36 protein-coding genes and 2 pseudogenes (2 of these 38 cut by a window edge) are annotated in these 57,671 nt (G+C 35.4%); 30 read left to right on the top strand and 8 right to left on the bottom strand.

The features are described from left to right. The 9 genes and pseudogenes from J7574_RS09480 to J7574_RS09440 form a co-directional block, all read left to right on the top strand. A protein-coding gene (locus J7574_RS09480) for a hypothetical protein (protein WP_290967400.1) crosses the window boundary here: on the top strand, nucleotides 1–282 show its 3' portion. It extends 225 nt beyond the left edge of the window; the window shows 282 of its 507 coding nt (coding positions 226–507); the start codon falls outside the window, past its left edge; it ends in the stop codon at nucleotides 280–282. Between the two features lie 185 nt (nucleotides 283–467). Then, nucleotides 468–1,127, top strand: a complete 660-nt coding sequence (locus tag J7574_RS09475) for an IS1 family transposase (protein WP_290967398.1) — start codon at nucleotides 468–470, stop codon at nucleotides 1,125–1,127. A 70-nt stretch (nucleotides 1,128–1,197) separates the two neighbouring features. After that, nucleotides 1,198–2,067: an RHS repeat-associated core domain-containing protein gene (locus tag J7574_RS09470; protein WP_290967396.1), complete on the top strand. Its 870-nt coding sequence runs from the start codon at nucleotides 1,198–1,200 to the stop codon at nucleotides 2,065–2,067. Then, nucleotides 2,051–2,545, top strand: a complete 495-nt coding sequence (locus J7574_RS09465) for a hypothetical protein (protein ID WP_290967394.1) — start codon at nucleotides 2,051–2,053, stop codon at nucleotides 2,543–2,545. The genes J7574_RS09470 and J7574_RS09465 overlap by 17 nt, the downstream gene beginning before the upstream one ends. 155 nt (nucleotides 2,546–2,700) lie before the next feature. Then, entirely contained in the window at nucleotides 2,701–3,378 is a 678-nt protein-coding gene (locus J7574_RS09460; RefSeq protein WP_290967392.1) for an IS1 family transposase, read from the top strand. 19 nt (nucleotides 3,379–3,397) lie between these two features. Further along, the gene (locus J7574_RS23165) at nucleotides 3,398–4,336 is read left to right on the top strand and encodes an RHS repeat domain-containing protein (protein WP_367272578.1); all 939 of its coding nucleotides are present in this window, start codon (nucleotides 3,398–3,400) and stop codon (nucleotides 4,334–4,336) included. Nucleotides 4,337–4,338: 2 nt separating this feature from the next. Next, a complete protein-coding gene (locus tag J7574_RS09450; RefSeq protein WP_290967390.1) occupies nucleotides 4,339–4,680 on the top strand; it encodes a hypothetical protein in 342 nt (113 codons plus the stop codon). A gap of 470 nt (nucleotides 4,681–5,150) precedes the next feature. Then, nucleotides 5,151–5,660, top strand: a pseudogene (locus J7574_RS09445) (IS1 family transposase). A 171-nt stretch (nucleotides 5,661–5,831) separates the two neighbouring features. Next, a complete protein-coding gene (locus J7574_RS09440; protein WP_290967389.1) occupies nucleotides 5,832–6,227 on the top strand; it encodes a hypothetical protein in 396 nt (131 codons plus the stop codon). A gap of 177 nt (nucleotides 6,228–6,404) precedes the next feature. Here J7574_RS09440 and bioB read toward each other — a convergent pair whose 3' ends face one another. Further along, on the bottom strand, nucleotides 6,405–7,394 hold the full coding sequence (bioB, locus tag J7574_RS09435) for a biotin synthase BioB (protein WP_290967387.1): 990 nt from the start codon (nucleotides 7,392–7,394) through the stop codon (nucleotides 6,405–6,407). Between the two features lie 151 nt (nucleotides 7,395–7,545). On the opposite strand from bioB, the gene J7574_RS09430 reads away from it, so the two are divergent. Both J7574_RS09430 and J7574_RS09425 read left to right on the top strand, forming a co-directional pair. After that, nucleotides 7,546–7,671 (top strand): hypothetical protein, encoded by a 126-nt coding sequence (locus J7574_RS09430; RefSeq protein WP_290967385.1) that lies wholly within the window; start codon nucleotides 7,546–7,548, stop codon nucleotides 7,669–7,671. Nucleotides 7,672–7,692: 21 nt separating this feature from the next. Next, nucleotides 7,693–8,364: pseudogene (locus J7574_RS09425) on the top strand (SDR family oxidoreductase); the annotation flags it as partial. Nucleotides 8,365–8,379: 15 nt separating this feature from the next. Here the strand turns inward: J7574_RS09425 and J7574_RS09420 are convergent. Further along, complete coding sequence (locus J7574_RS09420; RefSeq protein ID WP_290967383.1) at nucleotides 8,380–8,850, bottom strand: Lrp/AsnC ligand binding domain-containing protein; 471 nt, start codon at nucleotides 8,848–8,850, stop codon at nucleotides 8,380–8,382. Nucleotides 8,851–9,038: 188 nt separating this feature from the next. Here J7574_RS09420 and J7574_RS09415 point away from each other — a divergent pair, with 188 nt between their 5' ends. The 6 genes from J7574_RS09415 (at nucleotide 9,039) to J7574_RS09390 (ending at nucleotide 21,523) form a co-directional block, all read left to right on the top strand. Beyond that, nucleotides 9,039–9,854 carry a DUF1338 domain-containing protein gene (locus J7574_RS09415; RefSeq protein WP_290967381.1) on the top strand — a complete coding sequence of 272 codons (816 nt, stop codon included), beginning with the start codon at nucleotides 9,039–9,041 and terminating at the stop codon, nucleotides 9,852–9,854. Between the two features lie 39 nt (nucleotides 9,855–9,893). Continuing rightward, on the top strand, nucleotides 9,894–11,447 hold the full coding sequence (locus J7574_RS09410; RefSeq protein ID WP_290967380.1) for an aldehyde dehydrogenase family protein: 1,554 nt from the start codon (nucleotides 9,894–9,896) through the stop codon (nucleotides 11,445–11,447). Between the two features lie 71 nt (nucleotides 11,448–11,518). Further along, a complete protein-coding gene (locus tag J7574_RS09405) occupies nucleotides 11,519–13,522 on the top strand; it encodes a trehalase family glycosidase (protein ID WP_290967379.1) in 2,004 nt (667 codons plus the stop codon). A gap of 329 nt (nucleotides 13,523–13,851) precedes the next feature. Continuing rightward, complete coding sequence (locus J7574_RS09400) at nucleotides 13,852–15,987, top strand: beta-galactosidase (protein ID WP_290967378.1); 2,136 nt, start codon at nucleotides 13,852–13,854, stop codon at nucleotides 15,985–15,987. A gap of 116 nt (nucleotides 15,988–16,103) precedes the next feature. Next, complete coding sequence (locus J7574_RS09395; RefSeq protein WP_290967377.1) at nucleotides 16,104–18,401, top strand: aminotransferase class III-fold pyridoxal phosphate-dependent enzyme; 2,298 nt, start codon at nucleotides 16,104–16,106, stop codon at nucleotides 18,399–18,401. Between the two features lie 170 nt (nucleotides 18,402–18,571). Further along, nucleotides 18,572–21,523: an FAD-binding and (Fe-S)-binding domain-containing protein gene (locus J7574_RS09390; RefSeq protein ID WP_290967376.1), complete on the top strand. Its 2,952-nt coding sequence runs from the start codon at nucleotides 18,572–18,574 to the stop codon at nucleotides 21,521–21,523. 779 nt (nucleotides 21,524–22,302) lie between these two features. Here J7574_RS09390 and J7574_RS09385 read toward each other — a convergent pair. Genes J7574_RS09385 through J7574_RS09370 form a run of 4 tightly spaced genes read right to left on the bottom strand, consistent with a single transcriptional unit; the run spans nucleotide 22,303 to nucleotide 30,762 of the window. Beyond that, nucleotides 22,303–24,300 carry a hypothetical protein gene (locus J7574_RS09385; RefSeq protein WP_290967375.1) on the bottom strand — a complete coding sequence of 666 codons (1,998 nt, stop codon included), beginning with the start codon at nucleotides 24,298–24,300 and terminating at the stop codon, nucleotides 22,303–22,305. A 57-nt stretch (nucleotides 24,301–24,357) separates the two neighbouring features. Then, on the bottom strand, nucleotides 24,358–25,791 hold the full coding sequence (locus J7574_RS09380; protein WP_290967373.1) for a hypothetical protein: 1,434 nt from the start codon (nucleotides 25,789–25,791) through the stop codon (nucleotides 24,358–24,360). Nucleotides 25,792–25,846: 55 nt separating this feature from the next. Then, nucleotides 25,847–27,547, bottom strand: coding sequence for a RagB/SusD family nutrient uptake outer membrane protein (locus J7574_RS09375; protein WP_290967372.1), 1,701 nt, complete (start codon nucleotides 27,545–27,547; stop codon nucleotides 25,847–25,849). Nucleotides 27,548–27,567: 20 nt separating this feature from the next. Further along, nucleotides 27,568–30,762, bottom strand: a complete 3,195-nt coding sequence (locus J7574_RS09370; RefSeq protein ID WP_290967371.1) for a TonB-dependent receptor — start codon at nucleotides 30,760–30,762, stop codon at nucleotides 27,568–27,570. A gap of 920 nt (nucleotides 30,763–31,682) precedes the next feature. Between J7574_RS09370 and J7574_RS09365 the strand changes: the two genes are divergently transcribed. After that, nucleotides 31,683–33,887: an alpha-galactosidase gene (locus tag J7574_RS09365; RefSeq protein ID WP_290967369.1), complete on the top strand. Its 2,205-nt coding sequence runs from the start codon at nucleotides 31,683–31,685 to the stop codon at nucleotides 33,885–33,887. A gap of 248 nt (nucleotides 33,888–34,135) precedes the next feature. On the opposite strand, the gene J7574_RS09360 is transcribed toward J7574_RS09365, so the two are convergent. Further along, nucleotides 34,136–34,981, bottom strand: coding sequence for an AraC family transcriptional regulator (locus J7574_RS09360; protein WP_290967368.1), 846 nt, complete (start codon nucleotides 34,979–34,981; stop codon nucleotides 34,136–34,138). 179 nt (nucleotides 34,982–35,160) lie between these two features. On the opposite strand from J7574_RS09360, the gene J7574_RS09355 reads away from it, so the two are divergent. The 9 genes from J7574_RS09355 (at nucleotide 35,161) to J7574_RS09315 (ending at nucleotide 52,736) form a co-directional block, all read left to right on the top strand. Beyond that, entirely contained in the window at nucleotides 35,161–36,075 is a 915-nt protein-coding gene (locus J7574_RS09355) for a dihydrodipicolinate synthase family protein (RefSeq protein WP_290967366.1), read from the top strand. 143 nt (nucleotides 36,076–36,218) lie between these two features. After that, on the top strand, nucleotides 36,219–37,802 hold the full coding sequence (locus J7574_RS09350; protein ID WP_290967363.1) for an aldehyde dehydrogenase (NADP(+)): 1,584 nt from the start codon (nucleotides 36,219–36,221) through the stop codon (nucleotides 37,800–37,802). Between the two features lies 1 nt (nucleotide 37,803). Beyond that, nucleotides 37,804–38,814 carry a 4-hydroxyproline epimerase gene (locus J7574_RS09345; protein ID WP_290967361.1) on the top strand — a complete coding sequence of 337 codons (1,011 nt, stop codon included), beginning with the start codon at nucleotides 37,804–37,806 and terminating at the stop codon, nucleotides 38,812–38,814. A 192-nt stretch (nucleotides 38,815–39,006) separates the two neighbouring features. Beyond that, nucleotides 39,007–40,242: an FAD-binding oxidoreductase gene (locus J7574_RS09340; RefSeq protein WP_290967359.1), complete on the top strand. Its 1,236-nt coding sequence runs from the start codon at nucleotides 39,007–39,009 to the stop codon at nucleotides 40,240–40,242. Between the two features lie 3 nt (nucleotides 40,243–40,245). After that, nucleotides 40,246–41,544 carry an aminopeptidase P family protein gene (locus J7574_RS09335; RefSeq protein ID WP_290967357.1) on the top strand — a complete coding sequence of 433 codons (1,299 nt, stop codon included), beginning with the start codon at nucleotides 40,246–40,248 and terminating at the stop codon, nucleotides 41,542–41,544. A 1-nt stretch (nucleotide 41,545) separates the two neighbouring features. Then, on the top strand, nucleotides 41,546–43,702 hold the full coding sequence (locus J7574_RS09330; RefSeq protein WP_290967355.1) for a DPP IV N-terminal domain-containing protein: 2,157 nt from the start codon (nucleotides 41,546–41,548) through the stop codon (nucleotides 43,700–43,702). Between the two features lie 251 nt (nucleotides 43,703–43,953). Continuing rightward, entirely contained in the window at nucleotides 43,954–47,160 is a 3,207-nt protein-coding gene (locus tag J7574_RS09325) for a SusC/RagA family TonB-linked outer membrane protein (RefSeq protein WP_290967353.1), read from the top strand. A gap of 14 nt (nucleotides 47,161–47,174) precedes the next feature. Beyond that, entirely contained in the window at nucleotides 47,175–48,632 is a 1,458-nt protein-coding gene (locus J7574_RS09320; RefSeq protein ID WP_290967350.1) for a SusD/RagB family nutrient-binding outer membrane lipoprotein, read from the top strand. A 264-nt stretch (nucleotides 48,633–48,896) separates the two neighbouring features. After that, nucleotides 48,897–52,736 (top strand): M43 family zinc metalloprotease, encoded by a 3,840-nt coding sequence (locus J7574_RS09315; RefSeq protein ID WP_290967348.1) that lies wholly within the window; start codon nucleotides 48,897–48,899, stop codon nucleotides 52,734–52,736. 396 nt (nucleotides 52,737–53,132) lie between these two features. Here J7574_RS09315 and J7574_RS09310 read toward each other — a convergent pair whose 3' ends face one another. Continuing rightward, nucleotides 53,133–54,344, bottom strand: coding sequence for a Xaa-Pro peptidase family protein (locus tag J7574_RS09310; protein WP_290967346.1), 1,212 nt, complete (start codon nucleotides 54,342–54,344; stop codon nucleotides 53,133–53,135). A gap of 195 nt (nucleotides 54,345–54,539) precedes the next feature. On the opposite strand from J7574_RS09310, the gene J7574_RS09305 reads away from it, so the two are divergent. From J7574_RS09305 to J7574_RS09295, 3 genes are all read left to right on the top strand, one after another. Then, nucleotides 54,540–55,826, top strand: coding sequence for a S28 family serine protease (locus tag J7574_RS09305; RefSeq protein WP_290967343.1), 1,287 nt, complete (start codon nucleotides 54,540–54,542; stop codon nucleotides 55,824–55,826). Between the two features lie 315 nt (nucleotides 55,827–56,141). Continuing rightward, on the top strand, nucleotides 56,142–56,744 hold the full coding sequence (locus tag J7574_RS09300; protein ID WP_290967341.1) for a murein L,D-transpeptidase catalytic domain-containing protein: 603 nt from the start codon (nucleotides 56,142–56,144) through the stop codon (nucleotides 56,742–56,744). Nucleotides 56,745–56,964: 220 nt separating this feature from the next. Continuing rightward, nucleotides 56,965–57,671, top strand: the 5' portion of a protein-coding gene (locus J7574_RS09295) for an NAD(P)-dependent alcohol dehydrogenase (RefSeq protein WP_290967339.1). Its footprint extends 319 nt past the window's final position; 707 of the gene's 1,026 nt are visible here — the first part of the coding sequence; its start codon is at nucleotides 56,965–56,967; its stop codon lies beyond the right edge, outside the window.

Raw genomic sequence — 57,671 nt, 5'->3', positions numbered from 1 at the left:
AATCAAGCAATCGATTCAGTTACTATAGATAACTATAAAAATTTTTTATTTGATTTAGGAGATTTAAAAATAGGTGGAATAGAAGATTTAGATGGAAAAATTAAAGTTTCTTTCACTTATAGTGATAATAATGAAATAAAAGGTATCATATATGTCTACGTAATTAATAATATCTTAAATAGATTTGTTTTTTTATATCCAAATCAAAATGCTAAAGATGCTTTTCAAAAAGAAACGAACTTATTGGTAAAAAATATCATTGAAGTTAAAAAGGAATGGTAGACTAGGTCTGGTAGTGTTACAGATTAGGTGTTTTGATAACATACGCATGTAACTAACTGAAAAAGAATATTAAAATTAAATTATTGAATAGAAAAGAGACGGCCAGTAGGTCGTCTCTTTCGTTTTTTGTCTTTTAATAAAGCTTCAAAATGCTTTTGCCTTACCTTAGTGTTTCAAATTAGGTCATGAAAATAAAATGTAATTTTTGCAATGGTAAATGCATAAAGAATGGATTTCAATCTAACGGTAATCAGCGTTATAAATGTACTATTTGTCAAAAACGACAGCAGATTAACTATAGGTATAACGCTTACAAAGGAGATATCAATCAGGAAATAGTGCTGTTGACCAAAGAAGGTTTGGGAATAAGGAGCACGGCAAGAATACTGAAAATATCAACGACAACCTTATTGAAAAGAATTGTCTGCATTGCGAGGAATATAACAAGACCAATTGTCAGCAGAGGCAAAACTTACGAAGTAGATGAACTGTGCACTTATATCAGACACAAGAAAAATTATATCTGGCTGGTTTATGCTTTGGAAAAGAATTCTAAAAATGTGGTTAGTTTTAATGTTGGCAAACGAACCAATAAAACGCTTAACCGTGTTTTGGAAACTTTAAAATTATCTGACGCTAAGAAGATATTTACGGACAGACTTAAAAACTACAGATATCTGATTGACGAGAAAATGCATTCTGTTAAACGTTTCGGAACAAATCATATTAAAAGGAAGAATCTGACACTCAGACCTCATCTAAAAAGACTCAATCGCAGGACAATCTGTTTCAGCAGAAGTTTAGCTGTTTTTAATGCGATTTTAAAGATTTATTTTTGGATTTAAGCAGTAAAACAGTAAGTTTATCCTGTAAAACCATGTTCTTAAAATTATTGTATTTAACAGGTAAAAACTTGTGAAAAAAATCGCAAACTCTTATAAGTATAAGTACAATGGAAAGGAGCTTCAAGATGAGCTGGGGCTTAACTTCTATGACTATGGAGCACGTAATTATGACCCTGCACTTGGTCGCTGGATGAACATTGACCCATTAGCAGAAAAAGGAAGAAGATGGTCTCCTTATAATTATGCAATGGATAATCCAGTGTATTTTATTGACCCAGATGGGATGTGGCCTTGGCCAACACTTAAACAAATTGGTTCAGCAGTAAAAGCGTGGAATAAGGGATGGGAAAGGTCATATAATCCAAAAACATCTAATCATGATGTAGCGGCAGCACCATTTTATGCCTTGTATGCAGCGATTGATAATGTTAATACATATAAGTCTAGAAAAAAAGAAGCAGCTGGTCATGAGGACATAGGTGGTACCGTGACTTCGCAAAATGGAGGCAATGAAGGACCTACTACTGATGGTAAACAGAAAGGAGGAAGTTGGGATGCTGATGGAGCAATAGGTGCTGGGCTCGGTGGGGAAAAAACAGGAAACAAATATAAAACAGCGAAAGATGCAGTTCAAGCTTTAAATGATATATTTGGAGGATATGATGCTGGAGGTAAAGCAGGAGAGAGTGGTTCATTTTTGTGGGATAAATTTATACCTGAATCAACCAGTGAAACAGAGAATAATAAGAACAATCAAGAAATTACAATAAGTGTACCCGATGTTACATTTGATAATAGTCCAAATTCAAAATCAGCAAATTTACATCACAAAGACATTAATGTAATGAGGAAAGACTCTGCAAGAGTAAGTAATGCAGCTGTAAATAGACAACAAAAACGTATAGAAAATTTCAATAAAAAATATGGAACAAATTTTTAAAATAGCTAGATGTGTATTTATTCTATTAATTGTTATTTCTTGTAATAACAAAAGGGAAGATAATTTAAATGAGGATTCAAAAAAGAATTTGAACAAAAGTAAAATTATATATTGTAGTTTTCCTGACACTGTAAAAATAAACAAAGTTATAGACGGTAAACTTCAGTATGATGTAAAGAATGTAGACTCTAGTATAACTAGTAGTAGATTTTTGGAGCTTTTGTTATCAACAAGCATTAACAAAGAACTAGCTAATTACAATGAAGTTAATGATAATGCTTTATTGTCATATGTTGACTCATTAAACACGGGGAAATTTGCATTTAAAGCTGTTTTTGAAAAGAAAGGCAAACAAACTTTAAATATAGTTATAAGAGATAATAAATTTTTGAAACCACAAAAAAATACACCACCAGACAAAATGACTTTAAGAACAAGTGATTGCTTGTTTTCAAAAGAGGTTTATGTGGTAGATTAAGGTAGTGTTGGTAGTGGGTAATGTATCAGATGTGTTGATGGTTAATTAGTGCCTCTAACATTTACAGAAAATCAGATATTTATATTAATATAGCATAAAAATTAAGACAGTCTTTGGGCTGTTTTTTTATTTTATAATGCCTTAAATCAAAAAAAATGGAGTCAAACCAGACTACGTGTTACAGATGTGTTGGTGATATTCAAAAGATGATTAAATGCGGAAAGACAAAGTCTGGCAGCCAAAGATATATTTGCAGAGCATGCGGAAAAACCAGAGTTGAAAATTATGGTTATCGAGCATATAGAACAGATACAAATCAGAAGATTATTCAATTAACCAAAGAAGGTCTAGGGATAAGAAGCACAGCAAGAATATTGAAAATATCAGCGACTACATTATTGAAAAGAATTGTTTCAATTGCCAGAAATATTGCCAAACCCATTATAAGCAGAGGCAAAATCTATGAAGTTGATGAGCTATGTACTTACATCAGGCACAAGAAAAATTACATTTGGCTGGTTTATGCATTGAAAAAGAATTCTAAAACAGTTGTGAGTTTTAATGTTGGCAAACGAACCAATAAAACACTGAAACGGGTTTTGGAAACTTTGAAATTATCTGACGCTAAAAAGATATTTACAGACAGATTAAAAAACTACAAGTATCTGATTAGTGAGAAAATGCATTCTGTTAAGCGTTTCGGAACTAATCATATTGAAAGAAAAAATTTGACGCTTAGAACTCATCTGAAAAGACTTAACCGCAGAACAATCTGTTTCAGTAAAAGTTTAGTGATTTTGACAGCTATTTTGAAGATTTACTTTTGGATTTGAGCAATAAAACAGTAAGTTTATCCTACAGAATTATGTTCCTAAATTTATTCTATTTAACAGGCAAAACCTTGTAAAAATAGTCGTAAACCCTTATAAGTATAAATACAATGGAAAGGAGCTCCAAGACGAACTGGGGCTTAACTTTTACGATTATGGGGCGAGGAATTATGACCCGGTACTTGGACGCTGGATGAACATTGACCCATTAGCTGAAATGGGTAGAAGATGGTCTCCATATAATTATACTATGGATAATCCAGTTTATTTTCTTGACCCTGATGGTATGCTTACACAATCATTCATAGATAAATTAAAAAATTCTGCGAGCGGTACGACTTGGACAAATACAGGCAATGGATTTTCAGATGGTCAAGGAAATAGTATAGATAATGAAGGTAATACTACCAGTGATGGAGAAAGTAGCCAAGACCCTCCTAAAAAGAAAGGGGAAATTGTGCCTATGTATCCAACAGGAAAAGTTGGAACAGATAGAAGTAAAGATTCTTATTTAAGTAAATTATGGGATAGATTGAAAGGCGAAGACGAATGGACGGACCCAGAAACAGGACTTAGTTATTTATTAAATGAAGATGGGACAATAAAGATGAGAATGCCTCTCGGCGGTGCTGGTGGATTAGCATGGATTTCTGGTGGTGCAGAAATTAAACTCCTTTCTCTTGTAAAAACTGATTCAAAATTATTTAAACTTGCACAAGAAACTTTTAATGGAAATAAGGCACTAAGCAAAGAAGCAAATGCTTTATTGAAACAACTTTCAAGTGGAAATATGAATCCAGGCATCGGGACTAAAAATATTATAGGAGAAATATTTGAAGCTAGGTCTGCTGGAGGAGCTAGGGTTTATTTTAGAAAAATTGGTGAACAAATAGAAATTTTAGCTTATTCAAGTAAAGCTAACCAACAAGCAGTGATTGATAGAATATTAAAAATCTTTTAAATATGAAATTCAAAATAATTATACCAGCAAGATACCAAGTTAAAGATTATTATAACGATAATTTGGATATTAATGTAATTTTAGAAAACAAAGAAATATTTTTTGCTACTATTTTTACTTTAGATAATATAAAAATGCTTTTAGAACAAAATAGTAACAGTTTTTTTTGGGCAGATAATATGGTAGTAATTAAAGATTTGAAAAAAGAAACTATTAAAAAATTTGTTGAAGAATCAATAGATAGTGGTAATCATTATTCAATTTTTGACAAAATAGGCAAACTAGGTGAAACAGAGGGATATCCGATTGTTTTTGAACAAGTTATTGATTTTATCGATGGGTAATGTATCAGATGTGTTGGTGATTAATAATTTCATTCAATATTTGCAGATAATCGAAGATTTACTATTTCATAAAAATTAAAACAAACTTCGGTTTGCCCAAAATTTAAAAAGCCATTCCATATGGTGAACATGCCCCAAAAAGTTAGGTAGTGTTACAGATTAGGTATTTTGATAATATATCCATGTAACTAACTGAAAAAGAATGTTAAAATTAAATTATTGAATAGAAAAAGAGACGACCATCAGGTTGTCTCTTTCGTTTATTGTCTTTTAATAAGCCTTAAAATGCTTTTGCCTTACCTTAGTGTTTCAAATTAGGTCATGAAAATAAAATGTAATTTTTGCAATGGTAAATGCATAAAGAATGGATTTCAATCTAACGGTAATCAGCCTTATAAATGTACTATTTGTCAAAAATGACAGCAGATTAACTATAGTACAATGCTTACAAAGGAGATATCAATCAGGAGATGGTACTGTTCACCAAAGAAGGATTGGGAATAAGAAGCACAGCAAGAGTATTAAAAATATCAGCGACAACATTATTGAAAAGAATTGTCTCCATTGCGAGAAATATAACCAGACCAATTCTCAGCAGAGGCAAAACCTATGAAGTAGATGAACTGTGTACTTATATCAGGCACAAGAAAAATTATATCTGGCTGGTTTATGCTTTGGAAAAGAATTCTAAAAATGTGGTGAGTTTTAGTGTGGGCAAACGAACCAATAAAACTCTGAATCTTGTTTTGGAAACTCTGAAATTATGAGAAGCTAAAAAGATATTTACAGACAGATTAAAAAACTACAAGTATCTGATTAGTGAGAAAATGCATTCTGTTAAGCGTTTCGGAACTAATCATATTGAAAGAAAAAATTTGACTCTTAGAACTCATCTGAAAAGACTTAACCGCAGAACAATCTGTTTCAGTAAAAGTTTAGTGATTTTGACAGCTATTTTGAAGATTTACTTTTGGATTTGAGCAATTAAATAGTAAGTTTATCCACTTTATTCGAGCTTAAATATGATAAAATTACTTATTCGTTTTTTACTGGTATTGACCACATGCATTGTTTTATTTAGATACGATTATTTGGATAATTATGACTTAATAATTGAATTTTTTTTAATAATCGGTTTAATCTTAAATTACATGAAAAATGAAAATACAACAGAAGCTGTTTCTAATTATTTTTATTGGGCGATTATGATTTTTGTAATTTTTTTACATTCCAAGATTAGTCTCTTCAGTTTTATTGATGCTTTTATAATTCTTTTAGGACTTAAAATGCTCGTCTTATTTCTGAATTATTTTAAGTATAAAAAAGTAGTTGTTGTTAGCTCCTATTTAAGCAAGATTTGGATTTTTACTTTTTTTTTATATTTGACTGAAATTACGCTAAATAGCACTCATGGCTTTAAAAATTTATTTTTTGATATCGGAATAATTTCAGCAATTGAAACTATTTTAATTATTTCAAAAAATAAAGAATGGAAATTAAATACGGTAAGTATTTGGGATGTAAATTTGAAACGAGGAAAAAGTTAGTTTGAAATTCGATTTAAAAATCAATAATTTAAAAAGTTGTAAATCATGATTTTAAGTAGCGCAAAGTCGGAGACATTTGCTTAGCAAAGAAAAGTTCTTTACATAAAAAAAACTGCACTCTCCCGAAAGATTTCGAGATGGTGCAGTTTTCGGGCTATAAAGGGTGATAGATTCGTTTTAAACTACAGAACAAGCGCTTTTACTTTCTTTAACCAAAGGTTTAAGTCCGAGGTTTTGGAACATTTGCATGTCTTCAGATAATCCTGGGTTCGGAGTTACCAATAACGTTTCGCGTTCACCTGTAAAAATAGAGTTGGCTCCTGCCATAAAACACCAAGCTTGTTCTTCTTCGGACATTTCAATTCTTCCGGCACTTAAACGCACAACAGAGGCGGGCATAATAATACGCGCTGTGGCAATCATTCGAACCATATCCCAAATCGGCACTTTCGGATTATTTTCTAGTGGAGTTCCTTTTACTCTTGCCAATGCATTTACAGGAACAGATTCTGGATGAACGGGCATGGTGGCTAAAGTTGCCAGCATAGAAACTCGATCGGCAGGAGTTTCGCCCAAACCAATGATTCCGCCAGAACAAACCGTAATTCCTGCTTTTCTCACATTATTAATAGTATTCAATCGCTGATCAAATTTACGAGTGCTTATAATTTCATCGTAATAACTTTCAGAAGTGTCCAAGTTATGGTTGTATGCATATAAACCTGCTTCTTGCAGACGTATTGCTTGTTCTTCAGTAAGCATTCCTAGGGTGCAGCATACTTCAAGTCCGAGGTCGTTGACACCTTTTACCATTTCAATTATGCGATCAAAATCTTTGTTATCTCGAACTTCGCGCCAAGCGGCAGCCATACAAAAACGAGAAGAACCGCCATCTTTTGCTTTTTGGGCATGCTCCAATACTTTTTCTGTTGGCAAAAGTGCCTGAACTTTTATATCGGTGTTATATCGGGCTGCTTGTCCGCAGTAAGAACAATCTTCGGGACATCCTCCTGTTTTTACAGAAAGCAAAGTGCATACTTGCATTTCTGAAGGTTTATGCCAATTGCGATGTACAGTTGCGGCTTGATAAACTAATTCTAATAAAGGCTTATCATATATAGCTTGAATTTCTTCTCTTGTCCAATCATTTCTTATTTGTCCGTTCATTTTCTATTTAATCCTTTTTGATTTTTAACCAAAAGTATTGTTTTGCTGTATCATCAAAATGTACCACTTTTTATATTTTGAGTAGTCCGGTTAGTAAAGACAGATTCGTTCTTCTTCAAAACCAAAATAATGATGGCTAAACATTTTTGAGATGTACAGGTTTTTTTCTAATATAGTATCTTCAAATAATAAGCAGATGAATAAGATATTAGTTACGGGCGGAAACGGACATTTAGGAAAATATGTTGTTAATGCATTAGTAGGAAAAGGATTTTAAACAGCGGTATTAACGACTCAAACAAATCACGAAGTTCGAAGTGATGTACAGTTTTTTACAGGAGATTTGGTCGAAAATCTTGGTTTAAAAGAAGCTGCAGAAGGAGCGGAGGTTATTATTCATTGTGCAAGTAATCCGAGGAATTTTCAGCAGACCGATATAAGAGGCACTAAGAATCTGTTGGATGCAGTGGATAAAAATGCAATAAAACACTTTATTTATATTTCTATAGTTGGAATTCACAAAAGCGATTATCCTTATTATCAAGCAAAATTAGAAGTAGAAAATGCTATTGCAAAAAGCGGTATTCCTTTTACCATTCTTAGAACCACTCAATTTCATGATTTTGTGTTTAATATCATAAAAGGATTAGATCAAAATGCCAAAAGCAATTTTGTAACAATTCCTTCAAAGATTAGATTTCAGTCTGTAGCTGTACAAGAAGTTGCCGCGTTATTGGCTTCTCTTGCATTAGAATCCCCAAAAGGTTTAATGGAAGATTTTGGTGGCCCAGAAGTGCTTCATTTTGAAGAAATGGCTAAGGCTTATTTAGAAGCCACTCAAAATACCAAAAATCTAAAATTAAAAGAGCCAGAAGATATCCGCCACAAGTTATTTACTACGGGAGTAAACCTGTGTCCAGAAAAAAATTTAGGAAAACAGACTTGGCAAGAATATGTAATCCAACTATAATAAGAAAGCTTAAGTTTATACAGGCAGATTTTTTTCAAAAGCAGACCCAAAAGAGAAAAACGAATCTGTACTTCCAACACCTTCTATTTGGTGAATTTGCTCATATAATATTTTGCGGAGTTCTTCATTGTTCGCCGCTACGATTTTAATAAATAAGGCATAATTTCCAGACACCCAATGACATTCTACCACTTCAGGAATCTGTTTTAGTTTTTCTGCAATAGAGTACGAAAAATGAGCTTCTTTGGTGACAATTCCAGTATAAGTAATGGTTTCAAAACCAACCTCTTTGGGAGCTAATTTTACAGAAAATCCAGTTATAACACCTGCTTCTTGCAGTTTGCGTACTCTTAAGTGAACTAGCGAATTGGAAATGTTTAATTCTCGTGCCAAATCAGAAAAAGGAATTCTTCCGTTTTCACTTAGTTTCTGTATGATTTCTCTATCTAAAAAGTCAATATTTTCATTCTTTTTTATCGCTGCCATATCTTATTATGGTATATAGATTCTATTATTTTGACAATTCTTTTGGTAAAACCGGTTTTTAAAGTGTCAAAATTACAAAAAAAAGATATGAAACTGTCGAATTGTAAATAATCGTATCTGTATAATGTTATAATAACAGTATTATCTATAGTTTTGTGTCATACTAACACTATTTAACAGATATAAAAATGGATAAGAATCAACTACTTACAAAACTATGGGAGCAATATATAGAAATTACTCCATCAGCATTAAAAATACATGAATTACTGGAAGAAAAAGGGGAAGAAATTATAAATGACCATATTGCCATTCGTACTTTTAATGATAAACGTGTGAATATTGAAGTATTAGAAAAAGCCTTTCTAAATGTTGGGTATCAAGCAAAAGGAGAATATTATTTTGAGGCAAAAAAGCTATATGCAAAACACTATGAAAATGCTTTGGATAAAAATGCGCCAAGAATTTTCATTTCAGAATTAGAACTAGAAAAATGTTCTCCTGAATTGCAGGAAACTGTTCAGCAGCTTTTGGATAGTTGTGATCAAAACGTATTTAATGATCCAAATTTGGTTTTGAGCGGAGCTGTTTGGAACGGAAATTCGCAAGCGGTTTACAAAACATTGCTAGAAGAGTCTGAATATGCGGCATGGATGTATGTGTATGGTTTTAGAGCCAATCATTTTACGATCAATACAAATGCTTTAAAAGGTTTTCAGACTTTAGAAGAATTGAATAATTTCTTAGAAGCCAGCGGATGGGAATTAAATGCTTCTGGAGGAAAGATTAAAGGAACTCCAGAGCAGCTTTTGGAACAATCAAGCACATTGGCAGATTTGTATGATGTTGAATTTAAAGAGGGAACATTAAAAGTGCCATCTTGTTATTATGAATTTGCATTGCGTTATCCTATGTCAAACGGTGAATTATATCAAGGCTTTGTGGCATCATCAGCAGATAAAATATTTGAAAGCACTGATGTAAAGCTTCAAAAAACAAAATAATATTCACGTAGTAGGTAAAGCACAATTAAAAAGTTTATAATGGCAATCGAAGAATTAGAAATTACAATAAAAGAAGCTTTAAAAGCATTAAACATAAAAGACATTAACGAAGGAACTTCAACAGGATTGCATAATTTTTCAAATGGAGAAATTTTAGAAAGTTATTCTCCTGTTGACGGAAAATTAATTGGAAAGGTTAAAACATCTACAGCTGCAGATTATGAAAAAGTAATGGAATCGGCAACTGAGGCGTTTAAACAGTTTAGATTGATTCCTGCACCAAAACGTGGAGAAATTGTACGTCAGTTTGGCGAAAAATTACGAAAGAACAAAGAAGCGTTAGGAAAACTGGTTTCGTACGAAATGGGAAAATCATTGCAGGAAGGTTACGGTGAAGTCCAGGAAATGATTGATATCTGTGATTTTGCGGTTGGTCTTTCGCGTCAGCTTCACGGATTAACGATGCATTCAGAAAGACCAGGACACAGAATGTATGAGCAGTATCATTCTCTGGGAATTGTGGGTATCATTTCGGCATTTAACTTTCCGGTAGCGGTTTGGGCTTGGAATACAGCTTTAGCATGGGTTTGCGGGGATGTTTGTGTTTGGAAACCATCTGAAAAAACACCGCTTTGCGCAGTTGCATGTCAAAATATTATGGCAGAGGTTATAAAAGAAAATAACCTGCCAGAAGGAGTTTCGTGCTTGATTAATGGCGATTACAAAATAGGAGAGTTGTTAACCAATGACAAGCGTATTCCATTAATTTCGGCTACTGGCTCTACTCGAATGGGTAAAATTGTGGCTCAGGTAGTTGCAGGACGTTTAGGAAAATCATTGTTAGAATTAGGTGGCAACAACGCCATCATTGTAACTCCCGATGCCGATTTGGAAATGACAGTTATAGGAGCTGTTTTTGGTGCAGTGGGAACGGCGGGACAAAGATGCACTTCGACAAGACGTTTGATTATTCACGAAAGTATTTATGATAAAGTAAAAGAAGCACTTATTTCGGCCTACAAACAATTGCGTATCGGAAATCCGTTGGACGAAAAGAATCATGTTGGACCTCTTATTGATAAACAGGCAGTCGAAATGTATGATCAAGCTCTGAAAAAAGTGGTCGAACAAGGAGGAAAAATTCTGGTTGAAGGTGGAGTGCTTTTAGGAGAAGGATATGAAAGCGGCTGTTACGTAAAACCTGCTATTGCAGAAGCTGATAATTCTTTTGAAATTGTACAGCACGAAACTTTTGCGCCTGTTTTATACTTATTGAAATACTCAGGAACAGTCGAAAATGCTATTGAAATCCAAAATAATGTGGCTCAAGGATTATCTTCAGCAATTATGACCAATAATCTGAGAGAAGCCGAAATGTTTTTATCTGTTGCAGGTTCTGATTGCGGAATTGCCAATGTAAATATCGGAACATCGGGTGCTGAAATTGGAGGTGCTTTTGGTGGAGAAAAAGAAACTGGCGGAGGAAGAGAATCAGGTTCTGATGCATGGAAAGTTTACATGAGAAGACAAACCAATACAATCAATTATGGTGTTGGAGTGGCATTATCTCAAGGCATAAAATTTCATTTGTAAAATGAATTTTGCCAGTAAAAGAACTAGTCATATATTTAGATAAAAAACACTTTATAAAAAAATGAAATAATATGTACAAAAAGAAATTTTTTCTGATTCTTGTATCTTTTTTCATCATCGCTTCAGCCTGGTCTCAAAAAGGTTTTCCTATTTTAGAATCAGCTAAAAACAGTATTACTTTTAAAGGAAATCCAACAAATGCGACAGACAGAAAGTCTCTTGCATTTTCTGATAAAGGAGCTTGGTTCGGATTTGGATTTTTGGAACCATCAAATCAAGCAGGATTTTCAGGACCTTTTTTAATGACGGAACAAAATGGCGTATGGTTAAGTACGTCTTTTGTTTCGTTACAGTTAAAGGAGGAAAACAAACAGGAAATCATCAACTGGAAAAGTGCATTAGTAGCACAAAATAGTTACAACAGCCACTTGGAGCAGCAGTTTAAGAATGAAAAATTAGAAGTAAAACAGCAATTAGTGTTTTTGTCGGGACATTCGGCTTTGCAAAGAACACAGATTACAAACAAAAGCTCAAAAACAATCACTATTTTTCCGTCCTATAATAGTACTCTGTTTTTAGATGATTTAAAATTATCAAACGAAAACAATGTTTTAAAAATTACTTCAGCCAAAAGTATTGCAGTAGGATATATTCAATTTCTAAAATCAAAAGCAGTAATTGAAATTTCAAAACAAGGATATCAAGCACAGACAGAAAAATTGGTTTTGAAACCAAATGAAACCAAAGAAATGATCGTTTCTCAAAGTTTTATTTTTCCGCAATATTCATGGAAAACCGAAAATGAGACAATACAAAAAACAGTTTTTACTACACTGTTAAACAACACACAAAAAGAAAAAGAAAAGCAATTGGCGCAATTAATTGCCAAAAAGAAAAGTATTTACAAAGACCAGATTTATTCCGATTTAGTAGCAAAATTAGTATTGACTTTACAAACCAATACGAGAATTGCAGCAGAAGGATTAAAACACGGAGGCCTTTTTCCGAGTTATAATTACGAATGGTTTCATGGTTTTTGGGCTTGGGACAGTTGGAAACATGCCGTTGCAGTCTCCAATTACGATACAGAGTTAGCCAAAAATCAGATGCGTGCTTTATTTGATTATCAGGAACCAAATGGTTTTATTCCAGATTGTATTTATAGAAATAATCTTTTAGAAGAAAACAACTATCGAAACACCAAAGCACCTCTTGCAGCTTGGGCAATTTGGAAAATTTATGAAAAGACAAACGATGCTAGTTTTCTAAAAGAATTTTATCCTAAGTTGAAATTATACCATAACTGGTGGTACAAAGAACGCGATCACGATCAAGATGGTTTATGCGAATTTGGATCAACAGATGGAACTGTAATCGCGGCAAAATGGGAAAGCGGAATGGATAATGCCGTTCGTTTTGACGAAAGTAAAATTCTGAAAAACGGGGAAAAAGCGTATTCGTTAAATCAAGAAAGTGTGGATTTAAATTCGTTTTTATTTGCTGAGAAAAACTACCTCAATAAAATGGCTGAAATTTTAAAACTGGATGATGAAGCAAAAAAATGGAAGGATGAAAGCGCTGTACTAAAAGTCAAAATTCAAAATCAGTTTTGGGATGTTGTAACAGGTTGGTTTTATGACACAACCATTGATGGCAAAAGGTTGATTAAAGCAATAGGATGTGAAGGATATTGCCCAATTTGGGCAGAAGTAGCATCGGTAGAGCAAGTCAAAGCAGCGAAAGCAAATATGATGGATACATCTAGTTTGAACACTTTTGTTCCGTTACCGACATTAGCAGCAAACCATCCGAAATTTAAACCAGATAATGGATATTGGAGAGGACCTGTTTGGCTAGATCAGAGTTATTTCGGAATCAATGGACTAGAGAAATACGGCTACACAAATGAAGCTAACGAATTGGCACATAAACTAATGCATAATGCCGAAGGAGTTTTGGATAAAGGAACTTCTATTAGAGAAAATTATCAGCCCGTTACAGGAAAAGGATTAGAAGCCTTCAATTTCAGCTGGTCGGCTTCACATTATTTAATGTTACTTTTAGAAGATAAATAGTGGATTAGAAGTAAGTGTAATCCCTACGGGATATTTTTATCTCAGTAATCTAAGTTTTTTACCATTATTTAAATCCTAAAGGATTATCTCGGAGAGATTAAATATTGGTAGAACGAATAGATTGAAGGTGGAGTATTGTCCCGTAGGGACTACATTTCATTAACGACCATAAGTGTCGGGAGAGCTTCAAAAAAGACGTTTCATTTTTATAAAAAGCACATAGCTATGTGTTAGAAACTAGTTTCTTTAAATTACCTTTTTTTAGAAAAAAAATCTATGTTTCTATGTATTTAATTTAGTTCATTTGATTAAAACCAAAACAAAAAAATATGTTTAACCATAATATATCTTTCGCAAAATTAATAATGGCAGGATTGCTTGTAGCGAGCTGTCATTCAATCCCACTTTTCGCCCAAAACAAAAAAAATGCCGTTTTAGAAAATAAAGATCCGCAGCGATTTTTCTCAAAGTCAGATTTAATGCAGATCGGAGTGTATTATTATCCAGAGCAATGGCCAAGAGAACAATGGGAACGCGATTTAAAAAACATCAAAAAACTAGGTTTTGAGTTTACGCACTTTGCTGAATTTGCGTGGACTTTTATGGAACCCGAAGAAGGAAAATACGATTTTAAATGGCTGGATGATGCATTGGCAATTGCCGAAAAAGCAGGTTTAAAAGTGATTATGTGTACGCCAACGCCAACGCCTCCAGCTTGGATGGGAGAAAAATATCCCGAGATTTATCTAGTAGATGCAAGCGGTCGTCGCAGAGAACACGGAAACAGAGCCAACCAATCAGTATCAAATGAAAAATACAGAGAATTTGTAGAAAAAATTGTTACGGAATTAGGAAAAAGATACGGTAAAAATAAAAACGTAATAGGATGGCAGGTTGACAATGAACCTGGTGCACCAGATGATTTTAGTCCGTCAGCGCAAAAAGGATTTCAGAAATGGCTGAAAGCGAAATATGGAACAATAGAGAAACTAAATACCGAATGGGTAGCGAGTTTTTGGAGTATCAGATATAATAATTTTGAGCAGATTGCAATTCCAAATGCTGAGATTTATTCTGAAGACAAATTGAGTCCGCATGCTGTTTTAGATTTCAAAAGATACACTGCAGATTCACAAGCAGAATATTTGAATTTGCAAGCCGAAACACTTAAAAAATATATCGACCCGAAACAATGGGTTACAACAAATTACACCAATGTAGTGTATGGTGCAGATCCAAGAAGGACAGACAAAATGGATTTTGCGACTTACACCATGTACCCAGTAAGCGGAAGAAATACGTTGGGAGGACAAAATTTCAGAATGGGATCTCCGAACAAAATCATGGAAGCGAATGATTATTATCGATCTATAAACGGCGTTACCGGAGTGATGGAAATGCAGCCTGGGCAAGTAAACTGGGCGAGCATTAATCCGCAATTGCTTCCGGGAACAGTTCACATGTGGATTTCTCAAGCTTTTGGCGGAGGCTGTTCTTTTACTTGCACGTACAGATACAGACATCCTCTTGGAAGCAGCGAAATGTATCATGATGGAATTGTAGGAACAGATGGTGTGACTTTAACTACAGGAGGAAAAGAATTTGTTCAGTCAATCGAAGACATGAAATTGCTTCGCAAAGAATACAATCCAAAAGCAGTAATTCCGCAGGAAATTGCAAAGAGAAAAACAGGATTTTTATGGAGCCATGAGAATCTATGGGATCTAGAAAATCAAAAACAAACTGAATTTTGGAGCACATGGCGACATAGAAATACGTATACTTCGGCTATAAAATCGACTGGAGCGCCAATGGATTTTATTACAGAAGAAAGCGATTTTTCGGCTTATCCGTTTATTGTAGCGCCAGCGTATCAATTAATCGATCAAAAACTGGTAGACAAATGGACCAAATACGTTGAAAATGGAGGAAATTTAATCCTTTCTTGCCGTACAGGCCAAAAAGATAAAAACGGACATTTCTTTGAAGCCAATTGGAGTGCGCCAATCGTGCCTTTAATCGGAGCTGATGTTGATTTTTTTGATATGTTGGTCGAAGATGTAAACGGAACAGTAAATGCTGGATCAAATTCTTATAAATGGAATACTTGGGCAGATGTTTTAAATCCAAAACAAGGAACAGAAGTTTTGGCTTCTTACGCAGATCAGTTTTATAAAGGAAAAGCAGCGGCAGTTACCAGAAAATTAGGAAAAGGAACCGTTACTTATATTGGAGCAGAAAGTAAAGATGGAAATCTAGAAAGACAAATAGTAAGAACCATTTACGAACGTGCAAAAGTAACCATTGACGATCTGCCAAAAGGCGTTTATGTAGAATGGAGAGATGGTTTTTATGTAGGTGTAAATTATACTAACGAAACCATTAATTTACCAATTCCAGCCGGAAGCAAAATATTGGTTGGACAAAACCCATTAGAACCAGCGCAAGCTATCATCTGGAAATAGAAAGTTGCCACGAATTCCACGAATTGGCACGAATCATATAAAATTTATTTGAGAAAAATTAGTGTCGATTTGTGTAATTCGTGGCAAAAAAAATAAACAATTTTAAAAGAATATCAATGAATTTTTCAGAAGCAATTATTCAGGATTTAGTAAAAGAACATTACGGCTTAAACGTAACCGTAAAAGCATTAAATGGATATGACGAACTAAATTTTCTGTTATCGAATGAGAAAAACGAAAAATACATTCTAAAAGTATCAAATGAAAGTCATCCGTTTCCCTTTCTAGAAGCGCAGGCCGCTATTATAAGACATCTCACCAAAAGCTCGATTTCAGATTCTTTTCAGCATTTTTGCCTCAACAAAAAAGGAGAGGAGCTAACGCGAATAGAAACAGATTCCCAAACTTATTATATCCGAATCCTAAACTTTTTGGAGGGGACATTTTGGGTAGACGGAAAGAACAAAACAACTGAATTGCATTATAATTTAGGTTCGTTTTTAGGAAAAATGGATCGTGCTTTGGCTGATTTTTCGCATCCCGCAATGCATCGCAATTATACGTGGGATATTAGCAAAGCAAGTGAAGCAGGTGATAATTTGAAACACATCCTAAATCACGAAAAACGACGTATTGCAGGTTATTTTTTATTGCAGTTTGATACCGAAGTATTGCCGCAAATTCATCGTTTGAGGCACGCTTACATTCATAACGATGCCAACGATTACAATGTATTGGTACAAGGAAATCATGTTAGCGGACTAATTGATTTTGGCGATATGGTTTACACCGCTTTGATCAACAATCTGGCGATTGCCTGTACGTATGCGATGCTTGATGAAGAAGATCCGTTGGCAGTAGCAGCGAAAATTGTCGAAGGATATTATCATTCCTATGCACTTACAGAACCGGAATTAGATTTGTTGTATTATCTAATTGCTGGAAGACTTTGCATCAGCGTGACGCAATCGGCTTACAATGCTTCATTAGACAGTAACAACGAACATCATTTTATTACCGAAAAACCAGCTTGGGACTTATTATACAAACTAATAAAAATCAATCCAATCAAAGCGCAAGATGCGTTTAGAAAAGCTTGCGGTTTTGAAGGAGTAATTTCAAACGATGATTATTCGGAGTTGCTAGAAATTAGAAAAAAGAAAATTGGTCGAAATCTGAGCATTGGTTACAAAGACAAATTAAAAATTGTAAAAGGAGCTTTGCAATATTTGTACGATGACAAAGGCAGAACTTTTGTTGATTGTGTAAATAATCCTTCGCATGTGGGGCATTGCCATCCAGTTGTAGTGAGAAAAATGCAGAAGCAAATCGCAACTTTAAATACCAATACTAGATATTTGAATGATGCGATAACTGAATATGCCGAAAAACTTACGGCAACTTTACCAGAAAAATTGAGCGTTTGCTATTTTGTGAATTCAGGAAGTGAGGCTAACGATTTAGCGATTCGCATGAGCCGTCATTTCACTAAACAAAAAGATATTATTGTACTCGATCATGCCTACCACGGAACTTCGACAGTGGCTATGGAAATGAGTCCGTATAAATTTGACAGCAAAGGCGGTTCGGGACAAATGCCTTGGATTCATAAAGCGATTAATCCAGATTTGTACCGTGGACCTTATAAATATGGCGATACCGAAGCAGGAGGAAAATATGCTGCAGATGTGCAACGAATCATTGATGATCTAAAAAAAGAAGATAAAGCACCAGCAGTATTTATTTGCGAAACTTTGTTGGGAGTTGGAGGACAAATTCCGTTGCCTGAAAATTATCTGAAAACAGTCTATGACTATGTTCGTGCAGCTGGTGGTGTTTGTATTGCAGATGAAGTTCAGGTTGGATTTGGAAGAATTGGAGAGCATTTCTGGGGCTTCGAACTGCAAAATGTGGTTCCCGATATTGTTGTTTTAGGAAAACCAATTGGTAACGGACATCCACTTGCGGCTGTAATTGTTACCGAAGAAATTGCCGAAGCCTTCAATAACGGACTGGAATATTTCAATACTTTCGGAGGAAATCCTGTTTCAATGACTACAGGATTGGCTGTTTTGGATGTCATTCAAGAAGAAGAAATGCAAAAGCATGCGCTAGAAACAGGAAATTATCTAATGGATGGATTAAAAGGTTTAATGGCTAAATATCCTATTATCAGTGATGTTCGTGGACACGGACTATTTATTGGTGCCGAAATGGTAAAAGACAGGACGACTATGGAGCCAGCTATTCCTGAAATAGATATTGTAGTAGAAAAACTAAAAGCAAAAGGGTATTTGTTGAGTACAGATGGACCTTTGCACAATGTTTTAAAGATAAAACCGCCAATGCCATTCGATAAGCAAAATGCAGATGAAATGGTACGATTATTAGATATCGCTTTAAGCGAATTATAAGAAAATTTAAACACATAGAAACATAGATTCTTTTCTTCGCAAAAGGTAATTGAAAGAAACTAGTTTCTAACACATAGCGATGTGCATTGAAACTAAGTGAAACGCCTCGTATGCGCAAAATAAAACTATGTTTCTATGTGTTAAAAAACATTAGTTAAGAAAACATAAAAATGAATGATAAAACTATTCCTTCCGGGAGTTCTATTAATCTTGAAGTTCTAGAAAAACAATTAGAAGGAAAATTGTTTTACGATCACACCATGCGAACGCTTTACGCTACAGATGCAAGTGCATACAAAGAAATGCCTTTGGCTGTTGCGATTCCGAAAACGAAAGAAGATATCCAGAAAATTATTGCTTTTGCTAAAGAAAATAAGAGCAGTATTATTCCGCGTGCAGCGGGAACTTCGCTTGCTGGACAAGTTGTTGGAAACGGAATTGTAGTTGATATTTCTCAGGAGTTTACCAAAATTATCTCTTTAAATCAGGAAGAGAAATCGGTTTGGGTTGAACCAGGTGTAATTCGTGATGAACTTAATTTGTATTTAAAACCATATAAGCTTTTTTTTGGACCAGAAACTTCTACGAGCAATCGTTGCATGATTGGCGGAATGGTGGGAAACAACGCCTGCGGAGCGAGATCTGTGGTGTACGGATCGACTCGCGAACATGTGTTGGAAATAAAAGGTTTTTTGGCGGACGGAAACGAAGTCATTTTTGGTTCGCTGACCAATGCTGAATTTGAAGATAAATGCAACGGAATAAATGTTGTGAGTCCGCTAGAGCAGGCGATTTATTTTCAAGCAAAAGAAATACTTTCCTCTGAAAATAACCGAAATTTATTTGAAGCCAATTTCCCTAAAAAATCAATTCCAAGACGTAATACAGGTTATGCGTTAGATTTATTGGCAGACAGTTCGCTTTTTGGAGATTTTGCTGAAAAATTTAATTTCTGTAAACTAATTGCAGGATCTGAAGGCACTTTGTTTTTTTCTACAGCAATTAAACTAAATCTAGTTGATGCTTTAAAACCCTTTTCGGCATTGATTTGCGTGCATTTTGAAAGCATTCACGAATCTTTAAAAGCAAATATTGAAGCGTTAAAGTTTAATCCAGATAGTGTGGAATTAATTGACCATTATATCTTGGAATGTACCAAAGAAAATATCGAACAAAGCAAAAATCGTTTTTTTGTAAAAGGTGATCCTCAGGCAATTTTGGCTGTCGAATTTTTAAGAGATTCGAAAGAAGAAATTGAGGAGATTGCACAAGAAATGGAAGCTTTGATGCGATCTAAAAATCTAGGGTATCATTTCCCAATTGTGTATGGTGAAGATACAAATAAAGTTTGGGCATTAAGAAAAGCGGGATTAGGCTTATTGTCGAATATTCCGGGAGATGCCAAAGCAGTTGCTGTAATTGAAGATACAGCTGTAGATGTGAATGATTTGCCTGATTTTATAGCAGATTTCAATGCGATTTTAAAAGAGAGAAATCTAAACTGTGTGCATTATGCACACGCGGCTACTGGCGAGTTGCATTTGCGTCCGATTATAGATTTAAAAACAAAAGAAGGAACAGCACTTTTTAGAACTATCGCAACCGATATTGCCCATTTGGTAAAGAAATATAAAGGTTCTCTGAGTGGTGAACATGGCGATGGAAGGCTACGAGGAGAATTTATTCCGTTGATGCTGGGCGATGAAATTTATCAGTTATTTATTCAGATAAAAAAAGCTTGGGATCCGTGGAATATTTTTAATCCAGGAAAAATTGTAAATACGCCACCAATGGATACCAGTTTACGATATAAAGCAGGTCAGGAAACGCCAATGCCAGAAACGTATTTTGATTTTTCGGAGCATAACGGAATTCTTCGTGCAGCCGAAATGTGCAATGGATCTGGAGATTGCCGCAAAACAGAAAAAAGTGGCGGTACGATGTGTCCAAGTTATATGGCAACTCGAGACGAAAAGCATACGACTCGAGCGCGTGCCAATATGTTGAGAGAAACCATTACAAACTCTACAAAAGCAAATCGGTTTGATGATGAAAATTTGCTTGATGTTTTGGACTTGTGCTTAAGCTGTAAAGGTTGCAAATCAGAATGTCCTTCAAATGTAGATATGGCAAAACTGAAAGCTGAAACTTTACAGCAATATCATGATAAAAATGGTATAAAATTACGTTCGAAATTGATTGGACATACTCCTAAAATTAATCAGTTATTTGCTTCGATGCCGTGGATGTATAATTTATCTGCGAAAGGAATTCTAGGAAACTGGATTAAAAAAGGAACTGGTTTTGCAACAGAAAGACAACTGCCTTTAATGCATAAAATTACTTTTGATAAATGGATGAAAAGCTACATTCAAACTGGTGATTTTGTATATGGAACGGTGTATTTGTACAATGATGAATTTCTGAATTATTTTGATGTTGAAATTGGTCAAACAGCTGTAAAGCTTTTAAATAGATTAGGTTATAAAGTGAAAATTCCTAAAATTGGAATAAGCGGTAGAACTTATTTGTCAAAAGGAATGCTGAAAGAAGCGCGAGAAATTGCAGAACAAAATACGAGAGATTTTGAAACAGCGATTCCACAAGATGGAATTTTAATCGGAATTGAACCTTCTGCAATTTTGAGTTTTCGCGATGAATTTCCTGATTTGTGTCGTGGAAATTTAAAAGAAAAAGCAAGACAATTTGCAGGAAGAACTTTCTTAATAGAAGAGTTTTTGGCGAAAGAATTGGAAGCAGGGCGCATTTCACCTCTTAGTTTTACAGAAAAAAACGAACGAGTGCGTATGCATGGACATTGTTTTCAGAAAAGTTTGTCTTCTTTGGTTCCGCTAAAAAAGATATTGTCATTGCCAAAGAATTACACGGTTTTAAATATTCCGAGTGGCTGTTGCGGAATGGCGGGTTCTTTTGGTTATGAAAAAGAACATTATGATATTTCTATGAAAATAGGAGAGTTGGTTTTGTTTCCAACCATTAGAGCAGAAGAAAGCGCCACTTTAATTTCTGCTTCTGGAACAAGTTGCAGACATCAAATTGCAGATGGCACAGGACGAAAAGCACAACATCCGGTTGAAATATTGTATAACGCATTGAAATAAATACCCGTAAAATCAAATGCATCTGAAAAAGTATTTCACGCAGATTTAATAAGATTTCAGCAGATTAAATTAGATTTTTTTTACGTATAGTAAAATCGTAGAGGCGAATTGCAGTGCGTCTAACATATCGTTAATACGCATTTGTTATAAAATAAATCTGTGTAGATCTGCTTCAATCATATCAATCCCGATAGCTATCGGGAGCGTGAAAAAATTGCTCGCAAAGTCACAAAGTCGCGAAGTTTTTTTTAGCCACAGATTAATCGTAGAGGTACACTGCAGTGCGTATAACGTATTGTGAATATGTATTTAATATTAAAATAAATCTCCAAAATCTGTGAGATCTGCGAGAGACAAAAAATCACATAGAGGAAACACATTGTGGACATACGTTGCGTAGACGCACTGCGGTGCGTCTCTACAGATATGCTTGTGGTTAAAATAAATCTGCGTATATCTGCTTCAATCATATCAAATCTGCGTGAAAAAGAATTGCTCGCAAAGTCACAAAGTCGCGAAGTTTTTTTAGCCACAAATTATTAAGATTAAAAGGATTTTAAAAATCTCCAAAATCTGCGGAATCTGCGAGAGGAAAAATTGCTCGTATGATTTTGCACATTGTCGATATACGTTGCGTAGACGCACTGCGGTGCGTCTCTACAGATATACTTTGGGTTTATTTTTTTATATGAAACAAATTTTATCCGCAGACAAAAAAAAACAAACCCCCTACGAAAAATCGCGGGGGCCTGTCCTGACTATAACAATTCAAAAAAAAATTAAAATTTAATACTTATCGTGCTTCCATCTTTTATCACTTTGTTGACTACTAACTTATTATTGCTGCTTATTTTTACTCTTAAATCTTTTCCTTTTCTTTCAACCGCTATATCAAAATCATTTTCAAAAGCGTGAATCTGATTTAACTTCATAACATTCCAAGATTTAGGAAGACGAGGCGTAAAATCGAAACTGCGCAAACTTGTCGGACGAATTCCGAATAAGCCTTCTGTGAAAATTCGGCAATACAAACCGCTTTCAGCCGAGAGATGACGCTGATCTCCTTCAGGATAAGCTTCTACAGGATAAGGCACGTGATCTCCTAATAAACGTCGGTTCGAATAATAATGTAAAAAGTCTAGCGCTTTATCAGTTTCTCCTGCGGCAAGTACGCCTCTTAAAGCATATAAAGTAGAACGATCCCAGAATATTTTATCTCCTGCAATGCTTGCCAAACCATCTTTTGTCCATAATCTTGGGGAGAATAAGGCATCAATGGTTCCGTTTTTTCGATCGTAAATTCCCATAGTAAGCGGTGTGCAAATCCAAGCTCTTAAAACATCATTTTCTTTGTAGTATTTATAAGTTTCAAAACCTTCGATTTTGGCACCAAAATACTTTTCAATTGCAATTTTTAATTTTTGAGCTTCAGTTTGATAAGTTTTAAGCTGTGCTTCATTTTTGCCTAAAGCTTTACCCAAATAAACCGCTGAATTTAGAGCATCATAATACACAGAGGAAGTATTAAGATTGGCTTTTCCTGCTGGCAGGCGTCCTTCAAGTTCATCAGAATCGGAAGCTACAACACCATCAGCATTTATTTTTCTGTGGCAGTATTCTAAACACCATTCGATTAATGGCCAAAGCTGTTTTGCTTCGTCTGTATTTCCTCTAGAAAGTGCATAACGAGCCGCTCCATAAGCAATCATAGCGCCATCGCCACGATCTCCTGCGCCAGCCCAAATGTCTGTTCCTTCAGCTACAATTGAACTTGGAATAGGTTTGTAATCCTTGTTCATGAATTTTGCAAATTGAAGATAGGCATTCAATGAGGCTTGATTTCCATATTCGTAACCCAAATAAGGAAAGAACGGACCAATATATTCGGCCTGATCGTTTGCCCAAATAGCAGCATAGTACGATTCTCCTCCAGGGCCATGCATAGGTCCGCCTTTGGTTTCAAAAATACTTTCGGCAGCTCTGATTTTCGCGAAAGCAAATTCGGTATTCAAAACCTGATCTGGCGTTTCTAAAATCAATTTGCTCCATAAATCATGAATTAAAGCTATACGCTTGTTTTTTTCATCTTCTGCATTTACAACTGGAGCAGCTTCTTTTGTTTTCGTACCTGAATAAAAAACAGAAAAAGTAAGACTTTCATTTGGCTTTAAGTTAAAACTTCCATCATTAAACAATTGTACATGAATATCGTAACTGCCTTCCGTTCCTTTTGCTGGATCTGAAGTATAAACTGCATTCGATTTCGGAATTTCTACGTTACAGCTTTTTTCAGAAGTATTTTTGATGGTATAAATTTCATTGTAACCGGCAATTGCTGTAGAAGGAAAAAATTGTCTTGTAAGTTCAAGATTATTGGTTTTGCTTTTTACTAATAATGTTCCGTTAAGGGTAAGCGAGACGGTTTTTTCTGCTCCAATTGGTTTGTAGTTGACGGTTACAAGATCAAAAGCATCATGCGCAAACTGACGTGTTAAGCTAGCATGCGTATTGTTAGGAATGGTTCTTAGCATTGGCCAGACCAAACTGCGGGTTGCATGAAAAGAACCATCAGCCGCAACGCCGTATCTTAAAACACAAGAGATTTTTTTTCCGCTCATTTCGATATGGTCGTCATGCGGAATTGTATTGTTTATTTGCCACGAAATAGAACCATCAGTGTTAATCTGCCAACGCTGATCGTCTTGCGAAAATGCGGTATGGCTCATAAAGCAGAAGGTAGTAAGGGCGAATAAGATCGGTTTAAGCTTTAACTTCATTGCGTTTGTTTTAAATTATGCATCCATCATATTAGTAGTATAATGAATGCGTTGTTTTTAGCGGCAAGCTACTGTTGTTTTCTGACTAGGATTAACAGGTGTCTCAACAATAGTGTAAGAGTTTCCTTTGTTATCTTTTGCATGAACGGCTGTAGCCTTTTTGTTGTTTATAAATATAGAACTATAATTCCCACGAAACATAGCCCTCCATTGTATAAGTTTTTCGCCTTTGTTGTGTAGTGTTGTTGTTTGGTTTTCGTGTTTTACAAATAAGGTTGTATTTAACACGGGTAAATTGTCGACCTCAGAAATGCTCTCTTTTTTTCCGCGATAGATTGTTGTTATTGCGTTTTGTGATGCATTTGGCTCTATTCCCATGCAGCCATGTATAATGCCTTCAATTACTCCGTATGAAACTTCGGGGTATTCTCTTCTTTCGGTTTTAAGATCGGTTAGATGCAAAATGTATTCGTAAGCCTTATTTTCGTAACCATATTTGTAAAGGAGGAAAGGAAGATAAGAAGCATTTTCCACATTGCTTTTGCCAGAAATAATATGATCGATTGTGCTTTTTGTTTTGTTTGCATCAGACAAAGCGTCGAACCACAACAGAAAAAGTTCGCCTGCATCTTTGCTAAATTTTCCATCTGCAGTATAAATGACATTATAGGCCAAAGCCGTTTTATCCCACCAGACATTTTCGATTTGCTCTTGATATTTTGCTGCTTCTTTTTCAAAGAAAACTGCTTTTTCAAACTGTCCTTTTTCTTTCAAAATAGCAGAATAGGAGAGAAGACCTCGATAAATGGCCGCCACTAAATCCACTCCCATTTTTAAACCTGGAATACCTTCAGAATAAGAAGCTAATCCTCGGCAACTATGAAAAGAATCTTTGATATTAAATGGTTTTGGAGTATTTAAAAACTCGGGTCTTGATAATAGTGATTCTGATTCGAGTTTCCAGCGTTTGATATATTCTGTTGAAGATTTTTCGAAGAAATTTTCAAATTCAGGATTTTTAATATATGCTTCGTCACCTGTCCATAAATACAATCTCCAGCAGGCAAAAATCACATCAAAATTACTGTTGAGATTGTACCAGAATTCTTTATCGTTTCTATAATCTTCTGGAGCAGGTTTTCCGTATTTATTAATTTCCCAATACGAGCACCAGTCTTTGCTTTCTGAAATATTTTGGGCAAAAAGAGAAAGCATATTTTTATTTTCCTTATGCAAACCTAAGATTTCGGCACCAATGCTTTGATGGGAAACATCTCTCATGCAAAATGCAGCTCGTGAAGGAAGTGCCGCTTCATACCATGGTCCAACAGGATCGCTGGAATCTCCTTTATAGCTCAAAGCCATTTTTTTGGCACGTTCAAAAGCCAGTTGAAGCGCAACATCTGAAGATTTGAAAGTGACTGTTTTTTGACCGAAGGCATTTAAAAAGAAACAGCAATTGACTAGTAAAACTATAATATGATTTTTCATAAAGCTATTTAAAAGCAAACCCATTCTAAGACGGGTTTGCTTATTGATTTAATTTTTAATTATAACCAGGATTTTGAGGTAATCCCGTTCTGTTGATTTCATCCCTCGGAATAGGCAATAGATAGTGTTGGGGCTTGAAAATTCGTTCCTGAACTTTGGAGTATTCATAGGTTTTAGATCCATCACTATTTTTGGTAATAATTACGCCCATTAAAGGTTTATTCTCTGTTATTTCGGCAATTTTCCAACGGCGAACATCATAATAGCGGAAACCTTCCAAACATAATTCTACTTGTCTTTCGTTGCGGATTTTATTCTCTAAACTTGTTCCAGTTAAACCTGACAATGGATTTGTGATTCCTGCACGCTGTCTGATTAAATTTAGGTATTGAATCGCAGCTCCTTCGTTACCTAGTTTAAATTGTGCTTCAGCATAATTGAGATAAATTTCTCCCAAACGTGAAATGATCCAAGCCTTGTTTGTCTGTGTTTCGTTATTGTAATTGTATGTGGTATCACAATATTTACGGAAGGTGTAACGTGTTTTACTAGCATTCCAAGTATCCCATCCTTGTGGCGAATCTAAACCGCCTTCATAAAATTCTGCTTTGTTTGAGCTTCCTGCATCGTAACGATCTTGGAAAAATTCAGGTTTTCCGTAAGCACGTCCGTCGTATACAATATTTTTATAAAAACGAGGATCTCTGTTTACATACGGTTTTTGAGGATCATAACCAGATGTTGGGTCGCTAATGTCTTTTCCATCAGCTGTTCCATAAGCATCGATATGGCTTTGGCTTGGGGCAAAGTTTGCCCATCCGTGAAAACCACTTGGCGAATTAAACATTTCTACACCATTAAAAGCGCTCCATTGTGGATCTTTACTAGACAAACGACTGAAAATGATTTCTGAATTATTGGTTGTAAAAAGATCTTCATACTTTTTGTCGTATAACGAGTAAATATTCAAATCCATAACTGCTTTTGCTGCATCTGACGCTTTCTTCCATTTGCCAAGATCATTTGTCGGATTCCATTGCGGACTTGCAGCATAAAGCAACGCTCTAGATTTTATAGCAAGAGCGGCTCCTTTGGTAACTCTTCCAAGGTCTTTAGGGGTTAAAGGAAGTAAATCGGTAGCTTTGTCCAATTCTGCCACGATAAAATCAACGCATTGATCGTAAGAACTGCGATCTACTTTGAAATTGCTGTTTAAGTTAAACGGTTCAGTCACTAGCGGAACTCCACCATAATCGCTAATTAGTTTAAAATACGCGTATGCTCTTAAAAAAAGCACTTCGCCTTTTAATCTGTTTCTCCAAGCCTCATCACCAGGGACATTATCAATTCGGGACAAAAAGATGTTACAGTTTTGGATGGTCGCATAAGTAGGTTTCCATGTATTGAAATCTCCTGCATTATCTGGTGTAAGTGCTCCAGAGTTAAGATTCCATACATCATAATCATTAAAATTATTAAAAGCTTCATCGCAGGCAGTTGATAAAATCCAGCTTCGGTTTGTTCTGTCATTCCAATTGTGCTGCGTGCTTGGCAAAACTGCATAAAGATTATTAGCAAAAGCTTCTGTAAGCTTCAAGTCATTCCACACATTTTCATCAGTGTAAGAATCCAATGGCGCTTTGTCTAAAGGATCTTCGCTGCAAGATGTTATGGCAATAGCGGTAGCAAAAAGAGCAGCAGCAATAACAGCTTTCTTTTTTATATTTAGTAGTGTATTGATTTTATAAGTTTTCATGTCTTGATCTTTTTACCTTGTTATAATTCAATGCTTACACCGATTCTGTAAATACGGGTTTGTGGATAAATTACGCCTGTTCTATTGTTTGTTTCAGGATCTAAATTGTACTGTTTCATGTGGTCAATAGAGAACAAGTTGGTTCCTCCAGCATAAAATCGTGTATTTAATATTCCGAATCTTGACAATACTTTTTCAGGTAAAGTATAAGAAACCTCTAAAGATTTTAATCTAAAGAATGAAGCATCTTTTAACCAAAAGTCGGCATCGATATTGTTTCTTGGATCAGAGTCATTGAAAGCAACTGGATATTTAGAATTTGGGTTATCAGCAGTATATCTATCGTCGTATAACCATTTTGGCGGTGCAACAATTGCTCCTTGAGCTTGTGGCAATATCATTTGTCGTGCTTTTGCCTGTCCTGTCCAAAGCATGTCTACAGAAAACCCTTTGTATTCAGCGTGCATCGGAATACCGTAAGCAATTTTTGGCGTAGCAGACATAGGGATTCTAACTTTATCATTAGAAGTGATGCTTCCATCATTATCGGTATCTTTTACCCAAAGATCTCCAGGTTTTGCTCCTTCAAAATGAGGAGAATTATCAACTTCAGCCTGAGTGCGGTAAATTCCGTTTGTTTGGTAAACTAACCAAGAGTCAATAGCTCTTCCAGTTGATTTTTGCCATGCTGGAATATTTGCCGCTTCATCACGAAACAACACTTCACTTTGAGCATAAGTAAAATTAAAACCAATATTATATTTAAAACTGTTGATGTTGTCAGCATAATTAACAGACCAATCAGTTCCTCTATTTACAGTTTTTCCAATGTTTTCTTTTGGAAGAGATAATCCTGTATACAATGGTACAGAAGCATTTCTTGCTGCTAAGATGTCTGATCTTTTATTGCTGAAATAATCAAAAGTCGCCGTTAGTTTATTGTGAAAGAATGCAAAATCAAAACCGATGTTTTTAGAGTCTTGTATCTCCCAAGTAATATTTGGATTTGGAGTAGAAGAAAGATAAATACTGTTGTTTAAGGTGTAATCTGATCCAAAGTAGCTGTAAAGCTGTTGATCTGTTGTTAACTGATATCTTGTCAAGAAAAGATATTGGTTAAGATACTCAACTCCATTAATAGTCTCTCTCAAATCGTCGTTACCCATTCTTCCCCAAGAAGCTCTTATTTTAAGCTGGTTAATCAATTCGATGTTGTTTTTGAAAAAAGGTTCTTCAGATATTTTCCAACCCGCACTTATAGCAGGAAACATACCCCAACGAGTTGAAGAAGGGAAATTGAATGATCCGTTGTAACGGGCTGAAACTTCTGCAAAATATTTATCATCAAAATTGTATGCCACTCTTCCAAGGAAACTTTCACGTCCGTCTTGATAAGCGCCTCCAGTAGCATTTTGTCCTTTGGTGCTTCCTGTAAAAATCTGATCCAATTGATCACTTAATAAATCTCTTCTATAAGCATAGGTTTGGGTTTTGTCCATTGTAGTTTGCTCATATCCTACAAAAGCATTTACAGAATGTTTATTGAATTTACGATCGTAAGCTAGTTTTGCGAAATACGTATTTTGATTCGCAATTCGCTCATCTTGCATTACACTCGTGATGCTTGTGCTATTTTTTACGTTATTGTAGCTGTCGTTTGTTTTGTCATACGAATAAGCATCCCAAGGTTTTGTAAATCTTTTTTCGCTACGCACATTATAGTCAAATGCAGCATATCCGCTAAGCGATAATCCTTGCGTTATTCTTGGCAATTTCAACTCAAATCCGATTTTTGGGTTCACAATTAAGTTTACCACATGGTCGTAACCTGCCGAAGGAGACGACATTAAAATTGGATTTCGACCGTTTGTAATACCAGATGAGGGTAAACCGTTTTTCCAGTATGCAGGAATAAAAGGGTACATACTTACCGTTTCATGCATAATGCTTCCAATGCTAACTGCTGGATAGTTTCTGTCTTCTTTACGAGTAGCGATATCTAAGTTTACTTTAAAATTTGAAGTGATATTAACATCAATGTTAGATCTCAAATTGAATTGTCTGTATCTCTCGTCGCTATATCTAAGATTACTTTCTTGGTTTAAATATTGCCCAGAAAAGAAATATTTCACCTGCTCGTTACCTCCATTTACAGAAAGAGAAAGATTGGCTTGTGGAGCATCTTTTCTGTAAACTTGCTTTAACCAGTCTGTGCTAGTGTAATTAGGATCATTTCCCGCTTTATATTTGTCTATTTCAGCCTGAGTATACGGCAATGTGCTTCCTTTATGAGCATTAAGTTCATTGTAGTAAGTCATGTATTCCCATGAATTTACTCTTTCGCTCATTCTAGTCAATTGCTGAATTCCATAAGAGCCGTCTACTTTTATAGTTGGAGCGCCAATTTTACCTCTTTTGGTTGTTACCAGAATTACTCCGTTTGCAGAACGAACGCCATAAATAGCTGCAGAAGCATCTTTTAGAACTGTTACAGATTCGATATCATCTGGATTGATCCTATTCAAATCACGGTCTGGAATTCCGTCTACAACGACAAGCGGACTTGTACCACCGCCAAAGGAATTGAATCCTCTAATTAAAAGGCTAGAGCTATCATCACCTGGTCTTCCAGAGCGGTTATTGGCGATTACTCCAGACATGCGTCCGGCAATTCCGTTTGATACGTTTGCAGATGCATTTTGTGTTAAAACGCCTCCTTTAATCGATGCAATAGCACCAGTAGTTGAGGCCTTTTTTTGCGTTCCGTATCCTACAACGACAACTTCGTTCAAAGTCTGGTTTTGTTCTTCAAGCTGAATGCTCGCGGCTTCACTTGCAGGAATTTCTTTTGATATAAAGCCAGTGTACGAAAAAACAAGAATACTGTTAGCATCAGGAACTTCAATGGTAAAATTACCATCAAAATCGGTAACAGCAGATATTTTTGTGCCTTTTACCAAGATGTTTACTCCTGGAAGAGGTTCGCCTTTTGAACCCGTTACTTTTCCTTTTATTAATTTGTCTACGATAACAGATGCACTCTTGCCTTTTGTTAAGGCCAAATTGCTGTCAATTTTAGAAGAAAAATTTGTGTCTTTTAACTCAGCTGCAAAAGAAACTTGCAAAGTCAGTGCCAGTAAGGCTCCAGATGTTAGTTTGGTGATCTTCGATGTCTCAGAAGAAAGCCAATCTTTTGTTGGTTTTTGTTTGGTCATGTTTTTCAGTGGTTTTGTTAGTTAGTAATTTATTCTCTCGTGGTCCAGTTTTTATCTTTTTCATTTTTAACAAACAAAATGTCTTGAGCCTCTGCAAATTGCTTTATGAAAAAGGATAAATGTGAAATCCAAAAGTATAAATGTTCTAAACTCACACATACCAGTACCTACTAGTTTTTTTGAGATATGTGTAAAAAACAAGACTTCTTTAAGATAATATAAAAAATAAAGTGGGTAATATATGCATAAAACACAAAATGCACTAGTTTTAATAAATAAGTAAATTTTTTCTTAGTTTTTATTTTCGATTTTGGTCTAGCTTATTTTTAGGATTAATTTTTTTGAAAATGAATTAGAAGTTGAAATGCTAAAAATTATTATTTTGATTTTTAAAAGTGGATAATATAGTATCAGAATTTTTTTTGCGTAATAATTTTCGATTTTTTTACTACTATTCTTTTTTTAACCATACCAGTCGGTAATTTAGGCTAATATGTAAGAGTAAGCTTGCATATATTTCTTCTTATTTTACGATTAAAAACGTTTTTTAGGTAATAAAATATCAGAATCGATAAAAAGTGGTTGAAAATTTATCAAAAGCCCATTTTTAAGAGTCCGCTAAATTTCATCTTTAAAAAATAAAACGGTAGGAAGAAATAGACATTCAATTATATTTTCTACTTTTGAATTTCATTTCTTCATAATATAATGGTGTATTAGAGCCAAAGCCATTCTCCTTATGAAATTGTATACAATAGCTGTTTCTATATTGGTAGAATCAAATGAATTTTTTCTCGCGGTTTAATTGATAAATGTGATGTTCGGAGTTTTTAAATGAATTGCATTCCAATCTTATACGATTGTATTGTATTCTTTTTAAAGCTCCAAAAGAAACCATTATTTATATTAATTAAATTTTTATGAAAAAAGTAGTTACTTTATTAATTCTCACCATTTTCTTTTGGGAGGCTAATGCACAGAATGATCCTATCGCAATTGAAACCCACAACACGGCTTTAATTTTAAAAGTGGCAAAAAATGGATTGTTATATCAGTCTTATTTAGGAGCAAAATTAGAAGCTTCGTCATACCAGACCATTTCAAAAGAAAGCGACAAATCATTTGTAATTAATGATGGGAATCCGTTGGTCAATTTAAGACATCTGGCTTATCCAACTTACGGAACCGATAATTTGTTTGAATCTGCCATACGAATAACACACAATGATGGAAATCCTGCTTTACAACTAGTTTATGTAAGCCATCAAACCAATAAAATAGACTCAAATACAACTGAGACGATTATAAAGATGAAGGATCCAGTTTATCCTGTGCAAGTGACATTGCATTATAAAGCTTTTTATAAAGAAAATGTAATAGAACAATGGACCGAAATTGAACACCATGAAAAGAAACCTGTAATGTTATACAACTATGCATCGTCGATGTTGCATTTTGATGCAGACCGTTATTGGCTGACTCAGTTTCATGGAGATTGGGCAAAAGAAGTTCGAATGCAGGAAAGCGAACTCACTAGCGGTGCTAAAGTAATCGATTCTAAATTGGGAGTAAGAACCAATATGTATCAAACGCCCGTTTTTTTCTTAGCATTGAATGATAAGGCGAAAGAAAATACAGGCGAACTTGTTGCAGGAACCATTGCTTGGTCAGGAAATTTTAAGTTCACTTTTGAATTAGACAATAAAAACTCGCTTCGAATTAGTTCTGGAATCAATCCGTTTGCTTCAGAATATAGCCTTCAGCCTGGAGAAGTATTTACGACACCTTCTTTTATTTATACTTTTTCGAATAAAGGAAAAGGTCAGGCGAGTAGAAATTTGCATTCTTGGGCAAAAAACTACGGCGTAAAAGATGGAGACAAACCACGTTTAACTTTACTGAACAATTGGGAAACCACTTTTTTTAATTTTGACGAAAAGAAATTAACTGAAATGTTTGAAGACGCTAAAACTTTGGGCGTTGATATGTTTTTATTGGATGACGGCTGGTTTGGAAACAAATATCCAAGAAGTGGCGATAAATCGGGTTTAGGAGATTGGCAACCGACAAAAACGAAACTGCCAAACGGTTTAGGTTTCTTGATCCAGCAAGCAGAAAAAACGGGAATTAAATTCGGAATTTGGATTGAACCAGAAATGGTAAACCCCAAAAGTGAACTGTACGAGAAGCATCCGGACTGGATTTTGAAATTGCCAAATAGAGAAGAAAGTTATTATAGAACACAATTGGTTTTAGATTTGTCCAATCCGAAAGTGCAGGATTTTGTATTCAAAACTGTTGATGATATCATGCAGACCAATGGCGGAGTAGCTTTCTTTAAATGGGATTGCAACCGAATGATGACCAATGCATATTCGACTTATTTAAAAAATCAGCAGTCGCATCTGTTCATAGAATATACGAGAGGTTTATATAAAGTTTTGGAGCGAATTAAAACAAAATATCCAAACCTGCCTATGATGCTTTGCGCGGGCGGCGGCGGAAGAACCGATTATGCATTCTTAAAATATTTTACAGAGTTTTGGGCAAGCGACAATACCGATCCGTACAACAGAGTTTTTATTCAGTGGGGATATTCGCAGTTTTTCCCAGCTTTTTCGATTTGCAATCACGTAACCTCTTGGGGAAATCAATCAATCAAATTCAAAACAGACGTTGCCATGATGGGTAAATTAGGTTTTGATATTAATGTAAAAGAGCTGAAAGAAAAAGAATTAAAATATACTCAGGATGCAGTTGCCAATTATAAAAGATTAAGTCCGATAATTTGGCATGGAGACTTGTATAGAATTATTTCTCCTTATGAAGACAGTCGTGCTGTTTTGATGTATATTAACGAATCGAAAAGTAAAGCAGTTTTATTTTCTTATACGCTTCATCCGCTTTACGATCCGCAATATAATTTGGTTCGTTTTCAAGGTTTAGATGCCAATAAAATGTACAAAGTAGAAGAAATCAATTTAATGCCAGATGCCAAGAAAACGCTAGAAGAATCTGGCGAATCTTTTAAAGGTGATTTTCTAATGAATGTGGGTTTAAGAGTTTCTTCGTCAAAAGTAGAATCAAGTGTCGTGCTTGAAATTACAGAAGTGTCAGGGAATTAAAGAAGATTTATTATAAAGTAAATCAGCTGTTTGATCTCGTTAAGATGAGATTAAACAGCCGTTTTTTTTCACGCAGATTGAAAATGATTGAAGCAGATTTATACAGATTTTTTATCTTAACAATCTGCGAAAAAAAACTTTGCGGCTCTGCGACTTTGCGAGCAATTTTTCTCTCGCAGATTTAGCAGATTTTTTTTGATCTGCTTTAATCATTTAAAATCTGCGTGAAATATTTATGCATAATGTATTTACAAATTAAGCTTTCGATACTGCAAAGGAGAAAGCTGTTTCAGTTCCTTAAACTTTCTATTGAAGTTAGAAATATTATTAAAACCACATAATTCTGCAATTTCAAGAACTGATAATTCCTCATTATTCGACAATAACTTTGCAGCTCTCTCAATACGAACTTCAATAAGAAATTGAAAAAAAGACTTATTAGTACGGACTTTAAAATACCGGCAAAAAGCGTTTTTGGTCATACTCGCAATCGAAGCAATTTCGTCGAGTGTAATGTTTTTATGGAAATTCGTCATAACATATTCAAATACAATCTGCATTCTTTTTCCTTCATTGTCCGTTATTTTCTTTTGATACAAATAATTAGAAAGCGGTGTATATTCAGATGTCGAAAGCCATTTTAAAATATCAAGGAACAATATAAAACGCGTATAACTGTCGGCTTTTTTTAATTTCTTAAAATACTTGACTACTTTTTTCGGTGCGTTATGAATAATGAACCCGTTCTTGCTGTTTTCTAGAATAGGATGGATGTTTCGAAAAGTAGGCAATTCGAAAAAATCTCTTCCGAAAGAATTGAAAGTAAAAAATAAAGTACGCATTACAGAAACTACATTTTCCTGAACATCACTTCTAAAAACATGAGGCAAATTACTTCCAATTACCAATATATCTCCTTGATGATATTGCGAAATAGTATCACCAGCAAAAACAGCACCTTCACCTTTTTCGATAAAACTAATTTGAATTTCTTCATGCTGATGCAGTTTATCATAAAAGGATACTTCTATATCTTCTTGATAAATAAGGGGATCTTCTCCAGATTTTGGAATTTTAAATGGAAAAACTTTCATATAGTGGTTAGTTAGTTACTACCAAATATATTGTATTTGATTAAAAAAATGATGCTATAATGTTCTGTTTTTTAAGTTTTGTCTTTATATAGGGTAATATAATATCATTTTGTGGTAATTTTTGAAGACTCCGCTCTGTTGTTTCTGGATAATTTTGGCTTATATAAAAAATTAAAATTATGAGTATTCAATGGAATGGCGTGATGCCGGCGGTAACTACAAAATTTACTGCAGATGATAAATTAGACTTCAACATGTTTGAAGTTAATATGAAGGCACAATTAGATGCTGGAGTATCAGGTATTATTTTAGGCGGCACTTTGGGTGAAGCCAGCACACTTTTGGAAGAAGAAAAAAGAGAATTAGTGAAACATACCGTTTCGCTTACAGATAATAAAGTGCCTGTAATTATGAATATTGCAGAGCAAACTACAAAAGCAGCCATTTTGGCAGCAAATAAAGCCGAAGAAGATGGAGCAAAAGGATTAATGATGCTTCCTCCAATGCGCTACAAAGCATCGGATTTTGAGACCGTAACTTTTTATGCCGAAGTGGCAAAGAATACTTCGCTTCCTATTATGGTTTATAACAACCCTGTTGATTATAAAATTGAAGTTACTTTAGACATGTTCGAAGAACTATTGAAATACGATAACATCCAAGCCGTAAAAGAATCCACAAGAGATATCTCTAATGTTACTAGAATGATTAACCGTTTTGGAGATCGTTTAAAAATATTATCAGGAGTAGACACTTTAGCTTTAGAAAGCTTATTGATGGGGTCTGATGGTTGGGTTTCTGGATTGGTTTGTGCTTTTCCTCAAGAAACAGTAGCTATTTATAAATTGGCTAAAGCCGGAAGAATAGAAGAGGCTTTAAAAATCTACAGATGGTTTTTGCCTTTATTAGAATTGGATATTAACTCATTCTTAGTACAAAATATCAAATTGGCAGAAGTAGCAACAGGAATCGGTACCGAAAATGTTCGTGCTCCGAGATTGCCATTGCAAGGAGCTGAAAGAGAAAAAGTCCTAGCGATTATTGCTGAAGGATTACGCACAAGACCAACTTTGCCAGACTATAAAAATTTATAACAGCATATTGGCAAGATTGGCTTTTTTAGTCGCAGCCTCTTCTCGGTCCTAGCACCAGTCTCAGTTAGAATCTTTAGGGGCGATTTCTACTAAGGTTGCGACCGAAAACTGCGACTCAAAACATTCATTTATAAGATAAAAACATGATTACAGGAAAAAATTATATAGGAAGTCAGCTTAAAGCAAGCGGTTCAAAAACCTTAAAAACGTTTAATCCGTCATTGAACAAAGAAAATCCGTGGGTTTTTACAGAGGCAACTCAGGACGAAATTGAGGAAGCGGTTACTTTGGCCAATCAGGCATTTGCGAGTTATAAAAAAAAATCAGGTCTTGAAAAAGCAAATTTCTTAAATGCGATTGCAGACGAAATTTTAGCTTTAGGAGACAATCTTTTAGAGCAATATTGTACAGAATCTGGTTTTCCAAGAGGCAGAGCAGAAGGAGAACGTGGTCGTATGATTGGCCAGCTAAAAGCTTTCGCCGAAATGCTTACAGAAGGAAGCTGGGTTCAGGCAACTATAGATACTGCAATAATTGACAGACAGCCTGCACCAAAAGAAGACTTACGCAAAATGTTAGTTCCTCTTGGACCAATTGTGGTTTTCGGGTCTAGTAACTTTCCTTTTGCATTCTCTACAAGCGGAGGAGATACAGCTTCAGCTTTGGCTTCGGGTTGTCCGGTTATTGTAAAAAGCCATTCTATGCATATCGGAACAGGTGAGATGGTAGCTTCGGCTATTATAAAAGCAGCACAGAAGACCAATATGCCCGAAGGTGTTTTTTCTAATCTTATAGGAGACGGAAGAACATTGGGAACAAGTTTAGTTAAACACCCATTGGTAAAAGGAGTAGGTTTTACAGGAAGCATTAAAGGTGGCCGTGCATTATGCGATTTGGCCGCACAGCGTCCAGAGCCAATTCCAGTATTTGCCGAAATGGGAAGCATAAATCCTGTGGTTCTTTTGCCAAATGCTTTGAAAAAGAACAGCGAGAAATGGGCGACAGCTTATGCAAATTCTATCACTTTAGGAGCAGGACAATTTTGTACTAATCCAGGTTTATTATTAGCTTTAAGAGGTGACGAACTAAATGAGTTTGAAGAAAATCTTAATGAAGCTATAGAAAAGATTCAGCCGGGATGTATGCTGCATCCGTCTATATATGCTGATTTTAACAGCGGAATTGCTAAGATAGAAGAGCAGAACGGAGTTTCGAGAATTGCACAGTTTAAAGGAGAAGCAACGCCTAATCACGGCACTCCAACAGTTTTGAAGGTAGATGGTAAGGAATTTTTAGAGAATAAAATATTGCACAATGAAGTTTTTGGTCCGTTTTCTATTTTGATAGAATGTGAAAATGAAGCCGAATTAATAGAAGTCATTTCTGAATTAGAAGGACAGTTGACAGGAACAATTATAAGCGAAGACAACGAAATAGAAACTCATAAAGAGATTATTTCGGCTCTGCAAAATCGTGTGGGACGCCTGATTTTTAATGGTGTGCCTACAGGAGTAGAAGTTTGCGCTTCAATGCTTCACGGCGGACCTTATCCTGCGTCGTCAGATTCACGTTATACTGCCGTTGGCATACATGCAGTTTACAGATGGGTGAGACCGTTAAGTTATCAGAATTGGCCAAATGAATTGCTGCCAGCTGAATTGCAGAATGAGAATCCGTTGCAAATTGTGCGTACAGTAAATAATAAACTAACACTATCTCAAATATAAAATGGTAAAGAAAACTTTTTTTTGCGTAGACGCTCACACATGCGGGAATCCAGTTCGGGTTGTTGCTGGTGGCGGACCAAATCTGCAAGGTAATTCAATGAGTGAAAAACGGCAGCATTTCTTAAAAGAATATGACTGGATTCGTAAAGGGTTAATGTTTGAACCAAGAGGACATGATATGATGAGCGGCAGTATTTTATATCCGCCTCATGACCCTGCCAATGATGTTGGGATATTGTTTATCGAAACTTCTGGCTGTTTGCCAATGTGCGGACACGGAACAATTGGCACAATTACAATTGCTGTAGAAGAAGGCTTGGTCACACCAAAAACTCCAGGAATCATCAAAATGGAAGCTCCAGCAGGTTTAGTGCATATCGAATACCAGCAAACAGGCAAAAAAGTAGATTGGGTACGTCTGACCAACGTAAAATCATATTTGGCTGCTGAAGGTCTTACCGTTGATTGTGAAGAATTGGGTGAGATTGTTTTTGATGTGGCTTACGGAGGAAATTACTACGCTATTGTAGATCCGCAAAAGAATTTTTCTGGCGTTCAGGATTTTACAGCAAGCAAGATTATTCAGTACAGTCAGGAAGTACGCAAAAAAATTAATGAAAAATATCCAGACTATTTCATTCATCCGCAAAATGATACGATTCGAGATGTGTCGCATATGTTATGGACAGGATCACCTATAGATCCAACGTCTTCTGGCAGAAATGCTGTTTTTTATGGCGACAAAGCGATCGACCGTTCGCCATGCGGAACAGGAACATCGGCAAGAATGGCGCAATTGCATGCTAAAGGAAAATTGAAAAAAGGGGAAGAGTTTATTCACGAAAGTTATATTGGAAGCAAATTTATTGGAAAAGTGGTAGAAGAAACTTCTATTGGAGACATTCCTGCTATTGTGCCAAGCATACAAGGCTGGGCAAAAGTTTACGGATACAATACTATTATAATTGATGAAAGCGATGATCCGTATGCTTTCGGATTTCAGGTAATTTAAAAAATCAAATTATAGTATAATGAATCTTAGGAACAGAAAATAAATTACACCAATTGTTGAGTTATTGTTTTTTGATATCCCTTAGTTAAGACTAAGGGATTTTAAAAATTTTCAATAGAGAGGATACAATTGTTTTTCTAAGGTTTACAATATAATTAATAGTCTCAAAGAACTTTTAACGAATTAAAATTTATGAAAAAAGTAGCTGTAATTGGCGGCGGAATTATTGGCTTATGTTCTGCATATTATCTTGCAAAAGAAGGTTACGAAGTAAGCGTATTTGACGAATCTGACATGAAGAATGGCTGTTCGTACGGAAACGCAGGTATGATTGTGCCTTCGCATATTATTCCGTTGGCACAGCCTGGCATGATTGCACAAGGCATAAAATGGATGTTTGATAGCCGAAGTCCGTTTTATGTAAAACCGCGTTTAAGTAAAGATTTATTAAGCTGGGGAATGCAGTTTTATAAACATGCCAATTTGCGTCATGTCGAAAAAGCGATGCCTGCTTTGCGAGATCTTTCTTTGTTAAGTAAAGAGCTGTATCAGGATTTTGCCAAAGAAAATAATTCCTTTTTTTATGAAGAAAAAGGACTTTTGATGCTTTATAAGAGTGATAAAGTAGCAGATGAAATGCATCACGAAGGCAAAGAAGCAGAACGTCTTGGTCTTGAAGTAGATTATTTGTCAAAATCTGAAGTTGCTCTTTTAGAGAAAGGAACCAATACAAATGTAATTGGCGGAGTCCATTATAAAAGTGATGCGCATTTGTATCCGCAAAAATTTATGGCTTTTATCAAAGAAGAATTAAATCGTTTAAAAGTCGAAATCTATTCGCAAACTAGCGTTAGAGATTTTGTTTTAGAAGGAAATAAAATAGAAAAAATAGTAACCGATAAAGGGCTTTTTAGAACTGACGAAGTGGTTTTGGCATCAGGATCTTGGAGTCCTTTTTTGGCGAAAAAATTAAATATCTCGATTTCTATCTTGCCAGGAAAAGGTTATAGTTTTACTTTAAATGATAAAGAACAAAAACCTAGTATTCCGTCTATTTTATGTGAAGGAAAAGTAGCTGTAACTCCAATGTCTAATGATATTAGATTTGGAGGAACGATGGAAATAACCCACACTAAAGACAATAAAATAAATGCAAACCGACTTCAGGGAATTATAAACAGCATTAATGATTTTTATCCTGATATGAAAGTCGAAATGCCGAAAACTGAAGATACTTGGTTTGGGTTCAGGCCTTGTACTCCAAGTGGAATGCCAATTATTGCGCGAGACAAAAAAATCGTAAATTTGATCTTAGCAACTGGACACGCCATGATGGGATTAAGTCTGGCGCCGGCAACAGGAAAAATCGTAACCGAGATTATTTCTGGCAAACCAACTTCTGTAGCTACAGACAGATTTCAAATATAAAATATGAGATATAATGCGATTCCGGTTTCTTTGTTTGTAGAAAACCGAAAAAGATTTACCCAAAAGATGAAGCCGAATAGTTTGGCTATTCTAACTTCAAATGACGTAATGCCAAATAACGCAGATGATGTTATGGGCTTTGCACAAAACAACGATTTGTTTTATCTGTCTGGAATCGATCAGGATGAAACGATTCTGGTGCTTTTTCCAGAGGCATTTAAAGAAGAAAACAAGACCATACTTTTTGTAAAAGAAGCCAATGAGCATACGCTGCTTTGGGACGGTAATTTTTTAACCAAAGAACAAGCAACAGCTATTTCCGGAATCCAGAATATTAAATGGCTTCATGAATTTGAAAAGACTTTACAGCTTTTTGCTTTTGAAGCCGATACTATTTACTTAGGCCATAACGAGCACATCAAACGGGTTACTTTTGAAATGGAAACCAGACAGGACCGAATGATTAAATGGTGTAAAGAAAAATACCCATTGCATCAATACGAGCGTGCTGCAAAAATAACTCGCGAATTGCGGCCTATTAAATCTAATGAAGAAATTGATTTAATTAAAAAAGCTACGGCACTTAGCGTTGAAGGTTTTCATAGGATTTTAGAGGCAATTCGTCCAAATATAAAAGAATACGAATTAGAAGCTGAGTTGTTGTATGCTACCGTAAAAAACGGAGGAACAAGACAGGCATTTAAATCAATTGTGGCATCTGGCGTAAATGCCTGTTCGCTGCATTATAACACCAATGATGATATCTGCGAAGAGAACGAAATGGTTCTGATTGATTTCGGAAGCTGTTATGGCAATTATAATTCGGATACTACGAGATGCATTCCCGTTAACGGAACTTTTAGTCCGAGGCAAAAACAAGTTTACGAATCGGTTTTGCATTGCCTGAAAGAAGGTTCGAAATTATTGAAACCAGGAGTCTTGTCTAAAGATTACGAACTTCAAATGGCAAAATTAATTGAAACCGAGCTGGTTAAATTAGGTTTGATTACTGAAGACGAAATTAAAACGCAAGATCCAGAAAAACCCGCATACAAGAAATATTTCATGCATGGAACTGCCCATCATTTAGGTTTGGATGTTCATGATGTTGGTTTATATTCGAGACCTTTTGAAAAAGGAATGGTGCTTACTTGCGAACCTGGAATTTATATTAGAGAAGAAGGAATTGGCTGTCGTTTAGAAAATGATTATCTGATAACGGAAAACGGAAACATTAATTTGAGTGAAGCCATGCCTATTGAAATCGAAGAAATTGAAAATTTAATTAAAAATAAAAAATAAGATGAAAAAGTATTTGTTGTTTCTTCTGTTGATATGCACTTCTGTTTTTGCACAGAAAATCGATATTAACAATCTAAATTGGTTGCCTAATTCTCATTCATTTTGGGTAAGTAAAGATAATAATGTGTCGGTTTATGATGTGGATAAACTAGATAAGCAAAACACGATTTTATCTAATGCACAATTAGCTGCAGCTGGATTTAAAGGAGAAATCGAGAATTTGGTTTGGAATGACTCAAAAACAAAAGTTTTGGTTTACACCAATTCTAAAAAAGTGTGGAGAGACAATACCAAAGGCGATTATTGGTTTTTTGATTTGGCTACAGGAAGAGGAAAACAGTTGGGTAAAAACTTAGACGCATCTTCACTGATGTTTGCTAAATTTTCAAGCGATAACGAAAATGTTGCTTATGTTTCAAATCACAATATTTATGTAGAAAACATAAGTACAGGTAAAATAACTCCAATAACAACAGACGGTACAGATAAAATCATCAACGGAACTTTTGACTGGGTTTACGAAGAAGAGCTTGCTGCACGCGACGGATTTAGATGGAGTCCAGACGGAAAAAGCATTGCTTTTTGGAGAGTAGATGCAACGTCTACCAAATTTCATTATATGATCAATAATACCGATTCATTGTATCCAACAATTATTCCTGTAGAATATCCAAAAGCAGGAGAAAAACCTTCCTCGGTTAAAATCGGAATTATCAATATTGATTCTTTGCAAACCAATTGGTTAAACATTCCAGGAGAGCCTGATAATAATTATTTGGTTAGAATGAAATGGCTTAACAATGAGTCTATTATGGTGATTCAGTTAAACCGAAAACAGAACCAAGTTACGATGTACGATTGTAATGCAAAATCGGGATCGGCTAGGGTTATTTACAAAGAAGAATCGAATTCTTGGATCGATGTTTTTGATATTTCTTCGGGACAATATGATATTTTTCCTTGTCAGTTTGTAGATAATGGAAAATCCTTTTTATGGAGCTCTGATGCCGACGGATGGATGCACATTTATAAAATAAGTTTGGATGGAAAATCAAAGGAATTGGTAACCAAAACTAATTTTGATGCGTATTATAAAGCGTATAACGAGAAAACAAAAACAATTTATTTTATTGCCAGTCCAACAGATGCTACACAGCGTTATTTGTACGAGACCAATTTAAGTTCGAAAAAAACAAAAAGAGTCACTCCAGATATTTTTGACGGTTCAAACCGATATATTTTCTCTACAGATGCAGCTTATGCACAGCATACTAACGCAAGTATTTCAAGAGATTACAATCAGAGATTAATTGCTTTGTCTGGACACCAAAAGATTTATCCAAAGGAGGCAGATGTTTTTGCCGCGCCTCATAGAGATTATTCGTTAGAAAAATTTAAAGTCAAAACAGTTGATGGTATTGATATTGACGGAATCATGGCTAAACCGTTAGATTTTGATCCTTCAAAAAAATATCCAGTTTTCTTTTATGTGTATGGTGAGCCAATGGCAACAGTTGCCAATGACAGACCTTACTTTGATGATTTTATTGCTGCTTTAATCCCAAAAGGATATATCGGAATTGCAATGGATAATAGAGGAACTCCAGCGATGAAAGGAACACAATGGAGAAAATCGATTTATAAAAACATCGGAATTATCAATACGCACGATCAGGCAATGGCGGCCAAAGAAGTTTTAAAATGGAATTTTATTGATGCCGATCGTGTAGCAATTCATGGCTGGAGCGGCGGAGGTGCAGTGACTTTAAATTTAATGTTCCAATTTCCAGATATTTACAAAACCGGAATTGCAATTGCAGCCGTGACAGATCAGCATTTTTATGATAATATCTACACCGAGCGCTACATGGGGTTGCCAGACGAAAATGAAGCTACTTATATTAAGGCTTCTCCTGTAACGCATGCTAAAAACTTGAAAGGAAACTTATTATATATTCATGGTACGGGAGACGATAATGTGCATTATAAAAATGCAGAAGTCTTAATTAACGAATTGGTTAGATACGATAAAATGTTCGATTTAATGATTTATCCAAACCGTTCGCATAGTATTGATGAAGGAGAAGGAACCTCACAGCATTTGATGGATACATTTGTACGATATATCGAGAAAAATTGTCCTCCAGGAGCAAAATAGAAATTGGTACATTATAAAAAAGAAAGGAGAGTTTCATTAAGTTGAAATTCTCCTTTTTTTTTTGATTCCGTTCTTTTTGGATATACGTTAAGTGTTTGTTTTTAAAGTGTTTTTATAAAAGGAAAGATAGTATTTATGAAATTACGAATTTGACAATTACAGGGTAATATAATCAGGTTTTTCGATAATATATTATCATAAAATTCATGTGAAAAGCAAAATATTTGCTTCACTAATTATAAAACCATTTTATGAAATTAAAGATTAATTTTAGAAAAATAGCAGTGCTCTTTTTTGTGCTGCTGACCAAACTGACATTTGCTCAAGAACGGGTAGTATCAGGAATTGTTTCAGATGAGAATGGAGTGCCTTTGCCTGGTGTTGGTATTTTGGTGAAAGGAACTCAAACAGGTTCTCAAACTGATTTTGACGGAAAGTATTCAATAAAAGCCGACGCTAATGCAGTACTGGTATTTAGTTTTATTGGAATGCAGACTAAAGAAGTTCAAGCACGCGATAAAAGCATCAATATAAAAATGACGGCAGGATCTACGCAACTGCAAGAAATTGTAGTTACAGCATTAGGTCTTAAGAGAGAGAAAAAATCGCTTGGTTATGCTACTCAAGAAATAAGCGGCGATCAGCTTACTAAAATCAATACAGGAAACGTTTCTAATAATATTTCTGGAAAAATTGCAGGTGTCGAAATCAGAAGAAATAATAATATTGGAGGTTCTACCAATGTGGTTATTCGCGGTACTACTTCATTAACAGGAAATAATCAGGCATTATGGGTTGTTGATGGGATTGTATTAAACAATGACAATACCAATTCAGCAGATCAAAAATCGGGAGGAAACGTAGGAGGTTACGATTACGGAAATGCTGCTTCCGACATTAATCCTGATGATATCGAAACTATGAACGTTTTAAAAGGAGCTGCGGCTACAGCATTGTACGGTTCAAGAGCGTCAAACGGAGTTATTATTGTAACGCTTAAAAAAGGAAGCAAATCGAAAGGCGGACTAGGATTTAATTTTAGTTCAGGAATTAATGTTGGAGTAGTAGATGAAAAAACATTGCCAGAATATCAAAATCAATACGGTGGGGGTTATGGAGATTTTTACGGAACAGTTGATTTAGGCAGCGGAGTTCATCCGTATGTAGCAACAGACGATGCGGCTTGGGGACCAAAATTTGATCCTTCATTACTGGTTTACAACTGGAATTCCTTCTATCCAGAATTGCCAACTTATGGAAAAGCAACTCCATATAAGGCTGTAAGAAACAATCCCAACAGTTTTTATCAAAACAGTCTTACTTATATCAATAGTATTGCTTTTTCGGCAGGAAATGAACAAGGAGATTTTAGATTTGGTTATACCAATTACAACCAGCAGCAAGGAATTTTGCCAAATAGTAATAATAGAAAAGATAATTTTAATTTTTCTGGGAGTTACAAGATTACGCCAAAAACAAGAATTTCAACAACGGCCAATTATCTAACCTCAGATGCAGTTGGAATGAATGAAACTGGATATGGTGATGGCGGAAACAACTATTTAAGCAGTGTTAGACAATGGTATACTACAAATGCCGATTTTCAGGATCTTAAAGATGCTTATGAACTAACGGGCAAAAACACCACATGGAACGTTGGTTCGCCTGATAATTTAAGTGTTCAGTTTCATGACAATCCATACTTTCAGCGTTACAACAACTACAACTCATTAAAAAGAGATCGATTCTTTGGAAATGTAATCTTAAAAACCGACATCACAAACTGGTTCGATATTATGGGTAGAGGTGCTGTCGATTTCTATCATCAGTTACAGGAGGAACGTATTGCTGTAGGTTCAAAAAGAACACCAAACGGTCTTGGACAATATTCTAGATATGATAAAAACTTCCGCGAAATCAACTTAGATTTAGTAATGAATTTTAAAACCGCTATTACCACAGGAATTAATTTTACGGGTATGTTAGGAGGTAATACAAGACGTTCTGTAAATAATTCTATTTATGCCGTAACAAACGGCGGATTGGTGGTGCCAGGAATTTATGCTCTAACTAACTCTATTGATGGAATTAATAGCCCTGAAGAAATGCAGCAGACTTTGGGAACAAATAGCGTTTATACTATGGCAAGTTTTAATTTTTATGATACTTATTTCTTGGAAGGAACCTATAGAATTGACCAATCATCTACTTTGCCAAAAGATAACAATACTTATTCGTATCCATCGGTTACAGCGACTTATATCTTTAGCAATCATATTAAAAAAGACTGGTTGTCATTCGGAAAATTACGCTTGAACTATGCAGAGACAGGAAACGATGCGCCATTTGCAGTTACTTCGGCACTTTATCCTAAAAACACCAATTTCGGGCCTGGCGGAATTCGTTTTTCTACAGAAAACAGCAGAAGCAATTCTGATTTAAAAAGTGAGTTGACAAAAGGTGTGGAAGCAGGACTTGAGCTTAAGTTTTTCAAAAACAGGTTGGGAGTTGATTTCTCTTATTACAAAACCAATACGACCAATCAGATTCTTTCTATCGAAACGCCTACCCAAACAGGTTATACAAGAGCTTGGATCAATGCAGGAAATGTACAGAATCAAGGTTATGAGTTAACAGTAAATGCGACTCCTATAAAAACAGCTAATTTTTCATGGCAAGCTACGGTAAACTGGTCAACTAATAAAAATGAAGTGATTTCTTTAGGAGGAGCAAATCAGATTTCGTTAGGTTCGTTTCAAGGAGTTAATTACGTAGCAGAAGTAGGTAAACCAGTAGGACAATTGGTGGGTTCGGGTTATACTTATTTAAACGGCGAAAGAGTAATTCGTTCTAACGGAAGATATCAGCAAACTCCAGGTGTTGTAATTGGAAATGTTGCTCCAGATTGGATTGGCGGTTTCAATAACGTTTTGACTTACAAAAACATTGCTTTCAACTTTTTGATTGATGTGAAAAAAGGAGGAGATGTGTATTCTCTAGATCAGCAATACGGACACGCAACAGGAATTTACGAAAGTACCGTTTCTAACAACCATAATGGAGTTCCGCAACGTGAACCAGTTGCTCAAGGCGGTGGTATATTGCTAGATGGTGTAAAAGCAGATGGTACGCGTAATGATGTTGTGGCAAGTGTGACAGGAACAGACGGTTATTATTTTTACAACTCTATGCCACAGCAAGAATACGTTTACGATGCTTCTTATGTGAAGCTGCGCGAAATTGGGCTAAGCTATAGACTACCAAAAAGATTTTTAGAAAATACATTTATCAGCAATATGGTTTTTGCCTTAAATGGAAGCAATCTTTGGATCATTCATAAAAACTTGCCTTATGCAGATCCTGAAGCAGGAGCTTCTTCGGGTAACTTACAAGGTTTTCAAACTGGAGTATTGCCAACAACAAAGGAGTATAGCTTTACTATGAAAGTTCAATTCTAAAAAAAATTAAAGACATGAGAATTATAAAAACGATATTTTTTGCAGGCGCTGTTTTGTGTGCAATAGCTTCATGTGACAATCTGGACAACATGAATAAAAATGAAAAAGGTTATGAAACCGCTTTGCCTGGCGCTTTAATGACTAGTGCACAAGTAAATTATGCTTATTTCTTAACGAATGCTTCTGTAAATTCAAATAATTTCAGAGCTTACGCGCAGTATTGGTCTACATCTACTTATACAGACGAAGCCAATTACAATCAGGCAAAAAGAAACTTAGGAAGTTCGCATTCGGTATTGCTGTACAGAGATGTATTGCAGGATTTGGTCAATGCACAAAAACAGATACAAAGTGTAAAAGCATTAGGACCTGTTGAAGAAGGCATAAAGAAAAATCAGCTTGCCATTTTAGAAGTGCAGATTGTAATGGCGTATCAGACTTTGGTTGATTTGTTTGGAAATGTGGCTTATTCTGAGGCTTTAGACATCAAGAAATTCCCGCTTCCTAAATACGATGACGCCAAGACGATCTATTTTGATTTGGCTAATCGTTTGGATGCTGCAATTTTGGCTTTAAACGATAGCAACGGAAGTTTTGGAAATGCCGATTTAATCTTTCATGGAGATGTAGCAAAATGGAAAACTTTAGCCAATAGCGTAAAACTTAAAATGGGATTGCATTTGGCTGATGTAGATGCTGTAAAAGCAAAAACAATGGTTGAAAGCGCTTTCAATGCGGGAGTTATGAGCAAAGAAACAGATACGGCATTGTTCCAGTATTTTTCTTCCATAACAGATATGAACCCATTGTACGATGATTTGGTAAATTCAAGCCAGATTAATATTGCTGCCTTTTTTGTGAATGAATTAAACGGAAAGGAAGATCCGAGACGTGATTTTTTCTTCAATCCTAATTCAAAAATAAACGGACAATACAAAGGTGCTCCTTATGCACAACAGGTTAATTATGCCGATTATAGCAATACAGGTTTAAGATTAAGACAAAAAACAAATCCAGGCGTTATATTCGATTATACAGAAACCTGTTTCTTGTTGGCAGAGGCAGCAAGCAGAGGTTTTAATGTAGGCGGAGATGCGGCGGCTTATTATACGAAAGGAATTCAGGCGAGCATGAAATTTTGGGGAGTTTCTGACGCTAATATTCAAACCTATTTAAGCAGACCTGACGTAGCTTTTGCAACGGCAGCTGGAACCGATAAGCAAAAAATAGCCTACCAGCTTTGGATTGCTTATTACAACCGTGGTTTTGAAGCTTGGACAGAATACCGAAGATTAGATTATCCCGTACTTATAGCGCCTGTTACAGCAGTGCAAGAAGCTGAAGGAAAAGTTCCTGTCAGAAATATTTATTCTACATCTGATAAAACGCTAAATACGGCAAATTATGAAGCGGCTTCATCAGCTATAGGAGGAGATTTAATGACAACAAGAATTTTTTGGGACAAATTTTAATTTTGAGTTAGTTTAATTTGTTTTTGAGACCAGCACTTTTAAGTGCTGGTTTTTTTTTACCCCTAGGTTTGGCAAGACTTAAGGATTGTTTTTTATTAATAGAATTGGTTTTTGTATTTATTGTTTATTAAGGTAATTTTTTAATTATGTGTTTTTTTAAGGTTAAAAATGTGATAATTATGTATTAATTCTGAGTAAAATACTATCAGAAAGATAGAGGCATGTAAGGTAAATTTGATCTTTACAAACTAAAAAACCTTAATAATGAAGTTAAAATTACTAATCTGCTTTTTAATTTTCAGCGTATTGAAAGTTAGCGCGCAAGTTTTACCTTGTCGGACAAGCGAAGAAAATGCCAAAGTGTACCGGAATAACCCGCATGCACTTGAAGAGAAAAAGAACTTTGATGTTTTTAGTAAAAATTTTGCAGCACAGCGCAAATCTAAAACATCAAAAACGGCAGTTGTTACGTATACAATTCCCGTAGTATTCCACATTTATGGAGATGTACAAGGAGGAAAAACGGTAACCTACGAAAAGATTGTAAACCACTTGGCACAGCTTAACGATGACTTTAATGGCCGTAATGCCGATTACCAAACGGTAGAACCCTTTTTTCAGTCGCGACGCGGAACTTTAAACATTGAATTTAAATTAGCTAAAAAAGATCCAAACGGAGGATGTACAACAGGAGTTGTATTTCATCCGACCAAAAACGGATATGGAAATGGCGGTGGCTACGATGACCAAATCGCAGCTGACGCTTGGGACAATACAAAATACATGAATGTTTATATTCAGAATGATTTGTACAATGATGGTGCTACAAATAATTCTGGAGTAGCATGGTATCCAAATTCAGATATGACGGCCAATAATACGGCTCGTGTCGTTTTTAACGGAGCTTATTTATATGACAACTCCTATAGTAAAGAATTTTCAGCAACGCTAACGCATGAGTTCGGTCACTTTCTTAATTTGATACACACTTTTGAAGGAGGATGCACAGGAACAGATGAGGTTGCCGATACTCCTGCAGAAGATGGTAAGCATACTTTAGGTTGCACGCCAGGAACAAATTGTAGCGGAGACAAAGTGAACTTTGAAAATTATATGGGATACAATGGAGCACAAGGCTGTTACAAAATGTATACTCAAGGTCAGATTGATAGAATGTTGGCAGCGCTAGAACATCCTGCAAGAAAATCGCTCTGGCAACCGCAAAACTTAATTGATACTGGCGTAAACGCAATAGGAAGCAGTTTGGTTGCTTCAGCAGTAACATTTAAAGAAGCCGTTGTAAATGATGGTTCTTTTGATACTTCTTCAATTATAAACTTAAACGGAGGAAAAACTTTTGCTGTATCTTCAGGAACTTTAACTGCAGGTACTCATTTTACGCATACTTTCCCAGCAGGAATAATTCCTGTGCTTACTGTAAATTCAAACAATCAGATTACAGTTACTTTAACAGGAAAAGCAACAAATCACGGAGTAAGTAATAATGCTTCAGGAAGTATCAACTTTTTGCCTGCAGCATTCACAGGAGGAATGGCAGATTTATCTTGCAGTTCTTTATTCTTTAATTTTAAATTTTCAGATCCGTACGGAATCTTTTTTGTAGATATGCCAGATGTTACAGTTTCATCAGCATTAACTTGGAAATATTTTGAAATTGCCAAAGGAGATGATCCAGCGTTTGGAGGTTGGCGTTATGCTGCAAATGCTTTAAAAATTGAAACTTATGCAAAAAGATTGGTTTGCGAGTCAGGTACTAGAAACATCTCATTATTGAATTCTAACACTGCTGTTGGTCCAACAAGCAATATGACTGCTCCAGGCGCATATCCTAACCAACTTGATTTGAGAACAGCAAGTTACACGAATTGGGATGGAAAAACAGGTTATGTAGGATTTGATTATTTAATTGATGGTCGTACGTGCTACGGATGGTTTAAAGTAAAAGTAAATGCTGATGGCGGCGGATACACTATTTTAGAGTATGCCTACAACACCAAACCCAATACGCCAATTTATACTGGAATGAGTGACAAAACAGCTACCGTTTTGTCTGCAGATACCTTGTATGAATCAGAAATTAATGACGGAAGCATTACTGCAAACACGGCTATTTCATTGGCAACCAATAACGGAACATTTACCAAAAGCAGTGGTACTTTTACAGTAGGAACAGACTACACCATTACAGGAGTGCCAGCTGGTTTAACCGCAGTTTTAACCCTTGAAAACAATACAAAAACAGTGGTTACTTTTACAGGAAAAGCTACCGCTCATAATGTAACCGATAATGCTACTGTTGTAATAACTTTTAAAGACGCTGCAATTACAGGTGGAATCAGCACTTTAGACATGGCTTCAAAAACTATTAATTTGAAATTTGATGCGCCTTACGGAGTGTTTTATGTAAACAACCCAGACTACACAGCCAATGCGGCATCGACTTGGCAATATTTTGATTTAGGCATTGGAGACAATACAGAATATGGTGCTTGGCAATATGCAGCTGCAGCTTTAAAAATGGAAACATACGGAAAAAGACTGGTTGCTGAATCTGGAACCAGAAACATCTCCTTTTTAGCGCAAGGCACTTCTATTGGAGCTTCGAGTAATTTTGCTACTCCGGGTGCCTATCCAAATCAGCTAGATTTGCGAACTGCTACTTATACAACTTGGGATAATAAAACAGGATATATTGGTTTCGAATATACCAGTAGAGGACGTACTTGTTACGGGTGGATGCATGTAAAAGTAGAAGCTGGCGGAGTAAGTTATACGGTTTTGGACTTTGCTTACAATACCAAACCCAACGAACCGATTTTAGCAGGAACACAAACACCAAATACAGTATTGGCTCCAACAAATTTAACAGCAACGGTTACAAATTTAGAAGCCACTCTTAATTGGATCAATAATGCTACGAATGCAACAAATGTAGTAATAGAAAGAGCAGGTTCTGATGATGTTTATGCAGAGGTTGCTACTTTAGCGAATACTGCATCTACTTACACCAATACAGCTTTAACGGCAGGCAGTACTTATAAATACAGAGTTCGAGCAAAATCTGGAACAGATTATTCAGCCTATTCAAATGTGGCTACAGTGACAGTTCCAATAGCTCCGTTGTGCAGTGCGCAGGGAACAAACGGTTACGAATACATTAGTTCTGTAGCAGTGGGCAGTTTTGTAAACACATCTGGAAAAGAAACAAATGGCTATGCCGATTATACTTCAAAAGTAATTACGCTAAATCCGAATGCGAATACAAGCATTACTCTGACACCTGGTTTTACAGGATCTGCTTATACTGAATATTGGGGAGTTTGGATTGATTACAATAAAAACAATCAGTTTGAAGAATCTGAAAAAGTGATTAATAATATTTCATCAAATGGCGCTGTTGTAGGGAATTTTACTCCTGCTGTCTTTACTGGAACAACCAGAATGCGTGTTGTAATGAAATACAATAGCAATCCATCATCAACTTGCGGAAATCTTGGCGATGGTGAAATTGAAGACTACACTGTCTCTGCTGGAACAATTGTGCCTCCAAATCCTGCAACTTTGCCAACACCAACAAATCTTGGAAATGCGGGAGTATATTCATCAGGATTTTATGCATCATGGGCCACATCAACTGAAGCAGCATCTTATGAAGTGCAATTGAATACACCGTCAGGATGGGTAAGCGCAGAAACTTCGACAACCTATTATTTATGGATTCCGAAACAAGGAACTCAAACAGTATACGAATTTAGAGTAAAAGCAAAAAATGGAGATGCATTCAGTGATTGGAGCGCTTCTCATACTATTGATTTACAATCTGGAAGCTCTGGTTTACCAGCTTCTGATGCGGTAAAAGCTTTTACAATGTACCCAAATCCAGCTACAGATGTTGTGAATTTTGGCTTTGAAAATATCGATATAAACAAAGTAAAAATATCGATTTACAACAGTGTAGGGATGTTGGTAGATACGTTGCATAAAACGACAGTGTATTCTCTTAAGTATTTAAACAAAGGAGTTTATATTGTTGTGGCAACCGATGGGAAATTCATCGAAAAGAAAAAATTATTGGTTGAGTAATAGTTAATTTAGTTAAAATGAGAAGGCTGTCTATAAAGGACAGCCTTTTTTATTGCTTCTAATGGTATCTATTTTGTGAAAATGCTGAGACGTAGCCAATGGTTTCAACCATTGGTACGTTTTATGAATTTTTATGTTTCCAAAATTAAAATCATGAACGAAATGTTTCGCTCCTACGGAGCTTTTTTTACATGTAAATCATTTTTTTTCTACCAATATTTAGTCCCTCCGGGACTTTTCTTTTCATTTAGAAGCTCTGTAAGAGCTTTATATGGGTAGAAACAATTTACCAAGAAAAACAAAAGCTCCGTAGGAGCTTAATATCGGTAGCGATATATATTATACAAAAACAAAAGAGCTGTCTTTAGACAGCTCTTTTGTTAAATTATTTTAAACCTATAATCCAAAAGGATTATCAATACTCAGCATTGGTTCGGTAAACCATTTTGGTCCCTTGGCTGTCATATAAAAATGATCTTCATGGCGAATACCAAATTGTCCAGGCATACAGATCATTGGTTCATTGCTAACTACCATTCCTTCTTTTAGAATGGTTTGATTGCCTCTTACTAAATATGGATACTCATGAATGTCCAGTCCTGTGCCATGTCCTACACGATGAGGTAAGCCTGGAATCTCATAATCACCACTCAGTCCAGCTTCTGCCAAAACTTTTCGCGCGGCATCATCTACAGAACCGCACGTTGCTCCAATTTGTGCGGCATCAAAAGCGGCTTTCTGAGTTGCTTTTTCAAGATTCCATATTTTTCTGTGCTCTTCGCTTGGAGTTCCGTAAACGTAAGTTCTGGTGATATCCGATAGATAACCTTCCAAACGGCATCCCGTATCGATTAGCACCACATCATTTTCTACTAAATTTTGAGGAGCAGTTACACCATGCGGATATTGCGAATCTTCTCCAAAAAGAACAGTACAGAAATAAGATCCTGAAGAAATCCCCGCTTTAATATGTGCTCGATTTATAAAATCAATAACCTTGCTTACTTCAATACCTGGATATAAAATACTTGCCGCTGCTTTTTGAACGGTCATTGTGATGTCTTTTGCTTTTTGAATAATAGCAATTTCATTAGCCGATTTGTGCATTCTGCATCCTGCCGTTATAGGTTGTGCATTTACAAAATTAAAGTTTGCGTTTGCTTTTAAAATTCCATCAATTAGAAAAAAAGAAGCTGACTCGTCTAGTGCAATATCGCCATTTGTGATATTTTTATTCTTCAAAATACTTCCAAACAACTCGTACGGACTTTCATGTTCTTCCCAGAAGTTTAAATTCCCTTCCACTTTCATAAAAGTTTTAAAAGTACCTTCTTCAAATTTCGGAACGATATATTCGATAGTCTCATCTTCAAAGATAATAGCACCAACCATACGTTCAGAAGCATTCCATTTTGTTCCTGTGAAATAATACAAATTAGTTCCTGCATTCACATAAAGGGCTTTACAGTTAAGCTCCTTTATTAAGTCACTTGCTTTTTCAATGCGTTGTTTATACTCTGATAGAGCAATTGGCACAACATCTAGTGTCATGTTTTGTATTTTTCCTAATTCGATATCTATAGTTGATCCGCCAACTCCAATTGCCATTTTTTTATTTTTTAGTAGTTATTAAATGTTGTGAAATGAATCAAAGTTCAATTTTTCAATAAAAGTAAAAGATTATTTCGATTTAGTCTTATGTTGATGCAAACTAGATAAAATATTACATTTTAGAGGTAATATAGTATCAGTTTGTGCTTCATATTGCCCTTACTTTTAAAATCTCAAAACAACAAGATTAGAATGAACCTAAAAGCCTTTATTACTGCACTATTTTTTCTTTGTGTGAACTATTTTTCGGCATCTGCACAGGAGCTCAAAGAACCTACAAATCTCCAGCAAAGACTGAATGAATTATTTCCGAAAGCTGTTATAACTCGAATTGAAAATTTAGACCATTATACCGAATCGTATCAGCTTATATTAGACGAACCTTTAGATCATAAACATCCAGAAAAAGGAACTTTTCAGCATTATATTTATCTTTCTCATCTTGGCTTTGATAGGCCAACTGTAATTGAAACTCATGGCTACAATACAGAAAATGTAAAAAGTGAAGTAAGCAGTTTGCTGCAGGCCAATCAGGTTGCTGTTGAATACCGTTTTTATGGTAAATCAAGGCCAAACCCAATTCAATGGCAATATTTGACAAACGATCACGCAATTGCAGATTATCATAACATTGTAACTAAATTAAAAACGATATACTCAGGAAAATGGATTTCAACGGGAATTAGCAAAGGAGGAGAAACAGCTCTGATTTATAAATCGAAGTATCCAAATGATGTTGATGTTGCTATGCCTTATGTTGCCCCGTTAATTAATACCTGCGAAGATCCAAGAACGATACAACATACCAGAACAGTTGGAACAGCAGAATGCAGAGAAAAGATAACTGCTTTTCAGAGAGCTGTTCTGCAAAATAGAGAAGCCGTTTTAGCAGTTTTTAAAGAATATTCGTTGGAGAAAAAAATGGAATTTACTGAAGTTCCAATGCCTGAAGCATTAGAATATGCGGTTTTAGAATTTCCTTTTTCTTTTTGGCAATGGGGAGGAAAATGCGAAGATATTCCGCCAGTAAAACCAACTGCAAAAGACCTGTTTGATTATCTGAATAAAATTGTGGGAGTAAGAACTTACAACGATAAGATGTCTTTTGTTTATCTGCCTTCGTACTATCAGCATTTAAGCGAATTAGGCTATTACGGATTTGATCTCGAGCCCGTTGCCGATTTGCTGACTATCGTAAAAAGCAGTTCTAATGCTCGATTTGCACCCAAAGATGTTGCGATTAAATACAACCCAAAATACATTAAAAAAGTACGCAAATATGTTGAGAATAAAGGAGATCATATTTTATACATCTATGGCGGTTACGATACTTGGTTCTCTTGCTCGCCAACTCCTAAACCAGATGTTGACGCTCTTAAAATGGTACTTCCAAAAGGGAGCCATTCAACCAGAGTCAAAGATTTTCCTCAAGACGATCAAAAATTGATAATGGATACCTTAAAAAAGTGGCTTAACTAAAGCTATACATAATAATTAATATTACTATTGCGTTTATGTTTCTGATAATTTTTGTCAAGTGAATTTTTTCACTTGGCAGAAATTATTTTTTTATTATTCTTAATAAGAAAAGGTATAGTTTTAACACTAGAGGTTGCTATTCAGCATCCAATAAGATATTTTAATCGAATATTAACATTTAATATTGTTGTTTTCAGATATTTATAATATCTTTAACTTATGATATGGGAATTGTATAAGATTTGTGTATAATTTTGCAACAGAAAATTTATCAATGACCCCAAGTCATAACTATTAACTTAACATTTGCCGGATATGAGAGTATTTTTATTGGCACTACTTTTTTCCTTAAGTTCGTTTGCCTCATTAAGCATGAGGGACGAGGATGAAATTTTAAACGAAATCGAATTTGCAAGACTCACAGAGCATGTAAATGAGATTAAGGCTTTTACGGCGTCTAATCACAAGTATAGCAACAAAATAGCTTTTCTTGTAGATATGAAAATTAAATCAGGAAGAAATCGTTTTTTTGTTTACGATTTAGAAAATAATCAAATTCTTGATCAGGGGTTGGTTGCACATGGGAAAGGTTCTGAAACTGGAATAAAAGGTGATATTTTACAATTTAGTAATGCTCCAGAATCTAACTGCACTTCACTAGGAAGATATTCGGTAGAAAAGCCATATAAAGGAATATTCGGAAAAGCTTTCAGACTGGCTGGATTGGACGAATCAAATAATAATGCCATGAAACGTGCCATTGTATTGCATTCATACAAAGAGGTTCCATCTGATGAAAAAGAATACTATATCATTAACAGCCACGGTTGTCCGATGGTTAGTCAAGAATTTTTAGGTAGACTTTCAAAATATATCGAAAGTTCAAATTCAAAAATCTTATTGTCTGTTTATTATTAAATAGTAAGACCAAAATATAAATGTAAAAGAGAGCTTCGGTTCTCTTTTTTTATAGTAATAAATCAGATTTTTTCATTTTTTGTGTACTCCAAATCATACTGTTTTCTAAAAGAAAAGCCTGTTTTACCAATAAATTAGGATAAACTTAACTTGTCTGATAAAACTTATAAAAAATACAAGTTGTAAATTAGTAGAATAGTAATCTAAAAAATTTTATTTTATGAAAGCAGTACGTTTTTTTGGGCATAAAGATGTCCGTGTTGTTAATGATCTTGAAAAACCGGTTCCTAAAGGCGATGAAGTTTTATTAAAAATTGGCGGAGCTGGTGTTTGCCACTCCGATTTGCATATTATAGACGAAGGAACCGTTGTAGGAACTGTTTTTACGCTAGGACACGAAAATGCTGGATGGGTAGAAGAAATTGGTGAGAATGTAGAAGGCTATAAAAAAGGAGATGCCGTTTTAGTGTATGGGCCTTGGGGATGCGGGCACTGCAAACCCTGCCAGCAGTCTAAAGAAAATTACTGCGATCATCAATCTGAACAAGCTTATGGCGGCGGATTAGGATTGGATGGAGGTATGGCCGAATATATGCTGGTTCCATCTTCTAGACTTTTAGTGCCTATATTTGATTTAGATCCTATTATCGCTGCTCCATTAACAGATGCGGCGCTTACGCCTTATTCTGCCATAAAACGCTCTCTTCCGAAATTAATGCCTGACGAATTTGTTGTCGTAATTGGTGTTGGAGGTTTAGGACACGTAGCTTTACAAATATTAAGAGAAATAAGCGGAGCAGCTATTATTGCCTGTGATGTTACCGAAGATAAATTGAACTTTGCAAAAGAACTGGGCGCAGCATTTACCATTAATTCTAAAGATGCTGATGCCGCAGAACAAATTCAGAAAATTACTGGAATTAAAAA

This window comes from Flavobacterium sp. (genome assembly GCF_017744675.1).
In the GTDB taxonomy this organism is placed as follows: Bacteria; Bacteroidota; Bacteroidia; order Flavobacteriales; family Flavobacteriaceae; genus Flavobacterium.
This window is presented reverse-complemented; position numbering and strand designations above follow the sequence as displayed.

Excerpts from the sequence above, each read along its gene's own strand:
- J7574_RS09475 (WP_290967398.1), top strand. The coding sequence starts at position 468 with ATGAAAATAAAATGTAATTTTTGCAATGGTAAATGCATAAAGAATGGA.
- J7574_RS09465 (WP_290967394.1), top strand. The coding sequence starts at position 2,051 with ATGGAACAAATTTTTAAAATAGCTAGATGTGTATTTATTCTATTAATT.
- J7574_RS09460 (WP_290967392.1), top strand. The coding sequence starts at position 2,701 with ATGGAGTCAAACCAGACTACGTGTTACAGATGTGTTGGTGATATTCAA.
- J7574_RS09450 (WP_290967390.1), top strand. The coding sequence starts at position 4,339 with ATGAAATTCAAAATAATTATACCAGCAAGATACCAAGTTAAAGATTAT.
- J7574_RS09440 (WP_290967389.1), top strand. The coding sequence starts at position 5,832 with ATGAAAAATGAAAATACAACAGAAGCTGTTTCTAATTATTTTTATTGG.
- bioB (WP_290967387.1), bottom strand. The coding sequence starts at position 7,394 with ATGAACGGACAAATAAGAAATGATTGGACAAGAGAAGAAATTCAAGCT.
- J7574_RS09430 (WP_290967385.1), top strand. The coding sequence starts at position 7,546 with ATGTACAGGTTTTTTTCTAATATAGTATCTTCAAATAATAAGCAGATG.
- J7574_RS09420 (WP_290967383.1), bottom strand. The coding sequence starts at position 8,850 with ATGGCAGCGATAAAAAAGAATGAAAATATTGACTTTTTAGATAGAGAA.
- J7574_RS09415 (WP_290967381.1), top strand. The coding sequence starts at position 9,039 with ATGGATAAGAATCAACTACTTACAAAACTATGGGAGCAATATATAGAA.
- J7574_RS09410 (WP_290967380.1), top strand. The coding sequence starts at position 9,894 with ATGGCAATCGAAGAATTAGAAATTACAATAAAAGAAGCTTTAAAAGCA.
- J7574_RS09405 (WP_290967379.1), top strand. The coding sequence starts at position 11,519 with ATGTACAAAAAGAAATTTTTTCTGATTCTTGTATCTTTTTTCATCATC.
- J7574_RS09400 (WP_290967378.1), top strand. The coding sequence starts at position 13,852 with ATGTTTAACCATAATATATCTTTCGCAAAATTAATAATGGCAGGATTG.
- J7574_RS09395 (WP_290967377.1), top strand. The coding sequence starts at position 16,104 with ATGAATTTTTCAGAAGCAATTATTCAGGATTTAGTAAAAGAACATTAC.
- J7574_RS09390 (WP_290967376.1), top strand. The coding sequence starts at position 18,572 with ATGAATGATAAAACTATTCCTTCCGGGAGTTCTATTAATCTTGAAGTT.
- J7574_RS09385 (WP_290967375.1), bottom strand. The coding sequence starts at position 24,300 with ATGAAGTTAAAGCTTAAACCGATCTTATTCGCCCTTACTACCTTCTGC.
- J7574_RS09380 (WP_290967373.1), bottom strand. The coding sequence starts at position 25,791 with ATGAAAAATCATATTATAGTTTTACTAGTCAATTGCTGTTTCTTTTTA.
- J7574_RS09375 (WP_290967372.1), bottom strand. The coding sequence starts at position 27,547 with ATGAAAACTTATAAAATCAATACACTACTAAATATAAAAAAGAAAGCT.
- J7574_RS09370 (WP_290967371.1), bottom strand. The coding sequence starts at position 30,762 with ATGACCAAACAAAAACCAACAAAAGATTGGCTTTCTTCTGAGACATCG.
- J7574_RS09365 (WP_290967369.1), top strand. The coding sequence starts at position 31,683 with ATGAAAAAAGTAGTTACTTTATTAATTCTCACCATTTTCTTTTGGGAG.
- J7574_RS09360 (WP_290967368.1), bottom strand. The coding sequence starts at position 34,981 with ATGAAAGTTTTTCCATTTAAAATTCCAAAATCTGGAGAAGATCCCCTT.
- J7574_RS09355 (WP_290967366.1), top strand. The coding sequence starts at position 35,161 with ATGAGTATTCAATGGAATGGCGTGATGCCGGCGGTAACTACAAAATTT.
- J7574_RS09350 (WP_290967363.1), top strand. The coding sequence starts at position 36,219 with ATGATTACAGGAAAAAATTATATAGGAAGTCAGCTTAAAGCAAGCGGT.
- J7574_RS09345 (WP_290967361.1), top strand. The coding sequence starts at position 37,804 with ATGGTAAAGAAAACTTTTTTTTGCGTAGACGCTCACACATGCGGGAAT.
- J7574_RS09340 (WP_290967359.1), top strand. The coding sequence starts at position 39,007 with ATGAAAAAAGTAGCTGTAATTGGCGGCGGAATTATTGGCTTATGTTCT.
- J7574_RS09335 (WP_290967357.1), top strand. The coding sequence starts at position 40,246 with ATGAGATATAATGCGATTCCGGTTTCTTTGTTTGTAGAAAACCGAAAA.
- J7574_RS09330 (WP_290967355.1), top strand. The coding sequence starts at position 41,546 with ATGAAAAAGTATTTGTTGTTTCTTCTGTTGATATGCACTTCTGTTTTT.
- J7574_RS09325 (WP_290967353.1), top strand. The coding sequence starts at position 43,954 with ATGAAATTAAAGATTAATTTTAGAAAAATAGCAGTGCTCTTTTTTGTG.
- J7574_RS09320 (WP_290967350.1), top strand. The coding sequence starts at position 47,175 with ATGAGAATTATAAAAACGATATTTTTTGCAGGCGCTGTTTTGTGTGCA.
- J7574_RS09315 (WP_290967348.1), top strand. The coding sequence starts at position 48,897 with ATGAAGTTAAAATTACTAATCTGCTTTTTAATTTTCAGCGTATTGAAA.
- J7574_RS09310 (WP_290967346.1), bottom strand. The coding sequence starts at position 54,344 with ATGGCAATTGGAGTTGGCGGATCAACTATAGATATCGAATTAGGAAAA.
- J7574_RS09305 (WP_290967343.1), top strand. The coding sequence starts at position 54,540 with ATGAACCTAAAAGCCTTTATTACTGCACTATTTTTTCTTTGTGTGAAC.
- J7574_RS09300 (WP_290967341.1), top strand. The coding sequence starts at position 56,142 with ATGAGAGTATTTTTATTGGCACTACTTTTTTCCTTAAGTTCGTTTGCC.